Annotated in this window: 45 protein-coding genes (1 of these 45 cut by a window edge); 19 read left to right on the top strand and 26 right to left on the bottom strand. The window is 66.5% G+C overall.

Annotated elements, in window-relative coordinates; genetic code table 11:
- Together GOPIP_RS11535 and purL are read right to left on the bottom strand one after the other, a co-directional pair.
- Positions 1-788 (bottom strand): phage holin family protein (locus tag GOPIP_RS11535; RefSeq protein ID WP_244421141.1); only part of this gene is annotated, 788 nt, incomplete at its 3' end.
- A 57-nt stretch (positions 789-845) separates the two neighbouring features.
- Positions 846-3,119 (bottom strand): phosphoribosylformylglycinamidine synthase subunit PurL, encoded by a 2,274-nt coding sequence (gene purL, locus GOPIP_RS11530; protein ID WP_035727760.1) that lies wholly within the window; start codon positions 3,117-3,119, stop codon positions 846-848.
- Between the two features lie 159 nt (positions 3,120-3,278).
- Here purL and eccA point away from each other — a divergent pair, with 159 nt between their 5' ends.
- Together eccA and GOPIP_RS11520 are read left to right on the top strand one after the other, a co-directional pair.
- On the top strand, positions 3,279-5,078 hold the full coding sequence (gene eccA, locus GOPIP_RS11525) for a type VII secretion AAA-ATPase EccA (protein ID WP_006369836.1): 1,800 nt from the start codon (positions 3,279-3,281) through the stop codon (positions 5,076-5,078).
- 14 nt (positions 5,079-5,092) lie between these two features.
- Entirely contained in the window at positions 5,093-5,557 is a 465-nt protein-coding gene (locus tag GOPIP_RS11520; protein ID WP_006369835.1) for a hypothetical protein, read from the top strand.
- 25 nt (positions 5,558-5,582) lie between these two features.
- On the opposite strand, the gene GOPIP_RS11515 is transcribed toward GOPIP_RS11520, so the two are convergent.
- The 3 genes from GOPIP_RS11515 to cysD form a co-directional block, all read right to left on the bottom strand.
- Positions 5,583-6,344, bottom strand: coding sequence for a 3'(2'),5'-bisphosphate nucleotidase CysQ (locus tag GOPIP_RS11515; protein WP_006369834.1), 762 nt, complete (start codon positions 6,342-6,344; stop codon positions 5,583-5,585).
- 63 nt (positions 6,345-6,407) lie between these two features.
- Complete coding sequence (cysC, locus tag GOPIP_RS11510; RefSeq protein ID WP_035727758.1) at positions 6,408-8,270, bottom strand: adenylyl-sulfate kinase; 1,863 nt, start codon at positions 8,268-8,270, stop codon at positions 6,408-6,410.
- 44 nt (positions 8,271-8,314) lie between these two features.
- Positions 8,315-9,271, bottom strand: coding sequence for a sulfate adenylyltransferase subunit CysD (gene cysD, locus GOPIP_RS11505; RefSeq protein WP_079928759.1), 957 nt, complete (start codon positions 9,269-9,271; stop codon positions 8,315-8,317).
- Positions 9,272-9,301: 30 nt separating this feature from the next.
- Here cysD and GOPIP_RS11500 point away from each other — a divergent pair, with 30 nt between their 5' ends.
- Together GOPIP_RS11500 and GOPIP_RS11495 are read left to right on the top strand one after the other, a co-directional pair.
- Positions 9,302-10,249 (top strand): IclR family transcriptional regulator, encoded by a 948-nt coding sequence (locus GOPIP_RS11500; RefSeq protein WP_244421140.1) that lies wholly within the window; start codon positions 9,302-9,304, stop codon positions 10,247-10,249.
- Positions 10,250-10,937: 688 nt separating this feature from the next.
- Complete coding sequence (locus tag GOPIP_RS11495) at positions 10,938-11,804, top strand: DUF8757 domain-containing protein (RefSeq protein ID WP_006369829.1); 867 nt, start codon at positions 10,938-10,940, stop codon at positions 11,802-11,804.
- Here GOPIP_RS11495 and GOPIP_RS11490 read toward each other — a convergent pair.
- From GOPIP_RS11490 to GOPIP_RS11460, 7 genes are all read right to left on the bottom strand, one after another.
- Positions 11,801-12,265 carry a DUF488 domain-containing protein gene (locus GOPIP_RS11490; RefSeq protein ID WP_138944109.1) on the bottom strand — a complete coding sequence of 155 codons (465 nt, stop codon included), beginning with the start codon at positions 12,263-12,265 and terminating at the stop codon, positions 11,801-11,803. The two genes, GOPIP_RS11495 and GOPIP_RS11490, sit on opposite strands and share 4 nt — an antisense overlap.
- A 62-nt stretch (positions 12,266-12,327) precedes the next feature.
- Positions 12,328-12,786, bottom strand: coding sequence for a GNAT family N-acetyltransferase (locus GOPIP_RS11485; protein ID WP_006369827.1), 459 nt, complete (start codon positions 12,784-12,786; stop codon positions 12,328-12,330).
- Between the two features lie 6 nt (positions 12,787-12,792).
- The gene (locus tag GOPIP_RS11480) at positions 12,793-13,284 is read right to left on the bottom strand and encodes a hypothetical protein (protein ID WP_050955257.1); all 492 of its coding nucleotides are present in this window, start codon (positions 13,282-13,284) and stop codon (positions 12,793-12,795) included.
- A gap of 136 nt (positions 13,285-13,420) precedes the next feature.
- Positions 13,421-13,978: a HEPN domain-containing protein gene (locus GOPIP_RS11475; RefSeq protein WP_138944108.1), complete on the bottom strand. Its 558-nt coding sequence runs from the start codon at positions 13,976-13,978 to the stop codon at positions 13,421-13,423.
- A 304-nt stretch (positions 13,979-14,282) separates the two neighbouring features.
- Positions 14,283-14,903 carry an ApeA N-terminal domain 1-containing protein gene (locus tag GOPIP_RS11470; protein ID WP_006369824.1) on the bottom strand — a complete coding sequence of 207 codons (621 nt, stop codon included), beginning with the start codon at positions 14,901-14,903 and terminating at the stop codon, positions 14,283-14,285.
- Positions 14,904-14,909: 6 nt separating this feature from the next.
- Entirely contained in the window at positions 14,910-15,449 is a 540-nt protein-coding gene (locus GOPIP_RS11465) for a hypothetical protein (protein WP_006369823.1), read from the bottom strand.
- Between the two features lie 152 nt (positions 15,450-15,601).
- A complete protein-coding gene (locus GOPIP_RS11460; RefSeq protein WP_138944107.1) occupies positions 15,602-16,087 on the bottom strand; it encodes a Het-E N-terminal domain-containing protein in 486 nt (161 codons plus the stop codon).
- 766 nt (positions 16,088-16,853) lie between these two features.
- Here GOPIP_RS11460 and GOPIP_RS11455 point away from each other — a divergent pair.
- From GOPIP_RS11455 to GOPIP_RS11440, 4 genes are read left to right on the top strand one after another with little or no spacing between them, the layout of a single operon-like run.
- Positions 16,854-17,762 carry an enoyl-CoA hydratase gene (locus tag GOPIP_RS11455; protein ID WP_006369818.1) on the top strand — a complete coding sequence of 303 codons (909 nt, stop codon included), beginning with the start codon at positions 16,854-16,856 and terminating at the stop codon, positions 17,760-17,762.
- Position 17,763: 1 nt separating this feature from the next.
- Positions 17,764-18,930 (top strand): acyl-CoA dehydrogenase family protein, encoded by a 1,167-nt coding sequence (locus GOPIP_RS11450; protein ID WP_006369816.1) that lies wholly within the window; start codon positions 17,764-17,766, stop codon positions 18,928-18,930.
- A gap of 1 nt (position 18,931) precedes the next feature.
- A complete protein-coding gene (locus GOPIP_RS11445) occupies positions 18,932-19,903 on the top strand; it encodes an acyl-CoA dehydrogenase family protein (protein WP_006369814.1) in 972 nt (323 codons plus the stop codon).
- Positions 19,900-21,003: an acyl-CoA dehydrogenase family protein gene (locus tag GOPIP_RS11440; RefSeq protein WP_006369812.1), complete on the top strand. Its 1,104-nt coding sequence runs from the start codon at positions 19,900-19,902 to the stop codon at positions 21,001-21,003. The genes GOPIP_RS11445 and GOPIP_RS11440 overlap by 4 nt, the downstream gene beginning before the upstream one ends.
- A 532-nt stretch (positions 21,004-21,535) precedes the next feature.
- Here GOPIP_RS11440 and GOPIP_RS11435 read toward each other — a convergent pair.
- The gene (locus tag GOPIP_RS11435) at positions 21,536-22,342 is read right to left on the bottom strand and encodes a helix-turn-helix domain-containing protein (RefSeq protein ID WP_244421138.1); all 807 of its coding nucleotides are present in this window, start codon (positions 22,340-22,342) and stop codon (positions 21,536-21,538) included.
- A 67-nt stretch (positions 22,343-22,409) separates the two neighbouring features.
- Here GOPIP_RS11435 and GOPIP_RS11430 point away from each other — a divergent pair, with 67 nt between their 5' ends.
- Positions 22,410-22,736, top strand: coding sequence for a hypothetical protein (locus GOPIP_RS11430; protein ID WP_006369810.1), 327 nt, complete (start codon positions 22,410-22,412; stop codon positions 22,734-22,736).
- A 100-nt stretch (positions 22,737-22,836) separates the two neighbouring features.
- On the opposite strand, the gene GOPIP_RS11425 is transcribed toward GOPIP_RS11430, so the two are convergent.
- Complete coding sequence (locus tag GOPIP_RS11425) at positions 22,837-23,472, bottom strand: TMEM175 family protein (protein ID WP_006369809.1); 636 nt, start codon at positions 23,470-23,472, stop codon at positions 22,837-22,839.
- Positions 23,473-23,563: 91 nt separating this feature from the next.
- On the opposite strand from GOPIP_RS11425, the gene GOPIP_RS11420 reads away from it, so the two are divergent.
- Complete coding sequence (locus tag GOPIP_RS11420) at positions 23,564-25,054, top strand: wax ester/triacylglycerol synthase domain-containing protein (protein WP_244421137.1); 1,491 nt, start codon at positions 23,564-23,566, stop codon at positions 25,052-25,054.
- On the opposite strand, the gene GOPIP_RS11415 is transcribed toward GOPIP_RS11420, so the two are convergent.
- From GOPIP_RS11415 to hsaA, 6 genes are all read right to left on the bottom strand, one after another.
- Positions 25,009-26,151 carry a sulfotransferase family protein gene (locus tag GOPIP_RS11415; RefSeq protein ID WP_006369807.1) on the bottom strand — a complete coding sequence of 381 codons (1,143 nt, stop codon included), beginning with the start codon at positions 26,149-26,151 and terminating at the stop codon, positions 25,009-25,011. The genes GOPIP_RS11420 and GOPIP_RS11415 overlap by 46 nt on opposite strands.
- A complete protein-coding gene (locus tag GOPIP_RS11410; RefSeq protein ID WP_006369806.1) occupies positions 26,144-26,920 on the bottom strand; it encodes an SDR family oxidoreductase in 777 nt (258 codons plus the stop codon). Before GOPIP_RS11410 ends, GOPIP_RS11415 begins: the two co-directional genes overlap by 8 nt.
- Positions 26,917-28,116, bottom strand: a complete 1,200-nt coding sequence (locus tag GOPIP_RS11405; protein ID WP_006369805.1) for a hypothetical protein — start codon at positions 28,114-28,116, stop codon at positions 26,917-26,919. Before GOPIP_RS11405 ends, GOPIP_RS11410 begins: the two co-directional genes overlap by 4 nt.
- A complete protein-coding gene (gene hsaB, locus GOPIP_RS11400; RefSeq protein ID WP_006369804.1) occupies positions 28,113-28,688 on the bottom strand; it encodes a 3-hydroxy-9,10-secoandrosta-1,3,5(10)-triene-9,17-dione monooxygenase reductase subunit in 576 nt (191 codons plus the stop codon). The genes GOPIP_RS11405 and hsaB overlap by 4 nt, the downstream gene beginning before the upstream one ends.
- 13 nt (positions 28,689-28,701) lie before the next feature.
- Positions 28,702-29,613 (bottom strand): iron-dependent extradiol dioxygenase HsaC, encoded by a 912-nt coding sequence (gene hsaC / locus GOPIP_RS11395; RefSeq protein WP_006369803.1) that lies wholly within the window; start codon positions 29,611-29,613, stop codon positions 28,702-28,704.
- A 65-nt stretch (positions 29,614-29,678) separates the two neighbouring features.
- The gene (gene hsaA / locus GOPIP_RS11390; RefSeq protein ID WP_006369802.1) at positions 29,679-30,890 is read right to left on the bottom strand and encodes a 3-hydroxy-9,10-secoandrosta-1,3,5(10)-triene-9,17-dione monooxygenase oxygenase subunit; all 1,212 of its coding nucleotides are present in this window, start codon (positions 30,888-30,890) and stop codon (positions 29,679-29,681) included.
- Positions 30,891-31,125: 235 nt separating this feature from the next.
- Between hsaA and GOPIP_RS11385 the strand changes: the two genes are divergently transcribed.
- Positions 31,126-32,340, top strand: coding sequence for a 3-ketosteroid-9-alpha-monooxygenase, oxygenase component (locus GOPIP_RS11385; RefSeq protein WP_006369801.1), 1,215 nt, complete (start codon positions 31,126-31,128; stop codon positions 32,338-32,340).
- Between the two features lie 4 nt (positions 32,341-32,344).
- Positions 32,345-32,707 carry a hypothetical protein gene (locus tag GOPIP_RS11380; protein ID WP_006369800.1) on the top strand — a complete coding sequence of 121 codons (363 nt, stop codon included), beginning with the start codon at positions 32,345-32,347 and terminating at the stop codon, positions 32,705-32,707.
- Here the strand turns inward: GOPIP_RS11380 and GOPIP_RS11375 are convergent.
- Together GOPIP_RS11375 and GOPIP_RS11370 are read right to left on the bottom strand one after the other, a co-directional pair.
- Positions 32,661-33,197 (bottom strand): hypothetical protein, encoded by a 537-nt coding sequence (locus GOPIP_RS11375; RefSeq protein ID WP_006369799.1) that lies wholly within the window; start codon positions 33,195-33,197, stop codon positions 32,661-32,663. The two genes, GOPIP_RS11380 and GOPIP_RS11375, sit on opposite strands and share 47 nt — an antisense overlap.
- The gene (locus tag GOPIP_RS11370; protein WP_006369798.1) at positions 33,194-34,333 is read right to left on the bottom strand and encodes a TDT family transporter; all 1,140 of its coding nucleotides are present in this window, start codon (positions 34,331-34,333) and stop codon (positions 33,194-33,196) included. Before GOPIP_RS11370 ends, GOPIP_RS11375 begins: the two co-directional genes overlap by 4 nt.
- A gap of 99 nt (positions 34,334-34,432) precedes the next feature.
- On the opposite strand from GOPIP_RS11370, the gene GOPIP_RS11365 reads away from it, so the two are divergent.
- Together GOPIP_RS11365 and GOPIP_RS11360 are read left to right on the top strand one after the other, a co-directional pair.
- Complete coding sequence (locus tag GOPIP_RS11365) at positions 34,433-35,344, top strand: LysR family transcriptional regulator (protein WP_006369797.1); 912 nt, start codon at positions 34,433-34,435, stop codon at positions 35,342-35,344.
- Between the two features lie 85 nt (positions 35,345-35,429).
- Positions 35,430-36,233, top strand: coding sequence for a VOC family protein (locus GOPIP_RS11360; protein ID WP_006369796.1), 804 nt, complete (start codon positions 35,430-35,432; stop codon positions 36,231-36,233).
- 399 nt (positions 36,234-36,632) lie between these two features.
- On the opposite strand, the gene GOPIP_RS29880 is transcribed toward GOPIP_RS11360, so the two are convergent.
- Positions 36,633-36,932 carry a hypothetical protein gene (locus tag GOPIP_RS29880; protein WP_373278836.1) on the bottom strand — a complete coding sequence of 100 codons (300 nt, stop codon included), beginning with the start codon at positions 36,930-36,932 and terminating at the stop codon, positions 36,633-36,635.
- Between the two features lie 52 nt (positions 36,933-36,984).
- Here GOPIP_RS29880 and GOPIP_RS29875 point away from each other — a divergent pair, with 52 nt between their 5' ends.
- A complete protein-coding gene (locus tag GOPIP_RS29875; RefSeq protein ID WP_006369794.1) occupies positions 36,985-37,299 on the top strand; it encodes a hypothetical protein in 315 nt (104 codons plus the stop codon).
- Between the two features lie 91 nt (positions 37,300-37,390).
- Here the strand turns inward: GOPIP_RS29875 and dmpG are convergent, their stop codons facing one another.
- From dmpG to GOPIP_RS11340, 3 genes are read right to left on the bottom strand one after another with little or no spacing between them, the layout of a single operon-like run.
- Positions 37,391-38,467 (bottom strand): 4-hydroxy-2-oxovalerate aldolase, encoded by a 1,077-nt coding sequence (dmpG, locus tag GOPIP_RS11350; RefSeq protein WP_006369793.1) that lies wholly within the window; start codon positions 38,465-38,467, stop codon positions 37,391-37,393.
- On the bottom strand, positions 38,464-39,369 hold the full coding sequence (locus GOPIP_RS11345; protein ID WP_006369792.1) for an acetaldehyde dehydrogenase (acetylating): 906 nt from the start codon (positions 39,367-39,369) through the stop codon (positions 38,464-38,466). Before GOPIP_RS11345 ends, dmpG begins: the two co-directional genes overlap by 4 nt.
- A gap of 40 nt (positions 39,370-39,409) precedes the next feature.
- Positions 39,410-40,198 (bottom strand): 2-keto-4-pentenoate hydratase, encoded by a 789-nt coding sequence (locus GOPIP_RS11340; protein WP_006369791.1) that lies wholly within the window; start codon positions 40,196-40,198, stop codon positions 39,410-39,412.
- A gap of 98 nt (positions 40,199-40,296) precedes the next feature.
- On the opposite strand from GOPIP_RS11340, the gene GOPIP_RS11335 reads away from it, so the two are divergent.
- The 4 genes in view from GOPIP_RS11335 to chsH3 are tightly spaced (at most 59 nt apart) and all read left to right on the top strand, a layout consistent with a single transcriptional unit that may run on beyond the window.
- Positions 40,297-41,433: an acyl-CoA dehydrogenase family protein gene (locus GOPIP_RS11335; RefSeq protein ID WP_006369790.1), complete on the top strand. Its 1,137-nt coding sequence runs from the start codon at positions 40,297-40,299 to the stop codon at positions 41,431-41,433.
- Entirely contained in the window at positions 41,430-42,500 is a 1,071-nt protein-coding gene (locus GOPIP_RS11330) for an acyl-CoA dehydrogenase family protein (RefSeq protein WP_006369789.1), read from the top strand. The genes GOPIP_RS11335 and GOPIP_RS11330 overlap by 4 nt, the downstream gene beginning before the upstream one ends.
- 59 nt (positions 42,501-42,559) lie before the next feature.
- Positions 42,560-44,341 (top strand): 3-oxosteroid 1-dehydrogenase, encoded by a 1,782-nt coding sequence (gene kstD / locus GOPIP_RS11325; RefSeq protein WP_006369788.1) that lies wholly within the window; start codon positions 42,560-42,562, stop codon positions 44,339-44,341.
- A gap of 2 nt (positions 44,342-44,343) precedes the next feature.
- Positions 44,344-44,661, top strand: partial view of an enoyl-CoA hydratase ChsH3 gene (gene chsH3, locus GOPIP_RS11320; RefSeq protein ID WP_006369787.1) — the 5' portion only. It continues 543 nt past the right edge of the window; only the first 318 of its 861 coding nucleotides appear in the window; its start codon is at positions 44,344-44,346; its stop codon lies off the right edge, out of view.

The following is a 44,661-nucleotide window of genomic DNA, read 5'->3' as shown; positions in this document are numbered from 1 at the left end:
CCCAGGATCGCCGTGGCGATCGGGAAGATGAGACCGACGAAGCTGAAAACGCCGCTTCCGAAACCATTGCTGACGCCGTTGTGACTCAACGCCGACTCGACGGCCAGGCCCGCGATCGCCCCGACGATGCCGAACACGATCGACACGCCACACCCCGAGGCGACGAGAATTCGGCCGATCATCTTGTGCCGCAACACCGAGACGCCACCCCAGATCAACAGCACGGCGAGCACCACGTCGACGATCATCTGCATCACGAGGACGGCGTTGTACCACCCCGGAATCCGATCCACCTCGGTCGCCAGAGCCGAGATCGCGACCAGCACGCCGATCGAAACGATGAGCCCGACGATCGCCGAGACGCCTCCGAGGAAGCTGAGAACTGTCGCGGTGATAGCGGTGCCACCCGAGGGCTTCGGCGTGTACGGATCGCCGTACGGGTTCTGGGGATAGGGAACATTGGCTCCTGCGGGTTGTCCCCACACCGGTTGCTGGCCATATGCGGGTTGCTGGCCATATGCGGGTTGCCCATAGATCGGCTGCTGCCCATAGGTCGGCTGCTGCCCACAACCGGGCTGGCCATACTCGGCACCAGGCTGACCGTACGCGGGCGATCCGGCCGCAGGCGACTGACCGGCGCCGCCGTACACCGTCTTCTGGTCCCACGGAGACGGTCCCGGCGTCGCCCCCGGGTTGGACTGTTGGCCATACGGCTGCGACTGTTGGCCATACGGCTGCGACTGTTGGCCATACGGCTGCGATCCCGAGCCATCCTGCGGAGTGGTCATCACCCGAGCATACGGTGATACTTCGGCCTGCTCCCGGATATTTCGGCCCGCTCCCGCTCAGCCGAACAACGCCGGCAGTGTTCCCTCGTAGGCGGTGCGCAGTTCCTCGAGGGTGACCTCGAACTGATCCTGCACACTCACCGAATCGCTGCCCTGATCGACGACGCCGATGCGGGTCCACGGCATGCCGCGGGCGTCGAGCATCGCAACGAAACGCGACTCCTCGGTGCGCGGCACCGCCACCAACACCCGACCGGTCGATTCGGAGAACAGCCAGACGAACGGGTCGGCACCCTCGGGCAGCAATACCCGGCAGCCGGTCTCGCCGGCGAGCGCCGACTCGACGACGGTCTGGATCAGCCCACCCTCGGAGAGGTCATGGGCGGCGGAGACCAGGCCGTCGCGCGATGCGGCGGTGAGGATGTCGCCGAGCAGCTTCTCGTGGTCGAGGTCGACCTCCGGTGCCACGCCGCCGAGGTGATCGTGGGCGACCTGCGCCCAGATCGAGCCGTCGAACTCGTCACGCGTCTGCCCGAGCAGGATGAGCGTCTCGCCGGGCTCGGTGCCGAATCCGGTGGGGATGCGGCGCCGGACGTCGTCGATCACGCCGAGCACACCGACCACCGGTGTCGGCAGGATCGCCGTCGCGCCGGTCTGGTTGTAGAAGCTGACGTTGCCGCCGGTCACCGGGATACCGAGCTGCGCGCACCCGTCGGCGAGACCGCGAACCGCCTGCTGGAACTGCCACATCACCGCCGGGTCCTCGGGTGACCCGAAGTTGAGGCAGTTGGTGACGGCCTTCGGTGTGGCACCGGATGCGGCGACGTTGCGATAGGCCTCGGCGAGGGCGAGTTGCGCTCCGCGGTACGGGTCGAGATAGGTGTAGCGGCCCGACGCGTCGGTGGCCAGCGCGATCCCGCGGCCGGTGCGTTCGTCGATGCGGATCATTCCGGAGTCGGCGTTCTCGGCGAGCACCGTGTTGCCGCGCACGTACCGGTCGTACTGCTCGGTGATGAACTTGCGGCTGCACAGCGCCGGCGAGGCCAGCATCGTCAACAACGTCGAGCGCAGTTCGCCGGACGTCGAGGGCCGCGCCAGCGACGCCGTGCTCGAGGCGATGACCTCGTCCTGCCACTCCGGTCGGGCGAGGGGCCGCTCGTAGACCGGCCCCTCGTGGGCCACCGTGCGCGGCGGTACGTCGACGACGGTCTCACCGTTCCAGGTGATCTCCAGATGATCGCCGTCGGTGACCTCCCCGATGACCGTGGCCAGCACGTCCCACTTGCGGCACACCGCCAGGAATGCCTCCACGTTCTCCGGCGTGACCACCGCGCACATGCGTTCCTGGGATTCGCTCGAGAGCACCTCGGCCGGTGTCATACCGACCGCACGCATGGGTACCTTCTCCAGCTCGATCCGCATGCCGCCGTCACCGGCGGCAGCCAATTCCGAGGTGGCACACGACAATCCGGCGCCGCCGAGATCCTGGATACCCACCACCAGTCCCGCGTGGTAGAGCTCGAGGCAGCATTCGATGAGCACCTTCTCGGTGAACGGGTCACCGACCTGGACGCTCGGGAGCTTCTTGCGGTTCGGACCGGCCTCCCCCGAATCGTCGAAGGTCTCCGACGCCAGCACCGACACACCGCCGATGCCGTCGAGCCCGGTCCGCGCTCCGAACAGGATGATCTTGTTGCCCGCGCCGCTGGCGAACGCCAGGTGCAGATCCTCGGTGCGCAGCACACCCGCACACAGCGCGTTGACGAGCGGGTTGCCGGCGTAGCTGGGATCGAAGACGGTCTCGCCGCCGACGTTCGGCAGGCCCAACGAATTGCCGTAGCCACCGACCCCGCGCACCACGCCGTCGACGACGCGCCGGGTGTCGGGGGCGTCGGCAGGACCGAAGCGCAGTTGATCCATCACGGCGATCGGCCGCGCACCCATGGCCATGATGTCGCGCACGATGCCGCCGACGCCGGTCGCCGCACCCTGGTACGGCTCGACGTAACTCGGGTGATTGTGCGATTCGACCTTGAAGGTCACCGCCCAGCCGTCGCCGACGTCGACGACGCCGGCGTTCTCCCCGATCCCGGCGAGCATCCCCGCCCGCATCTCGTCGGTGGTGGTCTCCCCGAAGTACCGCAGATGCACCTTCGAGGACTTGTACGAGCAGTGCTCGGACCACATCACCGAGTACATCGCCAGCTCGGCATCGGTGGGTCGGCGTCCGAGGATCTCGCGGATGCGGTCGTACTCGTCGTCCTTGAGACCGAGTTCACGGTAGGGCTGGGGATGATCGGGGGACTGGGCGGCTGCGGAGACGGTGTCCACATGAGTCTGATCGCTCACCCGGCCATGATAGACGTGGCCACCGGCGCCTCGTGAGTCCACACAATCCACAGCGCACGTGGGTATCGGTGCACATCATCTCCCCGTGACGCGCGCCACCGATTAGGCTCCTCGCAGGGTCCGAAACGGGGGGAGTTCTCGATGGTCGACGTCGGCAGGGCACGACAACTGTTCGAACTCGGCGTGCTGTCGATGGGTATTGCGGTCGAGGGCACCGATCCGGTGGACAATCCGCAGCAGGCGGCTCTCGCCTTCACCCGCGCCAGCGAGTGGGACCCGGGCATGGCCGACGCCTGGATCGGCCGCCTCGCGTGCGGACCGGCGGCCGTCGGTACGGGCGACGCGGTCAACGAGGCGCTGCTCGCGGTGTATCGCCACCGCGATGCGATCGGTCGCGAACAGCGTCGGCTCGGGCTGCCGCCGGGACTGCTCGTCGGCCGCTGGTACACCGGGATGTTCATCGACTATCCACTCGTCGATGCCGACCACGCCGTCGCCGCGTACGCCGCCACCCTCATCCGTGGACACGATCTCGCCGGGGCCGCCGAGGTCCTGTCACAGATCACCGGCGACGCACCGATCGCCGAGTTCATGACGGGCGTGCTGCACTTCTCGGCGCAGCGCTGGCCCGATGTCCTGACCGCACTGGGGCGAACCGACTCCTGGGCCGACGAGTATCTGGGCAGCGCCGCCGACTACATGTGCGGCAGCGCGTGCGTGCAGCTGGGCATGTTCACCGAGGGGCTGCGCCGGCTGCAGCGGGCCATCGACGGCCCGATCCCCTCCTGCGCGACCCGGGCGCTGTTCGCTCTCGGGCTCGCCTTGCGGGAAACCGGTCAGGAGGATCAGGCCCGCGCGGCATTCGAGCAGGCATTCTCCCGGGATCCGGCGTTCACCGCGGCCGCCGACGCGATGCGCAGCCAGACTCTGCGGCTGACCGTGACGAGCGCCGAGGAGATCGCGGCACGGGCCGACATGTGGGACCCGGCGTCGACACCCGGCACCGACGCCGCGGACCCGCCCTCGGTCGACGGCGACGACCTCGTCGCCCGGGCGCAACGGGATCTCGACGCACAGATCGGTCTGGAGTCGGTCAAAGAGCAAGTGGCCAAACTGAAGTCGGCGGCGACACTGGCACGGATCCGGGCCGATCGCGGGCTGTCGACGTCGGCGCGCAGTCTGCATCTGGCCTTCACCGGACCACCCGGTACCGGTAAGACGACGATCGCCCGGGTGATCGCCACGCTGTACTGCGGACTCGGATTCATCAAGTCCGACAAGGTGATCGAGGCGACCCGACGAGATCTGGTCGGCGAGCACCTCGGCTCCACCGCGATCAAGACATCAACGCTGATCGACTCCGCGATGGACGGTGTGCTGTTCATCGACGAGGCGTACACGCTGATCCAGCAAGGCCTTTCCGGGGGCGACGCCTTCGGTCGGGAAGCCGTCGACACCCTGCTCGCGCGAATGGAGGACGACCGCGACCGGTTGGTGGTCATCATCGCCGGCTACGACGCCGAGATCGACCGCTTCCTCGCCGCCAACGAAGGGCTGGGTTCGCGCTTCGCCCGCCGCGTCCGCTTCGAGTCCTACACGCCGGGCGAGCTTGCCCGCATCGGCGAGTTCCTGGCCGCGCAACGGGATTCGATCCTCACGGCAGAGGCGATGGCCGAACTCGAGCAGGCATGCACACCGCTGTATCACGATGTGCGCCAAGGCCCCGGTGGAACCCAGCGAGCCACCGACCTCGCCGGCAACGGCCGGTTCATCCGCAACATCATCGAGGCCGCCGAAGAGGAACGCGAGGTGCGCCTGTCGGCGGGCGGTGATCTGGAGAACCTCACCCACGACGAACTGATGCGCATCGAGGTCGCCGACCTGCGTGCCGCGCTGAACTCGGTGCTGTCGGGCCTGGCACCGGCAAGAACTCTCGCATGAACACGGAGTCACCCATGCGTACCGAATCACCCACGAGCACACGCCGAATCCGGGTGGCCATCATCGCGCTCGCCGCGGTGGTGTTCGCAGCGGTGCCCGCGTGCACCGTCAGCGGCGACCCGGTGGCCGACCCGTCGGGCGCCTCGATCTCCACGACGACCACCGATCCCGACGCCACCACCAACTCCCCAGCTCCCGACTCCCCAGCTCCCGATGCGACAGAACCGGATTCGACCGAACCCGATTCGAGCACCGACGCACCGATCAGCGACGTGCCCGCGCCACCGAACGCGACGACGATGACGTGCAGCCAGTTCGTGACACTCGATCGCTCGACGCAGGCGGCGGTATTGCGCGCCAACGGCGCCACCGCCGACAACACCCGGCTCGGGGTGGTCATCGACATCTACACCACCGTGTGCCCCGGCTACCCCGATGCACTCATCGCCGACCTCGTCGCCGGACGCCTACCGAACTGACCCGAGGCTCAACCCACGGGGGTTCTCAACTCGCAGACGTCACCGCGATGATCCGTTCGGTGAGCTCCGGTCGGCAGATCACCAAGTCGGGCAAGTATGTGTCGTCGCGGTTGTAGACCAGCGGCGAGCCGTCGATCCGGCCGCACCACAAGCCTTTTGCCTGTGCCACAGCGACCGGCGCCGCCGAATCCCACTCGTACTGGCCACCGGCGTGCACGTAGGCATCGGCCTCACCGCGCACCACGGCCATCGCCTTGGCGCCTGCCGATCCCATCGACAACACCTCGCCGCCGATCGCGTCGGCCACCGACTGCGAGAACGCCGGGGGCCGTGAACCACTCACCACCACCCGCGGCAGCTCGCCCTTCGGGGTACTCGCCAGCCCTTCGGTGGGCGTGATCGGGAGGTCGTCGTCGACGTAGGTGACCGCCAACGCAGGCAGTGCCACGGCACCCGCGATCAGTGTGCCGCCACCGTCGGCCGACCACAGCGCCACATGCACCGCCCAATCGGTGTGTCCGTCCATGCCGTATTCGCGTGTACCGTCGACCGGGTCGACGATCCACACGCGCTGCGCGCCCAATCGTGACTTGTCGTCGGCGGACTCCTCCGAGAGCACCGCATCATCCGGCCGTTCCTCGGCGAGGCGGCGCATCAGCAGGTCGTTGGAGCGCAGGTCCCCCTCCTTGCCGAGGTCTTTGCCCGTCAAGCCACTGGTTGCACGGATGTCCAGCAGCAGATGTCCTGCGGCCGTGGCCAACTCACCGGCGAGTGCGCGATCGTCCATCCTCGTCTCCCATGCTCGATTCCCCGATCGGCCCGCGACTTCCGCAGGCCACGCCTCGGGGCACTACAGGCCCAGATTACGCAGGACCGCGTCGGCGGCCTCCGACGGGGAACCGTCGGCGGGGGTCACGACGAGGTCGGCGTGCTCGGGGCGTTCGTACGGCGAGTCGATGCCGGTGAATTGGCTGATCTCACCACGTCGGGCCTTGGCGTACAACCCTTTCGGATCACGCCGCTCGCATTCGTCGAGGGGGGTGTCGACGAAGATCTCGAAGAACGGCAGCCCGCGTTCGGCATGGATCTCCCGCGCTCGGGTGCGCTCGTCACCGAACGGCGAGATGAGCGAGACGATCGCGATGGATCCGGAGTCGGCGAACAGTGCCGCGACCTCGGCGGTGCGCCGGATGTTCTCGCGGCGGTCGTCGTCGCCGAATCCGAGGTCGGAGTTCAGTCCGTGCCGCAGGTTGTCGCCGTCCATCAGGTAGGCGGGCCGCCCCTCGGCGACAAATCTTCTCTCGAGTTCCATTGCCAGTGACGACTTTCCGGACCCCGACAGCCCGGTCAGCCAGACCGTCGCGCCGGCGTAGGGCCGATGCTCACGACCGACCTTGGTGGTCTGCCAGACGATGTGGCTGTCGTGGCTGACCGGGGCGGTGATCATGCCGGCACCGACCGTCTTGTTGGTGGCCTCGTCGATGAGGATGAAGCTCCCGGTTTCCCGGTTGCGCCGATACGAATCGAACATGACGGGCTGCTGCGTGCGTAGTGTCACGCGTGCGATCTCGTTGAGGCGCAACGACGTCGCCGCCTCGTCCCGGTGCAGGGTGTTGACGTCGAGACGATAGGCGAGGCCGGTGATCTCGGTGCGGGTGGATCGTGTTCCGGCCATCAGCGCGAACCTGCTGTGCGCGGTCAGCGTCGAGTCCTCCGAGAACCAGCACACCATCGCGTCGATGTCGCGGCCCACGTAGGGCCGGTTGTTCGGTCGGGCGAGCATGTCACCGCGGACGATGTCGATCTCGTCGGCGAGTTCGATCGAGCACGCCATGGAGGCGAACGCCTCGTCGACCTTGGTCCCGCCGGGTCCCCAGATCTCGGTGATGGTGGTGGTGAAACCGCTGGGCAGCACCACGATCTCATCGCCACGGGCGAAGACCCCGCCGGCCACCGTGCCGGCGTAGGCGCGATGATCCGCGCCGTCGCTGCGCTGCGGCCGGATCACGTACTGCACCGGCATCCGCGCGTCGATGAGGTTGCGGTCGGAGGCGATGTGCACATTCTCCAGATGGCTCAACAACGTTCGGCCCTGATACCAGTTCATCGCTTCCGAGGCGTCGACGACGTTGTCGCCGCGCAGCGCCGAGATCGGGATGAAGGTGATCTCACCGATGTTGAGCTTCGCCGCGAAATCGGCGAATTCCGAACAGATCTCGTCGAAACGCGCTCGGGACCAGTCGACGAGGTCCATCTTGTTGACGCAGACCGTCAGGTGCGGGATGCCGAGCAGCGACGACAGGAAGGCGTGCCGCCGGGTCTGTTCGAGTACTCCTTTGCGCGCGTCGATGAGGATGATCGCGAGGTTCGCGGTCGACGCGCCGGTGACCATGTTACGGGTGTACTGCACATGCCCCGGAGTGTCGGCGATGATGAATTTTCTTCTCGGCGTGGAGAAGTAGCGGTAGGCGACGTCGATGGTGATGCCCTGTTCGCGTTCGGCGCGCAATCCGTCGGTGAGCAACGCCAGATTCGCGTACTCGTCGCCGCGCTCAGCGCTGGTCCGTTCGATCGACTCGAGCTGGTCGGCGAAGATCGATTTCGCATCGTAGAGCAGACGACCGATCAGCGTCGATTTCCCGTCGTCGACCGACCCCGCTGTCGCGATGCGTAGGAGTTCTCCTGTGGCGCCGGGCATCTCGATCTGAGCCATCGGAATCTGGGGCGTCGGAATCTGCGGCGTCGGAATATGCGGCATCAGAAGTAGCCTTCCTTCTTGCGGTCTTCCATACCCGCTTCGGAGATGCGGTCGTCGGCACGGGTGGCGCCCCTCTCGGTGACCCGCGTCGCCGCCACCTCCGCGATGACCTTGTCGACGGTGTCGGCGTCGCTGAGTACGCAGCCCGTGCAGGTCGCGTCGCCCACCGTCCGGAATCGCACGCGCTCGGTGTGAGGTTGCTCCCCCGGCAGTCGTTCGAGGAACCGTGTGTCCGCCAACAGCATTCCGTCGCGCGGTATCACCTGACGCTCGTGTGCGTAGTAGATCGACGGCAACTCGATGTGCTGTTCGGCAATGTACTGCCAGATATCGAGTTCGGTCCAGTTGCTCAGCGGGAACACCCGAATGTGCTCACCCTTGTGGTGGCGGCCGTTGTAGAGGTGCCACAGCTCGGGCCGCTGAGCACGAGGGTCCCACGTGCCGAACTCATCCCGGAAACTGAAGACGCGCTCCTTGGCCCGAGCCTTCTCCTCGTCGCGGCGCGCCCCACCGAATACCGCATCGAAACCGTTCTCGGTGATACCGCGCAGCAGGGCTGTGGTCTGCAGCCGATTGCGACTCGCGCCCGGGCCGGTCTGCTCGACGACACGACCGGCGTCGATGTCGTCCTGCACCGAACTCACCACGAGCCGGACACCGGTCGCGGCGACCACCCGGTCGCGGTAGTCGATGACCTCGTCGAAGTTGTGCCCGGTGTCGACGTGCATGAGCGGGAACGGGATCGGGGCCGGCCAGAACGCCCGGCGGGCGAGGTGGAACATCACCACCGAGTCCTTACCGCCGGAGAACAGCAATACCGGCCGCTCGAAGGTCGCCGCGACCTCGCGGAAGATGTGTACCGACTCGGCCTCGAGCGCGTCGAGATGACTCAGCTCGTAGTGCCCGCGTACGGGCGTGCTCGCGGATGACGCTGTCACTCTGCGCTCCCTTGACATGTCGAATATTCGACACTCAGTATTGACTATGTGACGGACACGCTAGGCGCTGCAGACGGGCCAGGTCAACAACCACCCAACTCCTCGGCGACACGGCCGCCGTCGCCGCCGACTGCACGCGTCGTGGAGATCGTCGAGATCCTCGGGACCGCCGATGGCCCGTTGTCCCTCGCCGACATTGTCCGCCGAACCGGGCACTCCCGCGCCACGGCACACGCGATCCTCGGCGAATTGACAGCTCGCGGATGGGCCACGCGCCTTCCCGACGGCAACTATTCGACGGGTGGTCGCCTCGTCGGCCTCGCCGTCGCGATCTCCCGTGCCGATCACCTCACTCGCCGAGCCGGTCCGCTCCTCGACGCCCTTGCCGAACAGCTGGGCCTGCACTGCTTCCTGGCACGACGGGTCGGTGACGAGATCACCATCGTGGTGGGGTCGGCGCCACCTGGCCGCACCCTCGGCTCGGCGGCGTGGCTGACCAGCGACGCCCGGATGCCGTTGCGGCCGCCGGTGTGCCGCGAATTTCTCGCCTGGGCGCCACCGGCCGAGCGTGCGTCGTGGATCGCCACGGCTCCGGCGTCGCTGCGCACCCGTCTCACACTCGTCCTCGACGCGGTCCGCGAACGAGGCGCCTCGATCGAGCGGATGACCGACGACCACGTCGCCCTGATGGCCACGCTGGACTCGTTGAAGGTGCCCGCGGGTGTTCGGGTGCGTGTCGACGAACTCCTCGAACAGATCAGCACCATCGACTATCTGCCCGACGAACTCGGCGACGACACGATCGCCGCGGTCACCATCGGCGCACCGGTCTTCGATGCCGGCGGTGGCGTCCACGCCTCGGTCGTCGTCTGCCCGGGCGGTCGCGTCGATCGCACCGAACTCGATCACCTCGTCGACGCGGCGCGTGGATGCGCTGCGGAACTCTCCGAGCGAGCCGACGACGATCCGAAATCACAGCTTGGTCTCGGCTCGTGAAAGCTGCTAACGATTTTTCGCCTTTGCCGGATTGGTAGACACCGCGTCCGATCCGACCGAAAGAGATCCCATGCCCCGAACGACATCGTCACGCGCGTCGCCAGCGCACCGGCAACCGAACGCGCATTTCCCCCTCAACCAGTGCTTCGGCCCGATTCCCAACATCGTCGACGTTCCCGTACATGCCCAACTTGGTGATCATGGGCAACCACGACGGCTGCGCCACCGTGAGTGCGTTCTAAGCCAGCTACAGGCTGTTCGTGGGATACGCGTCCGTGGCCTGCCTCGACTGGCAGCATCTCGTCAACGGCAAGCACGGAACCGTGTTCTCCACTTCCAAGGCCACTCCGCCCAACACCGGAGTCGATGGCTTCTCATTCCCCCCGCAACAGACCGGGCGCGAGCAAGGTGCACAACCCAAACGCGGCGTCCTTAAGCGAGTCGACGACCACCACCTCGGCTCCGGCCTTCCGAGCCATCTCGAGCAGCTTGTTCGGGAACTTAACTGATCCAGCTTGTTCGGGAACTTAACTGATCACCCAGCACATGCGGTCATGCTCCAGGGGAGATGTGTGGCCGCATGGTTGGCGGCGCGCCCGAGGGTAGTGGTGAACTGATAATCCGGTGAATTGTCGACCCCCGCGCAAACCTCCCACAACCCCACTTCCACCGTGGATACGCTTCCGGGATGGGAGACGACGAGACCGTGAAAAAGCACGCTGCGAGCCTGAGAACTCCGCAGCTCGGCGAGGAGACCGCCGAGGTCATGGTCACGGTCAAGACCTACCCCAACCCCAGCGAGACCTACGGCGAGACCGTGTGCGTAGCCGGTGTCCGACTCGACTATGGCCGACCCGAGTGGATTCGCCTCTACCCGGTCAAGTTCCGCAACGCCGACTTCGACAGCCACTTCAAGAAGTACGAAATCATCCGGATCAACGGCACCTACCACCAGACCAACGACAACCGTCCCGAGTCTTTCCGACCGCGCCAGAACGAGATGGTGCACGTTGAGCGTCTCGACTCGAAGAAGAACTGGCTGCTGCGACGCACCAAGCTCGGGCCACTCATCGGTGATACGACTATGTGCGATCTCCTCGCACAGAACCCGAAGGGTGGCATGGCGACTCCATCGCCGTCCCTCGGTTTGATCAAGCCCACCGACATCGAAACGTCAATCGTCGACGGTGACCCATGGACACCAGCCGAACAGGCGAAGGTGAACCAAGCGTCTGAGCCCGACCTGTTCGGGACGTCGATGGAAGCGCTGGAGCCCGCCCCGTACGCGGTCCGGTACAAATACCGGTGCGCCGCCGTGAAATGCCCCGGACACGACCAGAAGAATTTGGACTGGGAGGTCGGGCAGGCGGGCCGACGATGGAGGGCCGAGTACGGCGACGCTGGTGCGCGCGAAGCGATGTTGAAGCGATGGCGCGACGACATGCTCGCCCCCGAAAAGGACATCCACTTCTACGTCGGCAACCAGAACCGGTACCGGCGCAGCTTCTCCGTCCTGGGTACCTGGTACCCAAAGTTCGAGAACGCTTTGTTCTAGACGTGCACGACAGCCGCGTTCGGGCGGGTCTGCAGCACTCGATCCACGACGATGTTCCGGTGGCACTCGGCGTGGTCGTGCTCGAAGCACAGCAATGCCACTGCTCCACCGTCCAGCAGCTCGCATACGTGCGCAAGCGCATCGCTCGCGTCGGCGGTGTCGAGGACCTCCCGGTACCTCTCGAGGGACTCGGGTTCGCCAGCGCGGAACCCGGCACGGTTGTCCTTCGGGTTACCAAGGGCTCGGTGATGCACGTACTCGATCCCGGCGGCACGTAGGGCCGCGGCGAGCTTCGTCTTCGACAGCCCGGGCTTGCGGCTGAGCGGGGTCAGTCGCACGTCAACGAGTACTCGCACGTCCTGGTCTAGTAGTTGAGCAACGAGGTCACCGACGGTCTTGCCCTCGTAGCCGATGCTGACCAGGGTGCCGTCTCTGTCGTACTTGGAGTCCGCCAATGCCACCTGACTATGGTGCACCACGCCGACCAGGGAGCTGGCAGCAACCGGCGAAGACGCGGTGAGGGTCACACCTGCGTCTGGATGAACAGCGGACGGTGGAACCGCTCGCCTTCCGGATGGTCGAACCGATCCCAACCGAGCGACGCCCAGAACCTGTGAGCCCCCTCCGAGTACCCAAACAGCCGCCGATCCGGGTGCCGTTGCTGCAGGGCCCGGACCACCCAGGTGCCGACACCACGACCACGTGCGGCGGTGGCCACCTCGATGAACTGGATCTCCAGCCGTTCCGGCCCCAGCTCCGGCACGCCGACGTACTCGGGGTTGATGCCGCCGGGATCGTCGAGTTCGACACGAGCGACTTCGGCGCCATCGTCGAGCACCTGCACATACCAGGGGGCCTCGAAATGGTACGGGACGTTATCCCACCACCGCTCATTCTCGTAGTCGATCTCGAAGTCGAACGGCGGCGCCCAGGAGTACCGACTCGCGCCACCACGACGTAGGTCGACGAGTTCGATCACCACGGCGGGTTAGTCCTGGAGCTCGAACGGCACCGAGGAATGGTACCGGTCGAACTCGTAGTCGCCGACGCCGCTGAGCAACCGCGCTACAGCCAACTCGTACTGCGTGATCTGCAGCCCCTGGGGTCCGCCGCCCAGGGGCACGATCCCCCTGCCGCCGTCGACGTACGCGTAGTTGAGTCGGTCAACGAGCGACCCGCGCCAACAGAAGTCGACCAGGCTGATCTCGCGGATGTTGGAATCCGGGAAGTTCTTCGACCACTCGAACTTCAAGCCGCGGTCGTGCTGGATCTCAGCCGTCCCGTAGGCGATCGTCAAGTCGATGTCCGGTCGGCACATCGCCGCTTCGCCGTGCCTGTCGTGGTCGATGCCCAAGGTGCCGTCGGCGGGAGTACTCCAAGCGCCGAAGCGGTCACGGTAGGTAGGGCCGATCTTCAGGATGCGTTGCCAATCGCTCGCAGTGGAGGCGGCTACCTGGGTGCGCAGCTCGTTCAGTGGCATGGAGGTCTCCGTATGCGGTGGTGGCGAGCGGAGTGCTCGCGTGGTGGCGTCAGAGTAGGTGGCGGTACCGACAGTCGACGTCGCGTTCCAGGCGTCGGGTGACGACTCTCGCGCCCGCCCCATTCAGCAGAGCCACCTATTCGTGTGCGAACACCTTCGGCCACACGCTCCGCCAGTTCCTCGCGTCACGCTCGAAACGGCTGTTCGCGCGAACTGCGCCAGCCAATCGCTCCGATGGAACACCCGCCTCCAACAGCAGGCACACGGTCAGGACCCATCGCAGGGACCGGGTGATGCAGTGCATCTCGGTGAGGTCGGGATTCTCACCCCCCTGACGCAGCCCATGCGCAAGCGTGTTCCGCTGATCGGTTACCGCGCGCTTCCAACGATTGATCCGGCCGACGCACTCCGGGACCACCTCGGCCGCCCGGCGCGCCAATGCCTCGATGCGGCTGGGGAACGACGGCTCGTAGAGGTACTGACCGACTGCTTGTCGGAGCGCTTGTCGCACCTCATCGGGGATGTCGGCGTCCTTCAACCCGGCTGCGGCCTCCTCGACAGTCTCCGCCGTCCATCGACGTTCGCCGGGATACAGACGCCGATGGAGATTCTCGGCGGCAGTGCACAGGCTCAGCGCTTCGGTCTCCACCGTCTGGAACTCGCCGGCGTAGGACGCCGCAAGAATCTGCGGCACCGGCGATATCCGCTGCGAGAGTTCGAGCCACCGACCTATGAAGTCCGCGCCACCGGAATCTTCGAGCGTGAGGAGGGATTCCTCAGTCGAATCGCGAGGAGCGGCCGTGTCGACAACGTGGCCGTACACGTCTGCGGACTCTCCGCTGGGGACCGACAGGTTCAGTCGGCGGACGGGGCACTCGGTCCCGTTGAGGATCGAGAGCGCAGTCGCGATGGGAATCGCGACTGCGGACACCATCATCGACAAGGGAAGCGCTTGGTCGAATGCCAGCTTCAGGCGTGTACCAGTCGTGAGAACGACGTCAGGCCCACCGAGCGTCGGGATTGCCGCCAGCTGGTTCGAACCGCACCCTCCCGGCCGCAGGAGTCGACGCAGCCCCCTCTACGGCGTCGGGCGGGTCGTAGACCCACTTCATAGGTGTCATACCGGTGTCGGGCGATTCGGTGTGGACCGAAGTCACGTTGGCGAACGCATGGAGTCCGGTGACATCCAGGGTCACCGCATCGAACTCGGTCCCATCATCCGGAAACAGCGCGCCGACGAAGCACCAGTCCGGTCGCAACACCTCACGGCTACGTGGTTCATCTTCCCCGGGGCTCGGGAACCCAAGCAGGTGGCGACGCACGGAACGCAGGCCCCATAACGACACTTCGCCGGGGTTGATCGCGGTCGCACCCAACACAACGGCGTCATCGGTGACACGCTGCAGTGGAGGACGCCCCGCGAACGATCCAGGTCCGCGCTGGGTCCACTCGACGATCGGGTTGAAACTTGGACTGACCTCAAGCTCGACGCGGTTGTCCCGGAACCTCAGCACGCCGGTTCGGGGCGGCCTTGCCGTCGTCTCGGCTGCCGACGCCTTGGGCACCACCTGGAACTGTCCGATGGTTTCGGGGGTCTGCTCGGGAAACCTATCTGCCATACACAGCTACTCCTCTTCGAGTACAGGTTCCGGCGACTCGCCGAACGGGCGGCGCCAGAGCGCTCCCACCTCGTCGGCGAACTGGATGTCGGCGCGCAACTCGGCGTCGCCGTCGACCACATACAGCACACCGGCAGACTGGCCAGCCGGGATGACTCGCGGGAACTGATCGAGCATCTGCTGCTGAACGTGTTGGATCACCTGCGACATCTGAGGAGAGTTCATAAGGTGGCTGGACATCATGGAGCCGTAGCCACCCAGCTGGCCCAGCTGTGACATCTGAGAGCCGAAACCGAAGCCCGGGGGGAGCCCCGAGTACATCGACTGTGCCTGCTGCCCGATGGCGTCCAGGCCTCCGCTCAGACTCTCAGAAAGGGCATCGCGCATGAGTTCGCGCAGTGAGATGTTCCCCTTGGCGGGTCGACACCGGTTCGAAGAACGATCGCCGTTTTCCTCCACGGTGTACACGTCGACGTCGAGATCGGTAATGGGACCAGAGGTGCCGTTGTTCACCTTCGCGGCCCAGAGGTTTGTCCCGATCGGCACTGCCTCGATCGAGACCGTGACCGCGCGTATGCGGCCGCCGCTGTTGCCGGCCTCCGTGGGCGACCCATAGTTGACGTTGTTGATGATGTCCCGGCCGGCGTTGACGTTGCGCTGGGTCGAGGTGAAGGACTGCGCGGGAGCAGACGAACCGTCTACTGCTCCCGCGCCTGTGGAGGGTGGGGCGGCTCCTGAGTGCTGCGAGCCGATACGCCACCGATCCGCACCGAACCGTCTGCCGTGACGTCCTCGGCGATGACACCGCTGCCGCCATTAACGGACACGTTCGCGACTTCAATGTCACCGCCGACCGACACGCGGCGGATGGAGACGCCGACCGCTGCAGGGAGTTCGGGAGCCTCATCCTCGACCACAGCGATCAGAGTCCGCGCAAGGTCGAGCAGTTCAACGTCGTTACCCGCGCCGGCTTGGTCGAGCTTCTTCGCAAGCAGCGCACGGCGGAGCCCTTCCTCGGGTTCTTGCTCCAGGCCCACAATCTCGCCACTGACCGATCCGTACCTGCTCGTGATCCAGCCCTTCACCGCAGCGTAGGCATCGCCGATCGCCTTCTTCGTGGTCTCCCGCGCACCATCCGATGCGCCGAGTGCGATAGCGGTTGCGATCACTGTGACGGGTTCCATCTCTACCTCCCGGCCGTGGCTCCGCGTCGCGGCGCCTTGCATTGAAAAGTAGCCACCGGTACCGACAGCCACGGTGGCGTTCGAGCTGTACCCGGCCGCGGCTTCACCCGGTCGGACTACACGACGCAGTCCAAACCGGATGACCATCACACCTCCTAATCGATCGCCGCATCATCGACGTTTCACCGGCGAGCAAGTCGGCGCAGTTCGACGCGGCGCGCACCGCGGCCTGAGCGGCGGGGCTCCGGACGCGGGTCGGCATGACCAACCGACACAGCCGCAGCCCCAAGAACCCGCGTGTCACGTCCCCAGCGTCTGCGGCTTCCTGACCTGCGGGTTCACCGCCGGACTTCTCTCGCTGGTGCCGCTCAACACGGCAGGGGCGGCCGCAGAGCCCCGTCGTAAGGTGCCGCACGCTCGCGGGCGGTGGTGACTTCGTGTGCGCGACGGAGACTCCGTCGTTGCTCGCCACCACCGGCTCGAGCGGAACCTCTAGCGGCAGTGACGGCGTCGGTGGCTGGTTCAGCGAGCACGCGGGGACAGTTATGTTCGCGATCGTGGCGGTCGTGAACAGCAGCACCCCGAGCCCCGGTTCCAACCCACACCGGTCTCATCCGTCGACGCTGAGCGCGGTGAACCGCAATGCGCTGTGGGCGATTCCCTCCACATCCTGCACCGGGGTCATCCAGATCCCGTAGAAAACGATCGCCGCGGCCGACCGGGCCGCCACTACCAACCAAGCACTTGCTAGGTTACGCTCGGTGGCATGAGCGACGCCGTCATCCCACCACCCCTGGGCCCCGACGATCTCGGACCCGACACCTCGCCGGTCGCCTACGAGGTCGGCGGTCCGGCAGACGCGGTCGCCTACGTGACCCTCAACCGACCCGAGTACCGCAATGCGCAGAATTCGGTGATGACCTATTCGCTCGACGCCGCGTTCCGTAAGGCCGTCGACGACGCGTCGGTGAAGGTCATCGTGTTGCGGGCCAACGGTAAGCACTTCTCGGCCGGCCACGACATCGGTACTCCGGAACGCGATTTCGACACCTATTACGAGAATGCTGCTGTCCTGCATTGGGATCACACCGACAAGTCGGGTGCCGATCAGCGACTGGCCCGTGAGATGGAGGTCTACATGGGGATGTGTCGCCGGTGGCGGGACATCCCCAAGCCGATGATCGCAGCGGTGCACGGGGCATGTATCGCCGGCGGGCTCATGCTGGCGTGGGTCTGCGACTTCATCGTCGCCTCCGACGACGCATTCTTCTCCGACCCGGTCGCCCGCATGGGCATTCCCGGCGTCGAGTACTTCGCCCATGCCTACGTCCTCGGGCCCCGCCGGGCCAAGGAGATCCTGTTCACCGGCGAACGCTTCACTGCGACCCAGGCCGCCGAGTGGGGCATGGTCAATCATGTCGTCGAACGAGATGGACTCGCGGGCAAGGTGAACGGCATCGCGGAGAAGATCGTCGAGATGCCGATGCAGGGCCTGTTCCTGTCGAAGAAGGCGGTCAACATCTGCGAGGACCAGATGGGCATGCGCAACGCGATGGACTCGGTCTTCGGTTGGCACCACTTCGCGCATTCGGCCAATGCCGAATCCTCCGGCGGGGATTCGCTGGGCGGGATGGATGCGAAGTCGATGAAGAGCGCCGCCGGGTCGGGGTCCTGACGTGGACTATCTGTTGGACGATGCGGCACAAGCATTTCGGGCGGAGATCCGCAGCTGGCTCGCCGACCATGTTCCCGCGGAGCCGTTGCCGTCGATGGACACCGCCGAGGGCTTCGAGGCACATCGCGAGTGGGAACGAACGATGGCGGCCGACCGGATGTCGGTGGTCAGCTGGCCCGAGGAGTACGGCGGTCGTGACGAGCCGCTGCTGCACTGGCTGATCTTCGAGGAAGAGTACTACCGCTCCGGCGCACCCGGAAGGGTCAGCCAGAACGGCATCTTCCTGTTGGCGCCCACCCTGTTCGAGCACGCGACACCCGAACAGCTGTCCCGGATCATGCCGCGAATGGCACGCGCCGACGACATCTGGGGTCAGGCGTGGAGCGAACCCGACGCCGGCAGTGACCTGGCATCATTGCGCTCGAGCGCCACCCGCACCGACGGCGGTTGGCTGCTCAACGGCCAGAAGACGTGGAGTTCCCGATCGTCCTTCGCCGATCGCGCATTCGGCTTGTTCCGGACCGACAAGTCCGCGCAACGCCATAAGGGCTTGACCTACTTCATGTTCGACCTGCGTACTGCCGGGGTGACGGTGCGTCCGATCGCCCAGCTCGACGGCGAACCCGGCTTCGCCGAACTGTTCCTCGAAGACGTTTTCGTCCCCGATGACCCGGCCGATCCCGCGGCATCGGGGGTGATCGGCGAGGTCGATAACGGGTGGCGGGTGGCGATGAGCACCGCAGCCAACGAGCGCGGACTGTCGCTGCGCTCGCCCGGACGGTTCCTCGCAACCACCGACCGGCTCGTCGAACTGTGGAAGGCATGTGGCGACAGTGTTCCGCCGACCGCGGCGACCGACAAGGGCGTCGCGGACGCCTGGATCGGTTCCCGCGCTTATGAATTGTCGACGTATCAGACCGTGAGCCGGCTCGCCGCCGGCGGTCAGCTCGGCCTGGAGTCGTCGATCAACAAGGTGTTCTGGAGTCAGTGGGACATCGCAGCACACGAGACCGCCCTGGACCTACAGGGCGCCGACGCAGAACTCGACGACGCGTGGCTCGACGGTTACCTGTTCTCCCTGTCGGGACCGATCTATGCCGGCACCAACGAGATTCAACGCAATGTGATCGCCGAGCGACTCCTCGGCCTACCGCGGGGGGATCGCTGACATGGACTTCCTGCTCGCCGAATACCACAACGACCTCGCCTCCAGCGTGGATGCGCTACTGACCAAGGCCGACAGTCCCGCCGTCTCCCGCGCATGGGCCGCCGGCGACCGGGCGCCGGCCGCCAAGGTCTTCGGCCAACTCGCCGACACCGGCGTCTTCGGGCTGCTCATCGACGACGAACACGGCGGTGCCGGCGCGGGGGCGGTGGAGATGGTCGTGGTCGCCGAGGTCTTGGGCCGGCACGGCGTCCCCGGCCCGCTGGCCGAAACAGTGGCCGTCGCACCGACTCTGCTCGCCGGCACCGATGCCGCCGACGACCTCGGCGCCATTGCCGGGGGTCAGCTGGTGTCGGTGGCGGCGGCGCCGTGGGCGCCTCGCGCCGCCGATGCCGACGCCGCGTCACAGGTGTACCTCCTTGCCGATGGCATCTTGTCCACGGCGCAGATCACCGCCACCCACCGCACGGTGGACCCGGCCCGCACGGTCTCCGAGGTGAGCGCGTCCGACCCGGTCGCCACCGAGGTGAACGGTACTGTCGCAGCCGATCTCGGCGCGCTGGCCACCGCCGCCCAGTTGCTCGGTCTGGGTGATCGGATGCTGTCGCTCGCATCGGAGTACGCGGTGGCACGCAAGCAGTTCGGCCGCGCCATCGGCTCCTTCCAGGCCGTCAAGCACCATCTTGCCGATGTCGCCATTGCGTTGGAGATGGCACGGCCGCTGATTCACGGCGCGGCCGTCGGAGTCGAGGGCGGAGCCCCGGAGGGCACCGACGTGGGCCGCGACATCTCCGCGGCGAAAGTGGCCGCCGCCGATGCGGCGTACCTGGCGTCGCGTCATGCTCTGCAGGTGCTCGGGGCGATCGGGTACACCGCCGAGCACGATCTCTCCCTGTATCTGACCAAGACCCGCGCCCTGATCGGCGCGTGGGGTACCCCCGCCGCGCATCGGACGCGAATCCTGGAGACGCTGTGACCACCGAACCCACTGTGCGCGAATCCATCTCCACCGAGGAGCGAGAGGCCTTGCGGGAGTCGATCGCCGCGTTGCTCAAGCAGCGGGGTGGTTCCGCCGCGCTGCGTACGTCTATGTCGGAAACACCACGCATCGACCGAGGGTTGTGGCAGACGCTGTCGACCGAGATCGGTGTCGCGGCACTGCCGATTCCCGAGGAGTTCGGTGGTGCCGGGGCGAGCTTCGTCGAGACCGCAGTGGTGCTCGAGGAACTCGGGGGCGCACTTTCGGTGGTGCCGGTGTTCTCTGCGGCGCTCGCGAGCGCCGCGCTGCTGGCCGCCGGTGACGATGCGGCCTCGGCGCGGTTGCTGCCCGCGATCGCCGCGGGGACGTCGATCGTCGCGCTGTGTTGGGCGGCACCGTCGGGGTGGTCGTCGTCCGGTGTCCGCGCGGAGGCCGGACTGCTCTCGGGCACAGCCCATTACGTTCTCGACGCGGAATCTGCCGATCACTTGCTGGTCGTCGCCGGCACCGACGCCGGACTCACCGTCCACGACGTCGATGCCCGTGCCGAAGGCGTGACGATCACTCCGCAACCACTACTCGACCCGACACGCCCGCTCGCGTCGGTCACTTTCGACGACGTGCCCGCCGAGACGATCACCGCCCGCGCCGGGACCGTCGACACGATCCGGACCGCGGCCTGGGCTCTGATGTCGGCGGAGCAGGTCGGTGGCGCCGCCCGTGCTCTGGACCTGACCGTCGGATACAGCAAGGAGCGCAACCAGTTCGGCCGCGCCATCGGATCGTTCCAGGCACTCAAACACCGGATGGCCGACATGTACGCGCTCGTGGCGACGTCGCGGGCGATATCCCACGCCGCGGTCAACGCACTCGCCGCCGGTTCGGCCGACGCCGCGAAACTCGCGGCGGCCGCCCGCGTCCACTGCTCGGAGGCCTACGCGAGCGTCGCCGGCGACGCCATCCAGATCCACGGGGGCATCGGCATCACCTGGGAACACGCCATCCAGCTGTACTTCAAACGTGCTCAATCGAGTTCCCAACTGTTCGGCCAACCGCATGAGGTCGTTGCCGACATGGTGGACCGGTTGCGCGGCTGAACTCTCGGTGGCCTCCAACTGAGGATCGCACAGCATCCAGCAACCGATCGTCGAACCGCCCAGGAGACAAACTTGCCGATCACGGTTCCGAGCGATGGAAGGACCGTCCTCTTACGTGTCGACTTTCCACGCCGGACGCGGACTGGAAGAAGCTCTGCTCGGACGCGCAAAAGGACGTCTTACTGCCGGGAAGTGATGGACAATAACGCTGTCCCTGAACTGCATCAGCGACCAAGAACGCTATGACCGCACTGCCGCTGGCGACTTCAGGGACATTGAATGGGACGGTCCACCACGCCCTTTCGTGCTGCTTGCCGACACAGCTTCCTTCTCCCGGGATCGTCCGACGACGCTTACAGTAGTCGACACGCTGCAGGAGCCGGCAGGAGTTTCCGCGTGGAGCCAGATGATCTTTGGGTCGTGGAGACCGGACTGACGCTGGGCACCTGCTGGTTCAGCGAGCTACTCGGCTCCACCGTCAACGGCGTGCTGCGATCGACACCGATGTGAGTACCGGGGGTTCTGCGGCAAATCATCGACTGCCGTAGAGAAATTCTCGGGTCCGACCGTCGGCCGGCGCGAACAGCTCGACGGTGTACTCGTCGATCGTGACGTCGCGGGCCGAGGTCAAGGCGGCGGCCATGGTGAAGAAACTCAGTTCGCCGTCGGGATGTCTCAGCCGCAGAGGCACCACGACCGAGTCGTCCACGGATTCGGACTCCTCATCGGAATCGCTTGAGTACGCATATAGTTCGCGGGCGAGATCGGCAAGGACGCGATCCCCGGTCCACTCCGCACGCCGACGCACCTGACCGATCAGATGGTTCCGTATCGTCGCGAGGTTGGCGATCCGCGGGGCCACACCGTCGGGATGCAGGGTCAGCCGTAGGACGTTGGCGGGCGGTTCGAGCAGGTGCGGCGCACATCCGTCGAGCAGCACTGCGATCGTCCCGTTGGCTTCGACCAGCCCCCAATGGCGGTCGCAGATGACCGCGGGCACCGGCTCGACAGCGGCGATCATCTGCGACAGCTCACTGCGCACCACCGCGAGCTCGGGGTCGTCGGGCCGATGATGGGAGTAGACCGGAGCATGACCGGCCGCCAGGAGAATCCGATTGCGTTCGCGCAGAGGTATTTCCAGATGCTCTCCGAGATGAACGATCAGCTCGGTGCTGGGCACCGAGCGCCCGGTCTCGACGAAACTCAGATGCCGAGCGCTGATCCCGACCTGCAAGGAGAGCGCGAGCTGTGAGAGCCCCTTGCGAAGCCGCCAGTCCCGCAGCATCTTTCCGGCACGATCTGATTCGCTCGTCCGTACCGGCTCGGTGGTGGCAAACATGACCTCCAAGGTAATTGACCACGCAACCCCGCGAACAGTGGAATGGAACCGACGAGAGGAGCTCGATATGACCACGACCGCCGACACCGACACCTCGCCCGACATCGACGTCCCACGGTGGCTGCGGATGATCATGCGCAGCGACCGCTTCGGCTCGTCGTCCTACATCGTGGTGAGCCTCTTGTTCGCGCCGATTCTTCTTCTGCTCGACGGGTGGCCGGTGTTGCACACCATCGCGCTCGTGGCGCTCGCACTCGGCGGCCTGTGGCTGGGGCTTCTGGGTATCGCCATGGCCACCGGCCTGGCGATCGTTCTCCGCCGCGGCGTCGAGCTTCCGGAGCAGTACTGGAAGACCGTGTTCGACGACTACCCGGTGGATGATCCGGGTCGGTGACCCGATTGAGAACCAGCACCACCGCACCGCGTCTCGAGGCTCCTCGCCTAGCGGCTCGTCACACCTCGACGACCGGGAAGACCTCGACGACCGGTGCAGCTCAGGCGGGTTTTCCCCGGCCGACCCACCTTTCGATCACGGCGTTGACGGGGCCGACGGCGAACAACAGGAGCAGTGAGTACAGCCCCGAGCCCGGCACCACCAGCGTGATCACGATCGCGACGGTCAGCAGGATCGGGGTGCCGAAGTCGGGCAGCCGGGCAAGCCAGGCGTCGACGTCGTCGCCGGAGTGGAGCAGTTCGCGGTGCCGACGGCCCCACATCGACATCACCACCACCGACGCGATCGACAGCCACAGCACCGCCATATAGACGACGTTGGCTCCCTTGAGAGTGTTTCCACTGATCAGCGCGGTGACGAAGGGCAGCACCACGATGGTCAGCAGCCACGGCAGATGAAGGTTGAAGATCATCCGGTCGTAGGTCTTGAAGTACTCGAAGGTGCCGTGGTGGTTGCGCCACAGCACCCAGATCACGACGAAACTGATCAGGAAGCCGATGATCTCATCGGAATGCTCGTCGAATACCTGCCCCACCGTCGAGTCCTGGGCGACGTCGTGGATGATGTCGACGAGCGGCAGGACGAGCAACGTCAACGCGATCGCAACAACGGCGTCGGTGAAGGCGATCAGTCGGCGGAACCCGTCGTCGGTACGGCGTTCGTACTTCTCGGACATGTGATCAACCCTAGGTGTCATCCCCCGCCAATGATCGCCGACCTCGCGCAAACCGTGGCACCGGCGAGGATGCCTGTCGCACAATACGCACATGGTTGGCCTCGATCCCAGGATGGGCGCATTCGACGCGGTGATGTTCGGCATCGAGGACGACCCGCTGTTGCGGTCGTCGATCACGCTGGTCGCGATGCTCGACCGCGCACCTGATCTCGCGCTGGTGACCGACCGCACCGAACGACTGACCCGATTGCAGCCGCGCCTACGTCAGCGGGCCGTCGGTAATCCGATGTCGCTGGCTCCGCCACGCTGGGAGGTCGACCCGCATTTCGACGCCGGATTCCACCTGCGGTGGCGACGCGCACCAGGCGAACGCGAGGCGCTCGCCGAGGTCCTCGACTTCGCAGAGCGAATGAGCGAGGCCGACTTCGATCGTGCGCGCCCGCTGTGGGAGGCCGCGATCATCACCGGCCTCGTCGACGATCAGGCCGCGCTGATCGTGAAGATCCACCACTGCATCACCGACGGCATCGGTGGTCTGGCAATGGCTGCCTCGCTGTTCGACCTCTCCCGCGATGCCCCGGAACCCGGAGACATGCCGACGGTGCCGGCCGCCGAACCGTCGAGCCTGATCCATCGGGTCGAGCAGGCCGTGGGGTTCGAGGTCCGCGCCGCCGCCTACGACGCCGCCCGGCTCGCACGACTGGCGTTCTCGACCGGCAGGACCGCCGTCACCAACCCCGTCGGTGTGACCCGACAGGCCGTCGACACCGCGGCGTCGACGATTCGGATGCTCGCACCCCAGGGCCGTCCGCTGTCCACCTTGATGTCGGATCGCTCACTGTCGGTGGACTTCTCGGTGGTGGAGGTGCCTCTCGATGCCCTCAAGTCCGCCGCACGCCGGCATGACACCACGCTCAACACCTGTTTCCTGGCGGTGGTGACCGCAGCGCTGCGCGACTATCACGTCGCGTTGGGCGAGCAATTGCGCCGAGTCCGGGTCAACATGCCGGTCAGTGTGCGGACCGACTCCGACGAGGCAGCCGGGAATCATTGGGTACCCGCACGTTTCGTGATGCCGGCCGAACCGGCCGACGTCAGTGGTCTGCTCCGACGGATCGAGCCCGTGGTGCGGCGGGCCCAACACGATCCGGCACTGCGCGCCTCGACCATCGTCTACCAGTTGCTCGCCTCATTGCCGGCCCCGCTGACCACCTCGATCGCGGGTTCGTTGATGAAGGGGGTCGACGTCGCCGCGACGAACGTCCCCGGCCCACCGATGCCGGTCTACACCGCGGGCGCCAAGGTCACCAAGCTCATCCCGTTCGCACCCAAGTCGGGGGCCGCGGTCAACGTGGGACTGATGTCCTACGCCGGCGGCGTCTTCCTCGGCGTGAACTGCGATCCCGCGGCCGTCACCGACAGCCGGTTGTTCACCGAATGCGTGCGGACAGCACTCGCCGATCTGCTGCACCCCCGCGGACCCCAACCACCCGACCGGCGCCTGACGGCGGTGATCGATCACTCTGATACGAGCGATCAGGAAGCGAAAGCGGTTGTCACGGTGTCCTCGTCGAGACCGTAGTCGGCCAGCCGGTAGGTGTGGCGGGGTGCTCGCGCCCCCGAACGGCTCTCCTCGTCGAGCACCCGCATCGCCGCTCGAGCCGCGTCGGACACCGATGCCCCCAATGCCGCGTACACGCGGTCGACGACGCCGAACGGGTCTGCTCGCAATTCGTCGAACTCGACGTCGACGAACTGTGCGGGGTCGTATCGCTGTCGGGCACTCGAGAATTCGCGCAGACCACGCGACCACAGTTCGAGCTGTGAGGCACCAATCCGCTCGCCGACGAAGGTCGTCGACCACCCCGGAGTGGCATGTTCGGCGAGGCTGCACATGGAGGCGATGATCGTTTCCGGCGCCCGATGTGTCTGGATCACCAGAGCATCGGGATAGGTGGCCATCAGCGCATCCAAGGCGAACAGGTGGCTGGGATTCTTGAGTACCCAGCGCTTTTCGGGATCGTTGGAGCCGATGAGCTGCAGGTTGCGTTTGTGTCGGGCGTACGCGGGCGTCCAGTCCTGGCCGGCGAGCCAGCGCGAATAAGTGGGCAGGTACGCCAGTGACTCGTAGGAGATCGACATCATGCTCTGCCGCAACAACTGCCAGCATTCCTCGACTTCGGCCGCATCCATGTAGTGCAGTCCCAGGAACTCCGGGTTCTCCACGTGGTGTTGGGCGAAGCCCGCGTTGATCTGTGTGAACACCGGGTTTTCCGACCACGTCTCGCGCGGCGGACGCGGCTGCGGGACGTCGCACAACCACATCTCGAGGCCCTGATGGGCGGGATCGGCGGTGAGCAGCCGATGCAGTGCGGTGGTCCCGGTACGCGGCAGCCCGGTGACGAAGATCGGCCGGGTGATCGGCACGTCGACGTAGCCGGGGTTGGCCTTCCACGACGCCTCGCTCAGCAGCCGCGCCACCAGCGCCCCCTTGAGGAAGTACCGGAACATCTTGCTGCCGAGTTCGGTGAGCCCGGCCTCTTCGGCGTACGAGGTGAGCAGGATCGCCAGCGCCTCGCGGTACCCGTCATCGCCGAAATCATCCAGACCGGTTGCCCGCATGGCTGATTCGTGGAGGTCGTCGACGGTACCCACGGTCGTCAGCGGCGATCTAGTCATGGTATTCACCGCAGTTCACGTCGAGGGTGTGACCGGTGATGGCGCGGGCCATCGGCGAGGCGAGGAAGACCACCGCGTCGGCGATCTCATCAGGCTCGGGTAGGCGATGTAGGTCGGAGCGGCCCGCCCTCTGCTCGTAAACCTGCTCGGGGGTGATGCCGTACTTCTTGGCCACTTCGCCGAAGTACCACTTCAGCTGGTCGTCCCAGATGTAGCCGGGCGCCACCGAGTTGATCCGAATACCCTTGTCCCCCAGCTCGGTGGCCAGGGTCTGCGACATCGCGAGCATCGCCGACTTCGCCAGCTTGTAACTGCCGTAGCGGGGCTCGGAATGACGGATCACCATCGAGTTGATGTTGACGATCGACCCGTTCCTCTCGGCAAGCGAATCGGTGAACGCCTTGATCACCCGCAGGGTGCCGAGCACGGTCAGGTCCAGACTCGCGCTGATCTGGTCGAAGTCGGTGCGGGCCAACGGTTTCATCGACGGCAACGCGAAAGCGTTGTTCACCAGCACATCGACACCGCCGAATTCGCCGACGGCGGCGCTCACCAGTGCGTCGACGGCGTCGTCGTCGGTGATGTCGGTCGGCACGACGAGCGTGGGCGTGTCGAGTTCGGCGGCCACCTCCTTGAGCCTGGATTCGGTCCGAGCCGCGAGCACCACACTCGCTCCGGCAGCCGCGGCACGAACGCAGATCGATCGTCCGAGCCCGGGCCCGACACCCGACACGACGACGACCTTGCCGGCCAACAGTCCGTCACTCATGCGAGCATCCTCTCGGCAAAGCCTCGCTGCCGCTGCGCTATTCGTTGCGCCCAGCCGTCCGCGTCGATCCGGTTGTGCTCGAGATACGGCAGGTGCGCCGCCACGTCGCCGACGTCGATGACCTGTGCCGTCGGGCCCTGTTCGCCGGTGATCGCTCGGTCGGTCCGCTGCCAGCGGAACTGCATGATCCCGCGTTCGCGCCCGGTGGTCTCGATCCAGTTGGTGATGTGCGGATCGGTGTGGGAGATCACCATGCGGATCATGCCGTCTGGATCGACCTGCGCCTGAGCCGAATTCAGGCTCGTTTGATGATGGACGTAGTCCAGTGAGATGTACCAGAGGCTGCCGAGCTGGAATCCCTGGTAGGGCGCCTCGGACTTCGGGACGGTGACGAGGATCGCCTCGTCGGGGGCAAGACGATAGTGGCCGACCGACGAGAACTGGGTGGCCAGCCCACCGGGTGTCAACCGCGGCGGGGTGAAGGTGTTCACCGGCTCGTCGAGGTAGAACCACTTGGGAAAGTTGAACCAGGTGTTGATGCGCGCGGTCAACATCTTGGCCGCGGTCCGGTAGCGACGCGTGACGCGTTCGAGATCCGGTTCGGTGGGCGCGGTTCCGCTCGTGTCGACGCGTTCGATGGCAATGGCACCCTTGCGCTGCGCCCAGTCGGAGTAGACCTCGCGCACCGACAGTGTGGTGGCGCCGTCGGGCAGGACGAACTCGTCCGCGCCGCCCGGTGCGCTGCCCGCGGGGCGGAAGACGATCTCGAAGACGCCGTCGTCGGCGATGGTGATGCGCCGGTCGTCGAACGCATCGTCACCGCCCGGGACCTCATCGGGGGTGTAATCTCCGCGCAGCACTTGAAAACTCAGGTCGGCAGTGGTGCCCCGCCGACCCCACACCCGGTAGGTTCCGGCGGGGTCGATGTCGGCGTGATAGTAGAGGGTGTCGGGGTTGTCCAGGCCCATCTTGGTGTACGGCCCGGTCGAGGCGACGAACACCGGGTGGCTGAGGTTGCGGGTACGAACCAGGTGACCGATCGCCGAGATGCTGCCGGCGAGATAGTCGAGACCCTCGGCCAGATCCTGTTCGCTGCTCACGAATTCCGCTGAACGGATCAGCTTCTCGGCCTCGGCGATGGCATCGGTGAACGGCTTGGTGGCCTGTTCGGCGATCGTGATGCTCGGTGCACTCATAGCCAGGTGTCCCCTCCGGTCCAGGTCAGGAAGTTCTCGAGTTCGGCCTGCGCGGGAGTCACGCGCGGGTGCTCGGTGGAGAGGTATCCGCCGCGGTAGAACAACAACGGCTTGTCCTGCAACACTTCTCCCAGCGTCTGTGCGCGGCCGATGACGATGTGGTGATCACCACCGTCGGCGACCTGGTCGATGGTGCATTCCGCCCAGGTCAGGCAGTGCCGGATGACCGGCAGTCCCGCGGGCGAAGGGTCCCACACCACGCCGGAGAACTTGTCCTCGCGCGGCGCACCGAAATTCGCGCTCACGTCCTGCTGACGATTCGAGAGCACGTTGACGCAGAAGGCGCCCCGCTGCTCGATCACCGACCACGTTCGTGAGGTCTTCTGCGGACAGAACAGCACCAGCGGCGGGTCGAGGGACAACGCCGCAAACGACTGGCAGGCGAATCCGGCCGGCTGGTCGTCGGCGGTGAGCGTGGTGATCACGGTGACGCCGGTGCAGAACTGCCCCATCGCGGTGCGGAACTGTCGGGAGTCGAAATCGGCAGAGCCGTAGGGGGTATGGGCGCTCATGGCCGACTCGTCGCTACTGGGAGAATCCGACGGTGAAGTCATGTCCCCAGAGGCTGACTGCGGTGCTCTCCCGCGCGATCCAGTCGTCGTCGGCGACGGTTCTTCCCTCACAACCGAATTCGACGTCGAATCCACCGGGTGTCTTCATGTAGAAGGAGAGCATGAGGTCGTTGACGTGCCGACCGAGGGTCGCCGACATCTTCACCTTGCGGCGCAACGCCCGATCGAGGCACAGACCCACGTCGTCGGAGTTCTCGACCTCGACCATGAGATGCACGATGCCCGTCGAATTGGGGATCGGCAGGAACGCCAGCGAGTGATGCCGTGGATTGCAGCCGAGGAAGCGCAGCCACGGCACCTCGTCGCCTTCTTCGCGGCCGACGGCCTGCGGTGGCAGTCGCATCGAATCGCGCAGCGAGAAGCCGAGGACGTCGCGATAGAACTCCAGTGCGGCCTTGTCGTCGTCGCAGGTGAGCACCACATGCCCGAGGCCCTGCTCGCCGGTGACGAAGCGGTGACCATACGGACTGACGATACGTCGATGCTGCAGCGCCACACCGTGAAACGCCTCGATGGTGTTGCCGGCCGGGTCGGTGAACACGATCATCTCGACGACCTGCCGCTCGAGCAGTTCCTCGTCCTTGGCCTCGCGATAGACGACGCCGACCGCCGACAACCGATCTCGGACGTCTTGGAGCGCCGACGCGTTGGCGCATTCCCAGCCGGAGGACGCCAGCCGGTCGTGCTCGCCCGGCACGATCACCAGGCGAGCCGGGAAATCGTCCATCCGCAGGTAGAGCGCGCCGTCGACGGTACCGGCGCCCTCGACCATGCCGAGAACCTTCAGGCCGTACTCGCGCCAGGCGTCGACGTCGGTCGCCTCGATGCGCATGTACCCCAGGGAACGGATGGGACTGTCGGTCATGTGCTGGGTGCTCCTGTCCTCGCGTGTGCTGTCCACCGGATCGGCGTGAATCAGATCGACGTGGATCAGACCATGGTGTCGCCGACGGGAATCCCGAACTCCCCGTTGCCGAATGCGACGTAGGCACGCTCGGGGTCATTGGCGGCGTGGACGCGTCCGGCGTGTGCGTCGCGCCAGAACCGCTGGATCGGCGAATCCACGTTCAGCGCACCGGCACCCGAGTTCTCGAAGAGACTGTCGATCGACTCGATCGCGCGGCCGGTGGCGCGCACCTGGTCGCGCCGGGCGGCCAGCCGCAGCTCCATCGGGATCTCCTCGCCGGCGAGGATGAGGTCGTATTCGGCCTGCAGGTTGCCCGACACCTGACGCCAGGCGGCGTCGATGTCGCTGGCGGCGCCGGCGATCCGGACCTTGGCGAACGGATCGTCCTTGGACTTCTCGCCCGCGTAGGCGGCGCGAACGCGCTTGCCCTGATGTTCGACGTGCGCATGGTAGGCGCCGTAGGCCATTCCGATGATCGGCGTCGAGATGACGCTGGGATGAATGGTGCCCCACGGCATCTTGTAGACCGGCGCGGTGTTCCGCTCGAGGCCGGGACTGCGGTATTCGGCCATGGTACGCATCGATAGTACGCGGTGGGTCGGGACGAAGGCGTCCTTGACCTCGAGGGTGTTGGAGCCGGTGCCCTTGAGCCCGACCACATTCCACACATCCTTGATCGTGTAGTCCGAGCGGGGCAGCAAGAAGCTGACGAAGTCGACGGGCTTGCCGCGCTTGATGACCGGCCCACCCACGAAAGTCCAATCGGCGATCTCGCATCCCGACGAGAACGCCCAGTTGCCGTTCACCTTGTACCCACCGTCGACGACCTCGCCCATCCCCATCGGGGCGTACGACGAGGAGATTCGGACCGTGGTGTCGTTGCCCCACACGTCCTCCTGCGCCTGCTGGTCGAAGAGCGCAAGATGCCAGTTGTGGATACCGATGATCCCCGACACCCAGCCGGTGGACCCGCACGCCGTCGACAGACGCCGAACGGCCTCGTAGAAGGTCACCGGATCGACCTGATAGCCGCCCCACTGCTCGGGCTGCATGAGTCGGAAGAAGCCCGCGCTCTCGAGGCTGGAGACCGTCTCGTCGGGAATCCGACGCAGATCCTCGGTCTGCTGCGCACGCTGCTCGAGTTCGGGCAGCAACGCGTTGATCTTCTCCAGGACCTGCGCGCCGGCCTCGCTGCGCCGACTCGGATCGCTCTCTCGTGCTGGCATCTCACCCATCCCTGTTCTCTTCACTGTGTGTCTTCTCGTGTGCTCGTCCCCCAACCAGCACCGGCGTGACGCGTACCGATTCCAAGACTAGAACACGTTCTCATTTATGTCGAGTACTGGGACTTTGTGCCCATTTCCTGCCCGTATCCGGGTTCGTCGGCCGCGGTCCGCTGCTATTTTTGTAACATGTTCTAATATCGGCTGTACGCGATTCGCATGCAGCGCCACGATGGGAGAGATCCGAATGGCTGTGAGCACAGGCACCCCGACCGCAACCTCGGCCGCCGACGCGGCCGATTCGGGCGTGCGGGAGATCGACACCGGCACCCCACCGACCCGCTTCGCCCGCGGATGGCACTGCCTGGGCCTGGTGGGCGAGTTCGCCGACGGCAAGCCGCACTCGGTGCAGATCTTCGGCACCAAGCTCGTCGTCTGGACCGACACGTCGGGACAGATCCAGGTGCTCGACGCCTACTGCCGACACATGGGTGGCGATCTGTCACAGGGCAGCGTCAAGGGTGACAACGTCGCCTGCCCGTTCCACGGCTGGCTGTGGAAGGGCAACGGACGCTGCGCCGGTGTTCCCTATGCCAAGCGCAACCCGAAGCTCGCCAAGACCCGGGCGTGGCCGACCATGGTTCGCAACGGGCAGGTGTTCGTCTACAACGACCCGGAAGGCAATCCTCCCCCGGAGGAAATCATCATCCCGGAGCTGTCGGAGGTCGACAGCGACGAGTGGACCGCGTGGACGTGGAATCGGATCGTCATCGAGGGTTCCAACTGCCGCGAGATCATCGACAACGTCGTCGACATGGCGCACTTCTTCTACGTGCACTTCGCACTCCCAGACTACTTCAAGAACGTCTTCGAGGGTGAGACCGCGGCGCAATACATGAATTCCCATGGGCGCCCCGACATCTCGTTGGGCACCGCCTACGGCGACACCCGCCTGGAGTCGATCGCGGCCTATTACGGGCCCTCGTACATGCTGAATCCGATGGTGCAGTACTACGGCGGCTACGCCATCGAGACCATCCTCACCAACTGCCACTACCCCATCGACGCCAATTCGTTCGTCCTCATGTATGGCGTGATGGCCAAGATCCCCGAGGGCCTCTCACCGGAGCAGGCCGACAAGATGGCCCAGAAGATCACCGCGGGCATCGAGGTCGGTTTCCTGCAGGACGTCGAGATCTGGAAGCACAAGACGCGCATCGACAATCCACTCCTCGTCGAGGAGGACGGACCGGTCTATCAGCTGCGTCGCTGGTACGAGCAGTTCTACGTCGACAAGGCCGATGTCACCGACGAGATGACCCAGCGCTTCGAGTACGAGATCGACACCACCAAGGCCGTCGAGAGCTGGAACATCGAAGTGCAGGAGAACATTCGGCGCCGCGAGGAACTCGAGGCGCAACAGGCCGACTCGTCCGCCGAGACGACTGAGTCGCGGGTCTGAACCGATGACCCGCGCGGGCTGGGCAAAGGCTCCCGACCACACCGACGACCCGCAACTCCTCGCCCGGGTTCACGAGGCCACCGCCCGCGACCGCGACCACTATCTGCGCGGCGGTATGACGGAGATCGAATGCCGGTCCTGCCACGCCTGTGTGATGGTCAAGAAGACCAGTCCGCACCACACCAGCGTGCAGTGGAACCCCAGCGCCCGGGCGCGCTGCGACGAACTCGAGGAGATCCGGCGGATCGGCGGCAACCCGGCGATGATGCGGACGTGTCCGCGACTCTCGGCGAGTATCGATCACGGTGTCGCCGAGGGGATCATCCCGGCGCAGTCTCCCGAATCAGACCCCGACGGATACTGGTGAGCGGTGCGAGCACCACGCTCAGCACCGCGAGGATCAGGGTGGCGATCACGCCCCACGCCGGCGACAACAGCGGGCCCGGCGCGTCGATGGCATCGTTGACCGCGGCGTCGAACAGGTGCCCCGCCGGGTCGGCGATCACCATCGCGGCCACGACGATCGTCGCCACCCCCGCCGCCACGATCACCGCCGACACGGCGAGTACGCCGATGGTGTTGCGGCGAAACGGCTTCCACCAACCCAGCAGCGCCGCCAGGGCGATGACGATGCCGAACACAAGAGTGAGCAACGCCGGCCGTTCGGTGTGGGCGGAGAAGGCCGCCTCGACGTCGGCGGTCGCGGCCGCTCTGGCGCTGACCCCTCCGAGCCCGCTCACCTGAAGTTGCGCCCCCTGATCGGAGGCACCCCAGCTCGCTTGCGCGCAGCCCACGATCGCCAGACCCACGACCACCAACGCCGGCCACAGGAACGGCCGAATTCTCTCGAGGCTCACCGTCCCAGCGTGCCACGCGCTCCTGCGGGGGCGGCGAGCAACGCACCGTCGACGATCCCGGCGACGGTCCGGGCCGCGACGATCCCCCAGGCCAGGAACAGGGCAACGAATCCTGCGCCTGCGATCACCGCGAACATCGTGTGCCCGGTGGTCGCCGCCAATGCCGACGACCCGGTCACGAAGGTGCCCAGCGGGAAGGTGAACGACCACCAGGTCAGGCCGAACGGCAGTCCGCGGCGTACCGACCGCGCGGTGATGGCGGTGGCGACGACGATCCAGATCACCGCCGCGGCCCACACCGCGAGCGCGTAGTCGTGGGCGAGGGCGCCGAGGACGCCGGCGGTAGCCGCTCCGGTCACCCCGGTGGCAACGTGGGCGAGCAGGCACGCCGCGGTCACCGATTGTCCGAGCGGTCCGAGGACGATCCACCATGTCGGTGCCAGGCCGGTGGGCCCCGTTCCGCGCGTCACCAGGGAACCGATCACCGAGACCACGATCGGCGCGGCGAGGACCAGCGAGAACACGAAGGCCGCGACCCCGATGACCAGCAGCGCGCGGCGTGCACCGGGCTCGTCGAACGCCCCGGCGAGCACCGCGGCCGCCGATGCCGACACCATCGGCGGGACCACCGACATCAGCCAACCCCCGAACGGTTCCGGCCGGTTCGATTCCGGCCGGTTCGGCCCTTCGGGGTCCCCCGCTCGGCCGAGGAGGTGGCGGGCCGGAATCAACAGTGCCGTCGCGACTCCGCCGAGCGTGCCGAGGGTGAAGCACACGACGTCGATGACGAGCGCGGCGCTCGGCCCGATCACGTGGACGCCGGCCACCAGGGTCGACGTGCCGACGGTCAGCGTCGCCATCGGCACCGCGCCGTAGAAGTGCGCGATCACCGGATGCCGCAGGTGGGCGCGTGCGGCGTCGCGGTGGCGACGCCAGTGCATGACGGTCGCGGCGATCACCCCGAGGTAGACGAGGCACGCGAGCAACCAGAACACGATCGACAGCGCGGTCAGCAGTGTGCCGTGGCCGAGCCCGTGCGCGGCGACGGCGAGGATGCCGGTGCCCATCACCGTCGCGAACCAGTTCGGCGGCACATGGGCGAAGTGGGTCCGGACCGGTGGTTCGCGCAACGTCATGCACCTACGCTCGCCGATCGACGTCGCGGCAGGTAGAGGGCGATTCCCTGCAAGAGTTACAACGGATGGTTGTAACCTGGGAGGGTGTTGAGTCCGCGCATGCCCGACCTACCCTCGGTGGAGACACTGCTCGCAGTGGTCACCACCGGCAGCCTCAACGCCGCCGCAGGCGAGTTGGGGATCACCCAGCAGGCCGTGTCGGCACGGATGCGGGCACTGGAGGCCACGCTCGGGGTCTCGCTGCTGACCCGCTCCCCTACCGGCACCGCACCCACCGAGGCCGGAATCCTGGTGTCGGAGTGGGCTGATCGGCTTCTCGGCCTGGCCTCGGAGTTCGACGCCGGGCTCGCCGCGCTACGTCGCGAACGACGCGACGAGCTGCGGCTGGCCGCCAGTCTGACAGTTGCCGAACATCTCCTTCCGCAATGGTTGGTGTCGTTCGGGCAGAGCGTCGAGCACGCACCCAAGGTGTCGTTCACCGCGACGAACTCCGAGCACGCCTGCGAGCTGGTCCGGTCCGGCGACGTCGAACTCGGCTTCGTCGAGGGCCCGCAGGTGGCCCCCGGGGTACGCAGTCGCGTCGTGGCCCACGACACCCTGGTGCTCGTCGTACCGCCCGGGCATCCGTGGACTCGTCGGCGCACGGCGGTGAGCGCCGACGAGTTGGCCCGCACCCCGCTGGTGACCCGCGAATCCGGTTCCGGGACAAGACTCTTCCTGGACACCATGCTGGCCGCGGCCCACGACCCCGACATGTCCCGGGCACAACCGGTGCTCGAGTTGTCGACGACCGCGGCAGTACGCTCGGCGGTCATCGCCGGCGCCGGACCGGCGGTCGTGTCCGATCTGTCGGTACGTGACGACCTCGGTCGTCGGCTCACCGCCGTGCCGGTGTCCGGGCTCGATCTGCGCCGCGCCCTGCGGGCGGTGTGGATCGGTGGCGACGAACCGCGCGCCGGTGCGGCACGCGACTTCCTCACGCACGTCACGAGATCGGCAGGTCGGCCGTGACACCGATGAGTTTCGACGAGGATGGAGGTCTCACCTCTGGCACCAATCGTCTGTCACCAATCGTCATCGGAAACAGGAGTTCACCATGACCGCATATTCCGCCCCCGTGGGCGCACCGATCTGGTTCGACCTGATGAGCAGCGAGCCGGCGAAGGCCGCCGAGTTCTACCAGGCCCTCTTCGGCTGGGAGGTCGAAGGTCCACCACGCGAGGAGTTCGGCGGCTATCAGAACTTCACCCTGCACGGCAAACGCGTCGCCGGGCTCAGTCCGTACATGGCCGAAGGTGGTGGCCCGTCCGACATCTGGTCGCTCTACCTGCGTACCGATGACCCGGAGACCACCGTCAAGAACGTCGAAGCCGCGGGTGGTTCGATCATGGTGCCGCCCATGGCAGTCGGCGAGGAGGGCACCATGATGGTCACCGTCGACAACGCCGGAGCCGTCATCGGGTTCTGGAAGCCCAACCAGCATCATGGTTTCACCGAGTGGGGTGTGCACGGAGCGCCCTACTGGTTCGAACTCGCCACCCGCGACTACCCGGCCTCACTCGCGTTCTACACCGAGACCGTTGGCGCCCGCGCCGACACCGTCATCGACAACACCGGTCAGGAGGTCGCCCCCGGCGGGCCGCTGCGCTACTCGCAGCTGTTCTTCGGGGAGACCGCGTACGCCGGCGTCATGGACGCCACCGGACTGTTCGGCGACGCCCCGTCGTTCTGGCAGATCTACATCTGCGTCGACGACGTCGCCGCGACCGTCGCACAGGCCGCCGGTCTCGGCGGTGAGATCGTCATGCCCGGCGAGGACACCCCGTACGGCACCCTCGCCGTCATCAAGGACCCGTTCGGCGCGATGATCTGCCTCGGCCACCCGCCGGCCGGGATGTAGGCGACGGATCGGGCGGCGCCTGCCCGGCGCGGCATGAACTCGTGAACGCGGCCCGTGCAAAGACCGCGTCTACGAGTTCAGGCCGCGTCTTGGTGTCGATGGAGCCGATCCGTCCCCTCGTGCGTCCAACCCTGCATGACACGCTTTCCCACAGACGAACATGACATCATCTACCGACACGCCTGCCTTACGGCCGGTTTCACCGACACCGATCTCGCCAGAGCACGCAGCCACGGCGAAATCACCCAACTGGTAAGAGGCGCCTACATCCCCGCGCAGCACCGTGAACGCGCCGAAATCCATCGCTTGGCCGTCATCGCCACCAGCCGCCTTGGACGATTTGACGAGTCGGTACCCAGCCACCAATCCGCTGCCGCACTGCACCGGCTGCCGATGCTCTCACCCAACTTCCGCCGCATCCACACGACCACCGGCCGCGCTCGCGGTGGCGGACGAACAGCGACGCGACACAACCACGTCGGCATCGTTCCTCCCGACCACCTCATCGAGATCGACGGCGTCATCGTTCCAGGTATTGAGTACGTGGCCGTCGACGTGGCGTGCACCACCACGGCGGGATTCGCCGGGGCACTTGCAGTCTTCGACGCGGCGCTGCGTGCCGGCGCCGATCGGGCGACGATGGAGTCGTTGCTGCGCGGGGTTCGACGTGGGGTCGGCGTCGCGCGGCGCGCTCTGCATCACGCCGACGGCAACGCTGAAAGCCCCGGCGAGTCGGAGGAGCCGAGCACAGATGATCGAAGCCGGCATTCCCTCGGCACGGCTCCAGCACCGCTTCTACGACGCGGAGGGCAACGAGATCGCCCGGACCGACTTCGATTGGAGTGGAGTCCTCGTCGGCGAGTTCGACGGAAAAGTCAAGTATCAGAAGCACTTACGGCCAGGAGAGGATGCGGCCGACGCCGTCACCCGCGAAAAGATTCGCGAAGACCGCTTACGCGCCCAAGGCATCATGGTCATCCGCTGGGTGTGGGCCGACCTCGAAGCCGGGACCGTCGTCACCCGCATCCGTCGGTGGCTGACCCACTTCGCCTTGATGGCAGCGTGAAGTACATGCCGTGCGAACTCGTGGACGCGGTCCGTGCAAAGACCGCGTCTACGAGTTCAGGCCGCGTTTCGATGTTGACTTCGCAAGCCCGCTACACACCGGCGTTGGCGTCGGCCTTCTTCTTGAGCTCGAGGGCGATGTCGATGAGTTGGTCTTCCTGGCCGCCGACGAGTTTGCGGTTGCCGGCCTCGATGAGGATCTCCGCAGCGGAGACGCCGTAGCGTTCGGCGTGGCCCTCGGCGTGCTTGAGAAACGAGCTGTAGCAGCCCGCGTAGCCCATCATCATCGCCGATCGGTCGACCAGGCACTCCGAGGGCATCGCCGGGCGCACCACGTCCTGCGCCGCGTCGGCGATCTTCATGAAGTCCACGCCGGTGGTGATGCCGAGTTTGTCGCACACCCCGACGAACGCCTCGGTGGGCGTGTTCCCGGCGCCGGCTCCGAAGCGCCGGATGGACCCGTCGATCTGCTGGGCTCCGGCGCGCACCGCGTTGATCGAATTGGCCACGGCGATATCGAGATTCTCGTGCCCGTGGAAACCGACCTGCGCGTCGTCGCCGAGTTCGGCGACGAGCGCCTGCACCCGGACGGTGACATCCTCGAGCACCAGCGCGCCCGCCGAGTCGACGACGTAGACGCACTGACAGCCCGCGTCGGCCATGATCCGCGCCTGGGCGGCAAGCACTTCCGGTGGCTGACTGTGACTCATCATCAGGAAGCCGACGGTCTCGAGCCCGAGTTCGCGGGCCAGTCCGAAGTGCTGGATCGACACGTCGGCCTCGGTGCAGTGCGTGGCGATGCGGCAGATCTGGCCACCGTTGTCCTGCGCGGCGCGGATGTCGTCCTTGGTACCGAGACCCGGCAACATCAGGAACGCGATCTTCGCCCGCTTGGCCGTCTCGGCGGCCGCGGAGATCAGCTGCTGTTCAGGTGTTTTGGAGAAGCCGTAATTGAACGACGATCCGCCGAGACCGTCACCGTGGGTGACCTCGATGACCGGCACACCCGCGTCGTCGAGGGCACCGACGATCGCCTGTACCTCGTCGGTGGTGAACTGGTGACGCTTGTGATGACTTCCGTCGCGCAGCGACGAGTCGGTGATCCGGATGTCGAGATCCGCGGAGTACTTGCGGGCGTTGGCCATCAGGTCCATCGTCGGTGTGCTCATGCCGAAACCCCCAACTTCTGCTTCGCGATTTCCTCGCCGACCTTGGTGGCTGCGGCGGTCATGATGTCGAGGTTGCCGGCGTACGGCGGCAAGAAGTCCCCGGCACCCTCGACCTCGACGAAGATCGAGACGCGGGCGTGGCCGCCGTTGAGCACACTCGGCGGATCGAACTGCGGGTCCTGCAGTAGTCGATAGCCGGGCACGTAGGCCTGGATCTCTTTCTCCCGCTTGTGGATCGACTCGGCGATGGCATCGGTGTCGGCGTCATCGGGGATGGCGCAGAAGATGGTGTCGCGCATGATCATCGGCGGATCGGCCGGATTGAGGATGATGATCGCCTTGCCGCGCGCGGCACCGCCGATCGTCTCGATTCCCTTCGATGTGGTCCGGGTGAACTCGTCGATGTTGGCCCGCGTCCCCGGACCTGCCGACACCGATGCGACCGATGCGACGATCTCGGCGTAGGGCACCGGCACCACCGAGGACACCGCGTGGACCATCGGGATCGTCGCCTGCCCACCGCAGGTGATCATGTTGGTGTTCGGTGCGTCGAGGTGCTCGCGCAGATTGGCCGGCGGCACCACTGCCGGGCCCACCGCCGCCGGCGTCAGGTCGACCGCGGTGATACCCGCTTGCTCGTATCGCGGCGCGTATTCGCGGTGCACATAGGCCGACGTCGCCTCGAAGATCAGGTCCGGTTTCTCCGACGACGAGAGCAACTCGTCGGCGCCGCCGCTCATCGTGATGAGCCCGTGGTCGGCGGCCCGCTTCATGCCCTCCGAGTCGGCATCGATCCCGACCATCCATCGGGGAGCGATCACCTCGGATCGTTCCAGCTTGTACATCAGGTCGGTACCGATGTTGCCCGACCCGATGATCGCCGCGGTCAGCTTGGCTGCCACCTGCGCCTCCTCTGAGAGTGTTGTCGAAAATTGTTGTTGGTCAGGTGAAATCGAGGGTGACGCTGCCGAGTCCGGCGAACTCGGCGACGACGTGATCACCCGGTCCGACGTCGAACGCCCGTGTCGCGGTGCCCGGCAGGATCACATCCCCCTTGCGTAGTCGCACCCCGAAGGACTCCACCTTGCGCGCCAGCCAGCTCACCGCGTTCAACGGATGGCCCAGCACCGCAGACGAATTGCCCTTCGCGACGACCTCGCCGTTGCGGTGCAAGACCGCGTCGATGTCACCGGTGTCGATGTCGGTGATCGCCACCCGTTCGGTGCCGAGAATCCAGCCGCACGACGATGCGTTGTCGGCGATGGTGTCGCACAACGTGATCTGCCAATCGGTGATCCGCGAATCGATCAGCTCGATCGACGGCACCACCCACTCGACGGCATCGATCACGTCGTCGTTGGTGCATCCCGCACCGGGCAGATCCTTGCCCAGGATGAACCCCACCTCCACCTCCACCCGCGGGAAACACAGCGTCGCGGTGTCGATCGGGGTGGCTTCGTGGTACTGCATCTCGTCGAGCAGATGCCCGTAGTCGGGCTCGTCGACGTTCATCATCTTCTGCATGGCCTCCGATGCCAGCCCGACCTTGTGCCCGGCGACCTTCGCACCGGCGTCGAGGCGCTTGCGGATGTTGATCAGCTGGATCTCGTAGGCGTCGACGACATCGAGTTCCGGGTGGGCATCGGTGGGTCGGCCGATCGCCGTCGCGGTCCGCTCCGCGGTCCACAGATCAGCGGCGATCCGCTCGCGGATTGCCTGGTCAACCGCCATGAGAGCCTCACTTCCGTGGAATGAACGTGTTCTAGTTTAGAACATGTTCCAGGTTTCCGGGAGGACTCCTCGGTCCGGTCCGGTGCTACCGTTCGACCGTGGGCACCGACCAGCCGAGTATCGACACGCTGCGCCACGAGGTGCGTGAGTTCCTGACCGCCGAACTCGATGCCGGCACCTTCGTCCCGGCCTGCGACAGCTGGATGAGCGGATTCGACCCGGCGTTCAGTGCACGCCTCGGCCGGCACGGCTGGCTGGGCATGACGATGCCCGAGCGGTACGGTGGCCGCGGCCGCAGCGCGGTCGAACGATTCGTCATCACCGAAGAACTCCTCGCCGCCGGGGCTCCGGTCGCGGCGCACTGGATCGCCGACCGGCAGATGGCGCCGGGCATCCTCGCCCACGGCACCGAACGCCAGCGGCAACGCTATCTTCCCGGAATATGCTCGGGTACAACTTATTTCGCGATCGGCATGAGTGAGCCCGACGCAGGCTCCGACCTCGCCTCGGTACGGACCCGCGCGGTGCGCACCGACGACGGGTCGTGGCGGATCAGCGGCACCAAGGTGTGGACCACCGGCGCCCACGTCGCGCACGCGATGGTGTTGTTGGCCCGCACCGACGGCACACCCGCCGACCGCCAGTCCGGACTGTCCCAGCTGATCGTCGATCTTCCCCACCCCGACATCGAGATCCGCCCCTTGCGCAGCATCGACGGCGGCGCCCACTTCAACGAGGTGATCTTCCACGACGCGAACGTCGGCACCGGGGCACTACTCGGCGAACGCGGCGCGGGATGGAAACAAGTGATGAGCGAGTTGGCTTTTGAACGCTCCGGCCCGGAACGATACCTGTCGACGATGCCGCTGCTGCGGGCGTGGGCCGACGAGTTGCGCAGAGTCGGAGCGTCCGACGAGCAGCGGATCACCCTGGGAACGCTGACCGCCCGTGCGTGGGCGTTGCGCCGGATGTCGTTGCAGGTGGCCGCCGAACTCGCCGAGGGCGGCGCACCCGATGTGCTGGCCGCGATGGTCAAGGACATCGGCTCGCAGTTCGAGGGTGACGTCGTCGAGGCCATCCGATCCTCGTCGGACACCGTGGCGCGGGTCAGCGATGCGAACCCCTTCGCCACCCTGCTGGCGACCGCGATGCGCCACACTCCCGCCTTCACACTTCGCGGCGGTACCAACGAGATCCTGCGTGGAATCGTGGCCAGAGGAATGGGATTGCGGTGATCGGGGACGCCGAGCTGCATGCGGCGGTGACCGCGGTGATCGAGCGCGTCGGCCCAGACACCACGACACCGGCCACCACGATCGACACCGGGGTCTGGGCGGCGCTGACCGATGCGGGGTTCACCGGCGTCGGTATCGACGAGGATCTCGGGGGCACCGGTGGCGAGTTCACCGATGCACTGACCGTGGTGTCGGCGGCAGCGGCGAGCGGCGCACTCACCCCACTCATCGAGCACACCGTCCTCGCCGCCTGGTTGGCCGCACGCTCGGGGCTCGACCTCGGCGGGCGCACCGCGACACTCGCCCTGGGCGGAGAGGGCGCCACCGTGCGCTCCACCGACGAGGGATGGGTGCTCGACGGGTTGCTGCCCGGCGTCGTACACGCCTGCGACGCCGACGTCCTCGTGGTTCACTTCGCGTCCTCGGTGGCGCTGGTCTCCCGAACCGCACCCGGCCTGACGCTCTACCACGGCACCGATCTGCTCGGGGCGTCCGTCGACGACGTGGCTCTCGACGCCGTGGTCGTCGAACAGCTCACGGACTCTCCGGTCGACTCGGCGGAACTGCGCCTGCGTGGCGCGCTGGCCTATGCGGTGGCCATGTCCGCCTGCGCGGACACCATCGTCGAGACCACGGTGCGCCACGCGTCGCAACGCACCCAGTTCGGTCGACCGCTGTCCAAGTTCCAGGCCATCCAGCAACGTCTGGCGTCGATGGCGGCGCTGACCGCACAAACCCGTGCCGCGGTGGAGCACGCCGTCGAGATGGCCGAGAACCCCGATCACGGCGGCACGATCGCCGCGGCCAAGGTCGTCGCCTCGTCGACCGCGCGGGAGGTGGCCGCCGGGGCGCATCAGATCCACGGCGCGATCGGATTCACCTCCGAACATCATCTCGGCCGATTCACCATGGCGCTGCTGGCCTGGCGGGACCGACACGGCGACGAGAAGTACTGGTCACGGGTGCTTGCCGGACGTGCGTTGGACGACGGGATCGACCCGTGGGATCTCGTCGTCGACGCCGATCACGCCCCGCCGAGTGCGACCCCTGGCGCCGCGAATCTGTAACGTGTTCTACTTTTAGATGAGAACACGTTCCACCCGCGGCGCACGAAGGGACCCGATTCATGGCCGGCGCGACCGAACCAGCAGGACAGCAGGCATCCACTCCCCCGGCAGGCCGTCCGGAGGCGGACGAGACCTACGACGTCGTCGTCGTCGGCGCCGGTGCCGCGGGCTTGAGCGCCGCCATCACCGCGGCCGCGCAGGGCTTGCGGACGGTGATCATCGAGAAGTCGGCGTACTGGGGTGGCTCCACGTCGCGCTCCGGCGGCGGCGTCTGGATTCCGGGCAATCCGGTGCTGAAGCGCGACGGGGTGCGTGACGACCAGGAGTCGGCCCGGCAGTACGTCCACGCGATCATCGGTGAGCACGCGCCCGCGGAGAAAATCGATGCCTACATCGATCGCGGACCCGAGGCGTTGGAATTCCTGATGGCCCACGCTCCCCTCGATCTCGAGTGGGTGAAGAACTACTCCGACTACTACCCCGAGGCCCCCGGCGGGCGCCTCGGCGGACGCAGCGTCGAACCGCGGCCCTTCGACGCCCGGGCGCTCGGCGATGACCTGTCGACCCTGCATCCGCAGTACACCAAGGCGCCGCTCAACATGGTTGTGCTGCAATCGGATTACCGCTGGCTCAACACGGGTCTGCGGCACTGGCGCGGGCCGGTGCGGATGGGCAAGGTCGGCGCCCGTTTCTTCTGGGCCCGCAGCCGGGGCAAGAAGCTCATCGCGATGGGCGCCGCGCTGGCCGCCGAGCTGCTGCTCGGGGTCCGCAGAGCCGGTGTGCCGCTGCGCCTGTCGACGGGTCTGGTCGACCTGATCACCGAGAATGATCGGGTGGTCGGGGTGATCGCCGAGCACGAGGGCACGCGTATCCGGCTGCACGCGCAGCGCGGTGTCGTCCTCGCGTGCGGCGGCTTCGAGCACAACGCCGAGATGCGCAAGAAGTACCAGCGCGAACCCATCGGGTCGGAGTGGACGACCGGCGCACCGACCAACACCGGCGACGGTATCAACGCGGGCCTCAAGATCGGCGCCGCGGTGTCGCTGATGGACGACTCGTGGTGGGGTCCGACCATCCCGTTGCCGCGCGGGCCGTGGTTCGCGCTGTCCGAGCGCGCCGTTCCCGGCACCTTCATGATCAACGAACGCGGACAACGCTTCATGAACGAGTCGCTGCCGTATGTCGAAGCGGTGCACCAGATGTACGGCGGCGACTTCGGACAGGGCGAGGGCCCCGGCGAGAACGTCCCGTCGTGGCTCATCTTCGACCAACGTTGCCGCAACCGCTACCTGTTCGCCGGCATCAATGCGCGCCAGCCGCTTCCGAAGAAGTGGTTCGAGTCCGGAGTGGTCGTCAAGGCCGACTCCGTCGAGGCCCTGGCCGAGAAGATCGGGGTTCCCGCGGAGGCGTTGCGCGCCACCACCGATCGGTTCAACGGCTTCGCGCGCAGCGGCACCGACGAGGACTTCGGGCGCGGGCGCAGCGGCTACGACCACTACTACGGCGACATCACCAACAAGCCCAATCCGAGTCTCGGAGTGGTCGACAAGGCGCCGTTCTACGCGGTGAAGATGGTGCCCGGTGATCTCGGCACCAAGGGCGGCATCGACACCGACGCGCACGCCCGGGCGTTGCGCGCCGACGGATCGGTCATCGAGGGGCTCTACGCGGCCGGTAACACCTCGGCGCCGGTGATGGGCCACACCTACGCCGGACCGGGCGCCACCATCGGACCCGCGATGGTCTTCGGCTACCTGGCCGCGCTCGACTGCGCCGAACACCCCGGGGTCCGAATCCCGGATACCACAACGACATCGGCGTCCGCCGGCGAGGAGAACTGACCATGCCGATCGACCTGTCCGTGGCACTGGGCGCCGAGCTACCCGAGGTCGGCTTCGAATGGTCGGCCTCCGACGTCGCGCTCTATCACCTGGCCGTCGGTGCGGCCGCCGACCCGATGGACCGCGCGGGTCTGACCTACGTCGACGACGTCGCCCCGAAGGTGTTGCCCTCCTTCGCGACCGTGGCGGCGTCCTTCCATGCCACCGAGGCACCGAAGGTGTCCTTCCCGGGTGTCGACATCGACCTGGCCAAGGTGGTCCACGGCAGCCAGCAGGTCACAGCGCACCGCCCGATCCCCGCGTCGGGAAAGGCCACCACC

It is taken from the genome of Gordonia polyisoprenivorans NBRC 16320 = JCM 10675 (assembly GCF_000241325.1).
In the GTDB taxonomy this organism is placed as follows: Bacteria; Actinomycetota; Actinomycetes; order Mycobacteriales; family Mycobacteriaceae; genus Gordonia; species Gordonia polyisoprenivorans.
Note: the sequence above shows the minus strand (reverse complement) of the source record. Positions and strands in the feature narration are given on the sequence as shown.

Bases quoted from the DNA above. Each gene is read 5' to 3' on its own strand.
- eccA (WP_006369836.1), top strand. From the start codon at position 3,279: ATGGTCGACGTCGGCAGGGCACGACAACTGTTCGAACTCGGCGTGCTG.
- GOPIP_RS11520 (WP_006369835.1), top strand. From the start codon at position 5,093: ATGCGTACCGAATCACCCACGAGCACACGCCGAATCCGGGTGGCCATC.
- GOPIP_RS11515 (WP_006369834.1), bottom strand. From the start codon at position 6,344: ATGGACGATCGCGCACTCGCCGGTGAGTTGGCCACGGCCGCAGGACAT.
- cysC (WP_035727758.1), bottom strand. From the start codon at position 8,270: ATGGCTCAGATCGAGATGCCCGGCGCCACAGGAGAACTCCTACGCATC.
- cysD (WP_079928759.1), bottom strand. From the start codon at position 9,271: ATGTCAAGGGAGCGCAGAGTGACAGCGTCATCCGCGAGCACGCCCGTA.
- GOPIP_RS11495 (WP_006369829.1), top strand. From the start codon at position 10,938: ATGGGAGACGACGAGACCGTGAAAAAGCACGCTGCGAGCCTGAGAACT.
- GOPIP_RS11480 (WP_050955257.1), bottom strand. From the start codon at position 13,284: ATGCCACTGAACGAGCTGCGCACCCAGGTAGCCGCCTCCACTGCGAGC.
- GOPIP_RS11470 (WP_006369824.1), bottom strand. From the start codon at position 14,903: ATGGCAGATAGGTTTCCCGAGCAGACCCCCGAAACCATCGGACAGTTC.
- GOPIP_RS11460 (WP_138944107.1), bottom strand. From the start codon at position 16,087: ATGGAACCCGTCACAGTGATCGCAACCGCTATCGCACTCGGCGCATCG.
- GOPIP_RS11455 (WP_006369818.1), top strand. From the start codon at position 16,854: ATGAGCGACGCCGTCATCCCACCACCCCTGGGCCCCGACGATCTCGGA.
- GOPIP_RS11445 (WP_006369814.1), top strand. From the start codon at position 18,932: ATGGACTTCCTGCTCGCCGAATACCACAACGACCTCGCCTCCAGCGTG.
- GOPIP_RS11435 (WP_244421138.1), bottom strand. From the start codon at position 22,342: ATGTTTGCCACCACCGAGCCGGTACGGACGAGCGAATCAGATCGTGCC.
- GOPIP_RS11430 (WP_006369810.1), top strand. From the start codon at position 22,410: ATGACCACGACCGCCGACACCGACACCTCGCCCGACATCGACGTCCCA.
- GOPIP_RS11425 (WP_006369809.1), bottom strand. From the start codon at position 23,472: ATGTCCGAGAAGTACGAACGCCGTACCGACGACGGGTTCCGCCGACTG.
- GOPIP_RS11420 (WP_244421137.1), top strand. From the start codon at position 23,564: ATGGTTGGCCTCGATCCCAGGATGGGCGCATTCGACGCGGTGATGTTC.
- GOPIP_RS11415 (WP_006369807.1), bottom strand. From the start codon at position 26,151: ATGACTAGATCGCCGCTGACGACCGTGGGTACCGTCGACGACCTCCAC.
- GOPIP_RS11410 (WP_006369806.1), bottom strand. From the start codon at position 26,920: ATGAGTGACGGACTGTTGGCCGGCAAGGTCGTCGTCGTGTCGGGTGTC.
- GOPIP_RS11405 (WP_006369805.1), bottom strand. From the start codon at position 28,116: ATGAGTGCACCGAGCATCACGATCGCCGAACAGGCCACCAAGCCGTTC.
- hsaB (WP_006369804.1), bottom strand. From the start codon at position 28,688: ATGAGCGCCCATACCCCCTACGGCTCTGCCGATTTCGACTCCCGACAG.
- hsaC (WP_006369803.1), bottom strand. From the start codon at position 29,613: ATGACCGACAGTCCCATCCGTTCCCTGGGGTACATGCGCATCGAGGCG.
- hsaA (WP_006369802.1), bottom strand. From the start codon at position 30,890: ATGGGTGAGATGCCAGCACGAGAGAGCGATCCGAGTCGGCGCAGCGAG.
- GOPIP_RS11385 (WP_006369801.1), top strand. From the start codon at position 31,126: ATGGCTGTGAGCACAGGCACCCCGACCGCAACCTCGGCCGCCGACGCG.
- GOPIP_RS11380 (WP_006369800.1), top strand. From the start codon at position 32,345: ATGACCCGCGCGGGCTGGGCAAAGGCTCCCGACCACACCGACGACCCG.
- GOPIP_RS11370 (WP_006369798.1), bottom strand. From the start codon at position 34,333: ATGACGTTGCGCGAACCACCGGTCCGGACCCACTTCGCCCATGTGCCG.
- GOPIP_RS11365 (WP_006369797.1), top strand. From the start codon at position 34,433: ATGCCCGACCTACCCTCGGTGGAGACACTGCTCGCAGTGGTCACCACC.
- GOPIP_RS11360 (WP_006369796.1), top strand. From the start codon at position 35,430: ATGACCGCATATTCCGCCCCCGTGGGCGCACCGATCTGGTTCGACCTG.
- GOPIP_RS29880 (WP_373278836.1), bottom strand. From the start codon at position 36,932: ATGCAGAGCGCGCCGCGCGACGCCGACCCCACGTCGAACCCCGCGCAG.
- GOPIP_RS29875 (WP_006369794.1), top strand. From the start codon at position 36,985: ATGATCGAAGCCGGCATTCCCTCGGCACGGCTCCAGCACCGCTTCTAC.
- dmpG (WP_006369793.1), bottom strand. From the start codon at position 38,467: ATGAGCACACCGACGATGGACCTGATGGCCAACGCCCGCAAGTACTCC.
- GOPIP_RS11340 (WP_006369791.1), bottom strand. From the start codon at position 40,198: ATGGCGGTTGACCAGGCAATCCGCGAGCGGATCGCCGCTGATCTGTGG.
- kstD (WP_006369788.1), top strand. From the start codon at position 42,560: ATGGCCGGCGCGACCGAACCAGCAGGACAGCAGGCATCCACTCCCCCG.